Origin of the sequence: Achromobacter sp. RTa (genome assembly GCF_000757485.1) — a bacterium.
GTDB lineage: Bacteria > Pseudomonadota > Gammaproteobacteria > Burkholderiales > Burkholderiaceae_B > Achromobacter.
Genome location: NZ_JPYO01000027.1, coordinates 447,559 through 502,599, shown reverse-complemented (window position 1 = coordinate 502,599; position 55,041 = coordinate 447,559). Strand labels below are relative to the sequence as shown.

The following is a 55,041-nucleotide window of genomic DNA, read 5'->3' as shown; positions in this document are numbered from 1 at the left end:
GCGGACTGGCGGATATACAGGCAGTTGACGTGCGCGGGTAGAATGCCCCGCACCATGGCCAGGAGCTCGTGCTTGCCTTTGCTTTCAAGGTCGGATTCCAGCTCGGGAGCGGAGTCGAAGTGGTCTTCGATGGCGCGTTTGTTGCGCCCTGTCACGAAAATAAGGTCGGTGATGCCGGCGGCGACGGCTTCTTCCACGGCATATTGGATCAGCGGCTTGTCGACCACTGGCAGCATTTCCTTGGGCATCGCCTTGGTGGCGGGAAGGAAGCGCGTGCCCATGCCGGCGACAGGGAAAACGGCTTTACGGACGGGACGCATTGAGACCTCGTTGGGGGTATCGATGAAACATTTTAAGCTCATCGCTATCATAGGCTTATGAACCGCAGGAAAATGCCATCCATTTGCTCGATTGCGAAACGGGGCGCAATCGTCGGTCTGTCCGTCGCGCTGGCCGTGCCCGGCCTTCCCGTCGCCGCCTGGGCGCAGCCGGTCGGCCTGCCCTCCATGGGCGCCGCCTCCGCAACCGAACTGTCCCCCATGCTGGAACGCAGCCTGGGGCAGGCCATCATGGCGCAGGGACGGCGGGATCCCACCTATATCGACGATCCCGAGCTCAGCCAGTACCTCACCACGATGGGCCGCAAGCTGGCGTCCTACGCGCCTGGGGGTGTGCCCGACGTCGAGATGTTCGGCGTGCGCGATCCCGAGATCAACGCTTTCGCGATGCCCGGCGGCTACATCGGCGTCAATACCGGTCTGATCGTGTCATCCGCCAGCGAATCCGAGCTGGCGGCGGTGCTGGCGCACGAAATCGGCCACGTCGTGCAGCGCCACATCGCGCGCGGCATGACGCAGCAGAACCAGAACGGCATGCTGATGCTGGCCAGCCTGGCCGGCGCGCTGCTGGCGGCCCTGGCCGGCGGGGGCGGCAATCTGGCGGTGGGCGTGGCGGCTTTCGGCCAGGCCGCCGCCATCAACCGCCAGCTGGGCTTCTCGCGCGACGCCGAACGCGAGGCCGATCGCGCCGGTTTCCAGATGCTGACCAAGGCGGGCTACGACGCCCAGGGCATGTCGCAGATGTTCGCGCGCCTGATGAACGCGTCACGCCTGAACGAGGGCGCGGGCGGCGGCTCCTGGGCCAGCACTCACCCGCTATCCATCGAGCGCATGTCCGACGTGCAGAACCGCGTGCGCGGCCTGCCGGTGTCCCGCCACGTGGACAGCGACGATTTCTGGTACCTGCGCGCCAAGATGCGCGTGGTGCAGGGGCGCGACGCCGTCAGCCTGCGCTCGGCCGGGCAGCAATTGCAGGACGAGGTGCAGGCGCTATCCGGTGTGCGCCGGTCCGCCGCGTACTACGGCCTGGCGTTGCAGGCGTTCCAACGCAACAACCTGGCCGAGGCCGAGCGCAACCTGGCCCTGGCCGCCGCGGATGGCCGCAATTCATCCCAGTTGGCGAAACTCGGCGTGGACGTGGCGCTGGCGCGCAAGGAGTATCCGAAGGCGCTGGAACTGGCGCAGGCCGCGGTCAAGCGCTGGCCCGACCAGCGGGCCCTGGGCATCGCCTACGCCCAGGCGTTGCAGAGCGTCGGCCGCCATACGGACGCGCAGGAATACCTGCGGGCCAAGATCAAGCAATGGGGCAACGACGAGCCCAGCCTGTACCAGATGCTGGCGCAAAGCGAGGAACGCAACGGCAAGCCCGTGGCCGCGCGCAGGGACCTGGCGCGCTACTACGTGATGACCGGAGCGTTCGCCGCCGCCGAATCGCAGCTGCAGCAGGCGCGCGGCATGTCCACCGACTTCTACGAGCAGTCGCAGATCGACGTGCAGATCAAGGAAGTGAAGGACAAGCTGGCCGAAGAAAGGCAGTTGCTGGAGCGGTTCAAGTCGGGCTGAGGAAAGAGATGTCCCGCAAGCCGGTGTCTGACACCACCCCCAAAAGCAAAACCCTATAACCCCGTCTCGAAGAACCGCCCCAATCTCTGCGGCAGCCAGTTCAAATGGGCCGGGAAGCTTCCCGTCGGAAAGCCTGCATGCCCGCCGTCCGTCGGCTGGTGCAGCAGGATGGACGGAGAGCATTCGTCCACCCCGGGCAGCGACGCGGCCGGAATAAAGGGGTCGTTGCGGGCGTTGAGCACCAGCGTGGGCACGGATATCTTGGAGAGCCAGGGCTTGCTGGAAGCGCGCGTCCAGTAATCCAGCGCATTCCGGAAGCCATGCATGGGCGCTGTATAGGTATCGTCGAATTCGCGCAGGTCGTGCGCGTGCGCGATGCGCATGACGTCGACCGCGCCGGGGAACCGGTGCGCCTTTTCCAGCACCTTGTGCTTGAGCGTCTTCAGGAAGTGAGCGGTATAGACCCGGCGGTTGAAGAGGCCGGTGGACAGGGTCTTGCCGCAAGTCACCAGGTCCAGCGGCGCGGAGACGCCGGCGCAGGCGCTCAGCCAGCGGGTATCTTCCTGGTGCTCTCCCAGGTATTTCAGCAGCGCGTTCCCGCCCAGCGACACGCCTACCGCATGCCAGCGCGCGTGCGGGATGCGCTGGCGCACGGTTTCCAGCATGAAGCCTACTTCGGCCGAGTCGCCGGAGTAGTAGGCGCGGGCCAGGCGGTTGGGCACGCCCGAGCAGCCGCGGAAATGCGCGATCACCACGATCCAGCCGCGCGCCCGGAAATGGTGCGCGATGGACTGCGCATAACGGCTGTTGCTGCCGCCTTCCAGGCCGTGGAACAGGATCAGCGCGGGTGTGTCGGGATTGTGCGGAAGGGATTTCCAGTCCGCTTCCGTCATCCACCGCGCCGCGGCGGTCTTGCCATTGGCGACGGGGCGCTGCCCGCTGACGGGCGCGCCGTCGGCCGCCTTGTGCGGAAACAGCCCGGGACCGGTCCAGTCGAAGTCGACGAAATCGGTGTCGGGCGTGTCCACCCGCTCGCGCACGAACGCGATGCGGTGATACTGCGCGAACAAGGCGGCGTAAACCGTCTGGCTGTCGCCTCCGGGCAACCAGGAGGGAACGGGGCAGGGCGTTGTATCAAGACGAGCAGCAGCCAACGAGAAATCCACCCGGTTCAGTGCAACATGTCGGGCACGTCGTGCAAGTCGAGCACCCCGGCTTCCGTGGGCGCCGGCGAGGCATGGTGCATGACCATGCGCCAGCCGGTGGGGCCCTTGTGGTAGATGTTCGTGGCGTAGCAATTGGCGAATTGCGTGCCTTCCCGCGTGCGCACCGCCACCTGTTCGACCAGCACGTGCACCGCGCACATCATGCTCAGCATGACCAGCGGGCGCAACGGGCGGATGTGCAGGGGGCCGTTGGCCAGCACCTGCTGCCAGGATTCCTGCACCGCCGAGTGGCCGACGATGCGCAGGCCTCCCGGATGGATGCAGACGACTTCCTCGTCGTCGGCCCAGACTTGCATCAGGCGAATGCTGTCCGCCTGCTCAAGGGCTTCGTAGAACGCGTGTTCTGCTTCTTCGGGCGTGGCGAACATAGGTGCGGAAACAGGGTGTGCGTTATGGAGCGGGGCTCAGTGCCCGTGGCCGTGCAGCACCGTGCCGGCCTTCAGGCGGTATTCGGCGCCGCAGTAGGCGCAGCTGGCGGAGCCGGTGCGCGCCACGTCCAGGAAGACGCGGGGGTGCATGCTCCAGAGCGGAGCCTTGGGGCCGGGACAGAAGACGGGGAGGTCTTCCGCGCCGACTTCGATGACTTCGTGGGAGTGAGGGACGGCGGCCGGAGCAGCAGCGGTCATGGATATTCCTGAAAAAAAAACCGGTAATCGGCAGGTTGGGGCAATGGCGCGGCCTGGTCGCGGACCGGGCCGCTCGGATCAGACTTTGCTCAGCCAGTGATGGTACTTCGGGTTGCGGCCATTCACCACGTCAAAAAACGCTTTCTGCAACTGCTCGGTGATCGGGCCGCGCCGGCCGGAGCCGATCTGGCGGTTGTCCACTTCGCGGATGGGCGTCACTTCGGCCGCGGTGCCGGTGAAGAAAGCCTCGTCGGCGATATAGACGTCGTCGCGGGTCAGGCGCTTGGTCAGCACTCGCAGGCCGAGGTCGGCGGCCAGCGCGTGAATGGTACTGCGGGTGATGCCGGTCAGGGCGGAGGCGATCTCCGGTTCGCAGAGCACGCCGTCCTTGACGATGAAGAGGTTCTCGCCCGAGCCTTCCGCCACGAAACCCTCGGTATCCAGCAGCAGGGCCTCGTCGTAGCCGTCCTGCAGGGCTTCCGTATTGGCCAGGATGGAGTTGGCGTAGGTGGTGGCCACCTTGGCGCGCGGCATGGTGACGTTCACGTGCTGGCGCGCGAAGGACGATACCTTGACCCGGATGCCCTGGGACAAGGCCTCTTCGCCCAAATAGGCGCCCCAGGGCCAGGCGGCAACCGCGACGTGCACCCGGGCGCCCTTTGGGGACACGCCCATCTTCTCGGGGCCGTAGAACACCAGCGGGCGCAGATAGCCGGATTCCAGCTGGTTCTCGCGCACGACGGCCTTCTGGGCCTCGTTGATCGCCTCGCGATCGAACGGCATGGGAATCTGGTAGATGTGCGCCGAGTTGAACAGGCGGTTGGTGTGGTCTTCGAGGCGGAAGATGGCGGTGCCGATCTCGGAGCGGTAGGCGCGCACGCCCTCGAATACCGACAGGCCGTAATGCAGGGAGTGTGTCAGGACGTGCGTGGTCGCGTCTCGCCACGGAACGAGCTTGCCGTCGTACCAGATGAAACCGTCGCGGTCAGCCATCGACATGGTGTTCTCCCATATGGAGCTTGCGCTGCCCGCGGCGCGGCGATCGCCGTACGCCCGGCCCGCAAGGGTCAAGAATCCAGAGGCGCATATTGTATCAAGCAGCGAGGTTACAATACGCGCCTATTCGCGCCCCGGCGCGGCCGCCAAGGCCGCGCGTTGTGCTTCCGGCGGGCGAACGGGTTGTCGTGCGTTCCTTTTCCTTAGAGTTTCCATGTCGTCCTGTCCGAATCGCCAGAGGCCAGCCGTTGTCCTCTGAATCCGCGCTTCCTGAATCCGAAGATCCGGCCGTGGTCCGACGGGAGCGCGCCACCGCTTTCCGCGCCGGCGTCCACGCTATCGTGCCCGCTCTGATCGCGACGGCGACCTGGGGACTCGTCACCGGGGTGGCCATGGTCAAGTCGGGCCTGACCGAATCCATGGCGCTGGCGATGACCCTGCTCCTGTATGCGGGTTCGGCCCAACTGACGTCCTTGCCGCTCATCGCCACCGGGGCGCCGCTCTGGCTGATCTTCGCCGCGGGCTGCGTCGTGAACCTGCGGTTCCTGATCTTCGGCGCGGCGCTGCAGCCTTATTTCCGCCACATGTCCTGGCCCAAGCGGCTCGGGCTGGGCTATTTCACGACCGACATGGGGTTCGTGCTGTTCATGCCGCGCTACGGCGACGCGGCCGAGCGCGGCACGCGCGAACAGCTCTGGTTCTTCCTCGGGACGATCGCGCCGGGCTGGTTCGTCTGGCAGACGTCCTCCATCATCGGCATCTACCTGGGCGCGATGGTGCCCACGGACTGGTCGCTGGACTTCGCGGCGGTGCTGGCGCTCCTGGCCATCACGGTGCCGCTGGCCAACTCCAAGCCCATGCTGATTTCCATGCTGGCTGCGGGGGTGGTGGCCTGGACGGGGCAGGTCCTGCCCCTGCGCCTGGGCCTTGCGGCGGCCGTGGTGGCCGGCGTCGTCGCGGGTATCGCGGCCGAACGCTACTTCAAGGCCCGCGCATGACTCTCTGGCCCTCCGAAATCTACGTTTATTCCGCCATCCTGCTCCTGGCGCTGTGCAGTGTGCTGACCCGCGCCGGCTTCATGCTGTTCGGCGACTACATTCCCTTGCCGGACGGGGTGCGGCGAGCGCTGCGCTACGCCCCCGCCGCCGCCCTGACCGCGATCCTCGTGCCCGACCTGCTGCCCTGGAAGGCCGGGCTGGGCCCCGTGTTCGACTACAAGCTGGTGGCCGGGGTGCTGGCCGTGCTGGTTTTCCTGCGCACCCGCAGCGCGGTCCTGGTGATCGTCGTGGGCATGCTGGCCTTGTGGGGCCTGCGCTGGCTGGCGGGCTGACGGATTTTTCCAGAGTGTCCGCTAGGTGGACGCTTTTGGTATGCCTGGCGGGCGCTTGCGGCATGCCCTCAAGGGGCTTCGTAACGCCTTTCCGAGGCCGGTTTGACCGTGCCGCAATGAGGCTGCGCTAAAATCAAGTTATCCACAGCAATCCGGGCCTGGTACTGCCCTCATAAGTATCGACTCCAGAACGCGCGGCCTGGCCTGCAAGGCGGGATGCAGTTGCGCGTGTCCAGATTGTCCCGATGCATATGTAGTGCAGTGCATGCAGCACTCTCGTTTTGTTCTTTTTCATTGGTCCCGGTATCTGCCTAACCCTGATGACTGAATCCACCCAACCCGTAGCACCCGCCGCTGAAGCGCCCGCGCCGACGTTCGCCGATTTCGGGCTGCACCCCCTGCTGTTGCAGTCCATCGCCGAAACCGGCTACACCACTCCCACGCCCATCCAGGCACAAGCCATCCCCGTCGTGGTGGAAGGCCGAGACGTCATGGGCGCCGCGCAAACCGGCACAGGCAAGACGGCGGCCTTCACGCTGCCCATCCTGCACCGTCTCATGCCGCTGGCCAACACCAGCGCATCGCCCGCGCGCCATCCGGTGCGCGCGCTGATCCTCACGCCCACGCGTGAACTCGCGGACCAGGTGTACGAAAGCGTCAAGCGCTACAGCAAGCAGACGCCGCTGCGTTCCGCGGTGGTGTTCGGCGGCGTGGATATCGGCCCGCAGAAGGACGCGCTGCGCCGCGGTTGCGAAGTGCTGGTGGCCACGCCGGGCCGCTTGCTCGACCACGTCGAACAAAAGACGGTGAACCTGAGCCAAGTCGGCATCCTGGTGCTCGACGAGGCGGACCGCATGTTGGACATGGGCTTTTTGCCCGACCTGGAGCGCATCATCCGCTTGCTGCCCGCGCAGCGCCAGGGCCTGCTGTTCTCCGCCACGTTCAGCAACGAAATCCGCAAGCTCGGCCGTTCGTACCTGAACCATCCCGTTGAAATCGAAGTCGCCGCGCGCAACGCCACCGCCGCGACGATCACGCAGATCGCGTACAAGATGCCGAGCGACGCCAAGCGCGCCGCCGTCGTGCACCTAGTGAAGTCGCGCGGCCTGAACCAGGTCATCGTGTTCTCCAACACGAAGATCGGCACGGCGCGTCTGGCCCGCGAACTGGAACGCGACGGCGTCAAGGCCGAATCGATCCACGGCGACAAGACCCAGGCCGACCGCATGAAGGCGCTGGAAGCCTTCAAGGCGGGTGAGCTCGAAGTGCTGGTGGCTACCGACGTGGCCGCCCGCGGCCTGGACGTGGCCGGCGTGCCCTGCGTCATCAATTACGACCTGCCGTACAACGCCGAAGACTACGTGCACCGCATTGGCCGCACGGGCCGCGCGGGCGCTTCCGGCGAAGCCATCGCCCTGTTCACGCCCGACGAAGAGCGCTTCCTGCTCGATATCGAAAAACTCATCAAGCGCGAAGTGCCGCGCGGCACCCTGGATGTTCCCGCCGACCTGGTCGCGCGCAGCCATCGCCGCAGCGATGACCGCCGCGGCGGCTCGTCGACGTCGCGCGACGGCCGGGGCGATCGCGGCCGTTCGGCCGACCGCCGGTCCGGCTACCCCTCCAGCACGCCGCGCCAGCCCGTGGACGACTTCTTCCTGAAGCCCTACGAGCCCTCGGCCCCGTCCACGCAGGCCGAAGCCCCCGCGCCCAAGGCCAATGGCGGATCCTCCGCGCCGAAGCGGCAAATCGCCGTGCTGCTGGGCGGCAGCCGCAAGCCCTGAGGCCCGGCGCCCGGCCATGAAAAAACCCGCAGGGCCGAAAGCCCTGCGGGTTTTTTCATGGGGAAGGCGGTCAGGCTACCAGCAGCCGGGGCAGGTCCGGCAATGCCGTGGCGACGGCGGCGCTATGTTCGTCCAGGCTTTCCAGCAAGCGTTCGAGGTGGCCGATGTGCGGCAGCATAGGCCCGTAGAACACCACGCGCGGGCCTATCTGCACCAGCAGCGTGGGGAAGTTCTCGACGTCTTCCTCGCCCAGCAATTCGGCATGGTCTTCGATGTCGATCCATGCGAAAACGTGCTGCGGCATGGCCTCGGCCAGCGCTTGCAGTTTGGGCTTGTATTGTTCGCAGGTATCGCACCAGGCCGCGCAGAAGCAGGCGACCAGCCAGGTGTCGGGCGAGGAGCCCAGGCGAGCGCGCAGCGCGGCTTGGTCGGTATCGGGTACAAGTAGAGACATGTGGGCAGATCAGGGCGTGTTTGACTATCATACCCGGGATGTCCACCCTCTCATTTCCACCGTCATGACCGTTTTGCGCACCGATTCCGCCACGCCCGAGCAGGACCGAATTTCACGCGCCGGCGCGGGCGCGGCCAACGTGGGGCAGGCGTTCAAGCGCGCGCTGGTGTCGCAATGCCATCCGACGATGCTGTTCGCGGTGCTGCTGCCTTTTCTGATTGCGCTGGTGGGCTGCCTGCTGCTCCTGTACCTGTTCTGGACGCCGCTGAACGAATGGCTGGCGGCGGAGGCCGCGCGCTGGGACTTCGTCAATCGGGCCGAGGACTGGATGCTCGCGGTCGGGCTGTTTTCGCTCAAGGTCTACATGATCCCCATCATCGCCGCGGCCATCCTGCTGCCGGTGTCCGGCATCCTGGGCCTGGCGATCGCCGCCGTCTTCGTCATGCCGCTGGTGCTGCGCCACGTGGGCCAGCGCGAATACGCCACCGTGACCCGCCAAGGCAAGTTCTCTACCGCGGTCAGCGTCTGGAACGCAGTCTGGGTGTCTCTTGCGTTCGCCGCGGGGTGGGTGCTGACGCTGCCGCTATGGCTGGTGCCGCCCATGGCCGTGGCGCTGTCGATCTTCTGGTGGGCGTTCGCGTTCTCGCGCATGATGCGCGTGGACGCCATCGTGGAACACGCCAGCCCCGCGGAACGCAAGCTCATCCTGGAACGCAACAACGGCGGTTTCTGGACCATCGGCCTGATCTGTTCGCTGCTGAACCTGCTGCCGCCCGCGTGGGTCATCCTGCCTGTATTTTCTGCCCTGGTCTACGCGCATTACGGGCTGGAAGCGCTCAAGCGCCTGCGCGAGGACCGCGTCATCGACGTCTGACCGGCGTCCTCCCTCTCATACCTAATGGAATCGGACATGGCTGCAGAATCCGCCCGCCGCATCGGCCTCATCATCGTCGGGGATGAAATCCTGTCGGGCCGCCGCCAGGACAAGCATTTTTCCAAGGTCGTCGAACTCCTGGGCGCGCGCGGCATGCAACTGGGCTGGGCCGAAATCCTGCCCGACGACCGCGACACGCTGGTGGCAGCCTACAAGCGCAGTTTCGCCTCGGGCGACGTGGTGTTTTCCTGCGGGGGCATCGGCGGCACTCCGGACGATCACACGCGGCAGGCGGCCGCCGCCGCCCTGGACCTGCCGCTGGCGCTGCATCCCGAGGCCGAGCAGGCCATCGCGCAGCGCGCGGCCGAGATGGCGGCCAAGGGGCAGGGCACGGCCGACATGAGCACCCCCGAGAACCAGCAGCGCCTGCAGATGGGCGTGTTCCCGGAAGGGTGCGAGATCGTGCCGAACCCTTACAACCGGATTCCCGGCTTCTTCATCCGCGACCACACGTTCGTGCCCGGCTTTCCCGTCATGGCGTGGCCGATGCTGGAATGGACGCTGGATACGCGCTATCGTGCGCTGCAGCATGTGCAGGTGCATGCGGAGCATTCCTTCCTGGTATTCAGCATGCCCGAGTCGCGCATCACGCCCGCCATGGTCAGCGTGGAAACGCGCTGGCCCGGCGTGCGCGCCTTCAGCCTGCCCAGCGTCGGCGAAGAGGGCGGCACGCCCCATATCGAGCTGGGCGTAAAGGGGGAGCCCGAGGGAGCGGCAGCGGCCCTGGAGTTCTTGCGAGCGGAGGTGCTGCGCCTGGGAGGGAAGCTCGCCGCGCCTTCCGTAAGCTGATCGGAAGCTGAATAAATGGGGGGCGACCCTGTTTTATTAATAAAAAAACCGGTTGCCAAATGGTCCGGTAAATTTCACAATACGGGAAAGAACTGTTTGCTGCGTCGCCGCAAGGCCGGTTTTTTTCGGTGGAACGGCGCAACTGTCAGCAGGCCCTAGCCCCCGAACCTCCATGGCCCGTCTCCCGTCTTCCCGCAATCCCCTGGACGCCGAAACCGAAGGCGCGTCAGCCCATCCCATCGCCATCCAGGTGATCGAGCGCGCCATGCGCCTGCTCGACGCCCTGGCCGCGCAGCCGGATCCCGTGACGCTCAAGGAACTGTCCGCCACCACCGGCCTGCATGCGTCCACGGCGCACCGCATCCTGAACGACCTGGTCGTGGGCCGCTATGTCGAGCGCGTCGACAACGGCCTGTACCAGCTGGGCATGCGCCTGCTCGAACTCGGTTCGTTGGTGAAGGGGCGGCTGAATGTGCGCGAGGCGGCTATTTCCGCCATGCGCTCGCTGCACAAGCTGACCGGGCAGACCATCAACCTGTCGGTGCAGCAGGGCGACGAAATCGTCTACATCGACCGGGCCTGGAGCGAGCGATCGGGCATGCAGGTGGTGCGCGCCATCGGTGGCCGCGCGCCCTTGCACCTGACTTCCACCGGCAAGCTGTTCCTGTCCACTGGCGATGCCCGGCAGGTCAGGGCGTATGCCCTGCGCACCGGCCTGGCCGGGCATACGCGCAATAGCCTGACCGACCTGGACCGCCTGGAACGCGAACTGGCGCTGGTGCGCCGGCACGGCTACGCGCGGGACAACGAGGAGCTCGAACTAGGCGTGCGCTGCATCGCCGCGGGCATTTTCGACGATACCGGCAAGCTGGTGGCCGGGTTGTCCATCTCGGCGCCGGCGGAGCGCCTGCAGGACGAATGGATCAAGGCGCTGGTCGACACCGCGGCCAGCATTTCGGAAGCGCTGGGCTACGAGCCCTCGGTATCCACGGGTTTCAATGGCCTGGGCATGGCGGCCGAGGCCCTGCGGCCATGAACGCCCAAAAGAAGAAAAGCCCCTTGCGGGGCTTTTCTTCTTTTGGGCGCGCGCGCTCGGGGCGCGCTGTTTTTATTGCTGTTCGACGCCGGCCTTCTTGAACAGCTCGGCCCATTGCGGGACCTGCTGCTTGACCTTGGCTTCGAGGGCTTGCGGATTGGCTTCGGCCGTGAGCACGGTCGCGCCCAGCTGCTTCATGCGTTCCTGGAACTTGGGATCGGCCAGGCCGGCCTGCAGGCTCTTGACCAGCTTGTCCACGACGGGCTTGGGCGTGCCCTTCGGCACCCACATGCCATGCCAGATACCCACTTCGAAACCCTTGTAGCCGGATTCGTCCATGGTCGGCAGCTTGGGCAGCGTGGGAACGCGCTTCAGGCTGGTGACGGCGTAGGCCTTCACCTTGCCGCTGTCGATCTGCTGCGTGGTGTTGGTGGTCTGGTCGCAGAGCAGGTCCACCTGCTTGCCCAGCAGGTCGTTCATGGCCGGCGCGGTGCCCTTGTACGGGATGGTCAGCAATTGCACGCCCAGCGCCTCGACCAGCATGGTGCCGCAGAGGTGGCTGGCGGCGCCGATGCCCGCGTTGGCCAGGGAGACCTTGTCCTTGTTCTTTTTGACGTAGTCGGCCAGTTCCTGGATGTTGTTGGGCGGGAAGTCGGAGCGCGCGATGATGGTCATCGGCACGTCGACCACCAGGCCGATGGGCTCGAAGCTCTTGTAGGGGTCGTACCCCGGATTCTTGTACAGCGACGGCGCGGTCGAGAAGCCGGCGTGCATCAGCAGGACGGAATAGCCGTCGGGCTGGGCGCGCGCCACCTGGGTGGTGCCGATCGTGCCGCCGGCGCCGCCCTTGTTTTCGACCACGACGGTCTGGCCCAGACTCGGCCGCATGGCTTCCGCGAGCGAGCGCGCGACGTTGTCCGTCGGTCCGCCTGCGGCGAACGGCACCACCATGTTGATGGGGCGGTCCGGGTATTCCGCCTGGGCGGCGCCAGCGGCGAGCATGGCGCTTGCCGCGAGCAGGGCCGTAAGCGTGCGGGGGAAGAGGGTCATGAAGTCTCCAATTGCAGGGTTTTGCTTGCTGCGATTTAGTTATTGCCGGGTGACTTATCGGTTGTCTTTGTCTGTCATCAGCATGAAAGCAGTTTAGAAAAGAATTGATACGCCGTCACGTCCGGTATTTCCCCAACCATGAAACATTTGTGCCGGATCAAACGCCGGCGCGGATGCGCACCACCAAAGTGCAATCATTTATTGCACCGCACAAAAACTCCTTGACAAGTATTTTTCCCAGTCTAGAATGTCAATTGTGCAGTGCATCAAACGGGCCGGCGGTAGCTTGTAGTACCAGTTTCCGCGCACGTTTACTTATTTCGTCGCAGACAACCATCCTTATTTGCCGGATTGCCCCCGGCTACCCATCAAGGAGCATTCTATGAGCGCCATTCCCCAACAAGTCCTGGACCGTCAGAAAGCCAGCCTCAATACCCTCGTGGCCGCCCAGTCGGCCGTGTTCGCCGGCTTCGAAAAGCTGGTCGAGCTGAACCTGAAGGTCGTGCGCGCCACCCTGGACGAAGTCGCCCAGAAGTCGCAGCAAGCCACCGAGCTGAAGGATCCGCAGGAAGCCGCCGCTTTCGCCTCGGGCCTGCTGCAGCCGGGCGCTGAAAAGGCCATGGCCTACACCAAGCACGTGTACGACATCGTCGCCGGCGTGCAAGGCAGCTTGGTCAAGCTGACCGAAGAACAGATCGCCGAAAGCCAGCAGCAGCTGAGCGACGTGGTCGACCAGTTCTCCAAGAACGCCCCCACCGGTTCCGAAAGCGCCGTCGCCCTGATCAAGTCCTCGCTGGCCACCGCGAACAGCGCCTACGATTCGATGACCAAGGCCGCCAAGCAGGCCGCCGAAGTCGCCGAATCGAACCTGAACGCCGCCGCCAGCGCGACTTTCAAGGCCGCTACGGACGCCGCCGACGCCGCGACCAAGGTCGCCAGCCGCAGCCGCCGCAGCGCCTAAGTTTTTGGCGCACCATGGTGCGCAAACCGCAGTAATGTAGTACTGTTGAGTGACAGAGCAGAGCTGGAATTAGGGCCACCCACCGGGTGGCCCCTTTTTTTTGCCCGGTTTTCGCGTGTTTCTTTTCTTGTTGTGCCTGACGCCGACGCTTTCTTGTGCCTGACATTGGCGCTTCCTTGTGCCTGGCACCGGCGCTTCCTTGTGTCTGACACCCGTACGAGATGGCCTTGGATCCAAGCCTCTCTTCCCGGGTGTCTGACACCCGCGTAGCACCGGTCCAGCTTATAGATCATCTCGTATGGGTGTCAGACACAAGACCACGTCCTCACCCGGCCACCGCCCGCACGCATTCTCCTACCAGGGCCGGGCCGCGATAGATCAGGCCGGTGTAGAGCTGCACCGCGTCGGCGCCCGCTTCCATCTTTTCCCTGGCCTGCCGCCCCGAGAGCACGCCGCCCACGCCGATGATGGCCAGGCTGTCGCCCAGTTGCTGCTTCAGGCGGCGGATCACCGCCAGCGACAATTCATGCACCGGCGCGCCGGACAGGCCGCCCGCTTCCTCGGCATGCGCCTGGCCCGCGACGGCATCGCGCGAGAGCGTGGTGTTGGTGGCGATGACGCCGTCGATGCCGTGGCGCGGCAGCGTGTCCGCGATGGAATCGATCTGTTCCTGCGTGAGGTCCGGGGCGATCTTCACCGCCATCGGTACGCGGCGCTGGTGTTTGTCCTCCAGCGCCTTGCGCTTGTCCGCAAGCTGCGCGAGCAGCGCCGACAATTCGTCGCCGCCCTGCAGCGCGCGCAGGTTCTTGGTGTTGGGCGACGAGATGTTCACGGTCACGTAGTCGGCATGCGGGTACACGCCTTCCAGGCCGATCAGGTAATCGTCGGCGGCCCGCTCGATCGGGGTGTCGGCGTTTTTGCCGATGTTCAGCCCGAGGATGCCGCCCTGGGTGCGCCATGTGCTGCGCTGCACATTGGCCAGAAAGGCGTCCAGCCCCTGATTATTGAAGCCCAGCCGGTTGATGAGCGCGTTGGCGCGCGGCAACCGGAACATGCGGGGTTTCGGATTGCCGGGCTGCGCGCGCGGCGTGACCGTGCCCACTTCGATAAAGCCGAATCCCAGGTTCCCCAGCGCGTCGATATAGGCGCCGTTCTTGTCCAGCCCCGCGGCCAGCCCGATCGGGTTGGCCAACTGCATCCCCATCAGCGTGCAGGGCGCTTTGGGCTGCGCGTGCAGCAGCTTGCGCGTGGCGCCGCATTCGTAGGCGCGCTGCAGGCCCGACAAGGTGACTTCGTGGGCGGTTTCCGCGTCCATGGCGAAGAGCGCCGGGCGGGCCAGGGGATAGGCGTGGAAGAGGATAGACATGGGGCGGAATTGTAGAGCGAATTTCAGCCGCCTTGCGCCGCGCGGGCGCAGCCGGCCCCGTGCGCCGGAATCAGGCGGACGGAGGCGCGGGCTGGTCGCGCCAGGCGCCGTCGACCAGGAACTGGGCGGGGTGGAAGCTCGACTTGTAGGACATCTTGCGGCTGTCCGCGATCCAGTAGCCCAGATACAGCCAGGGCAGGTTCAGGGTGCGGCACTGCTCGACCTGCCACAGGATGCTGTAGGTGCCCAGGCTGCCGGGAAGATCGGGGTCATAGAACGTGTAGACCGAGGACAGGCCGTCGTCCAGCACGTCGATGATGGACACCATGACCAGGACCCCTTCGGGATCGCGGAACTCCACGAGCCGGGTGTTGACCCGGCTGGTAAGCAGGAATTGCGCGTACTGGGTGCGGCTGTCTTCGTCCATGCCGCCGCCCGGATGGCGGCCCTGCTGGTAGCGCGTGTAGAGCCGGTAGTGCTCTGGGGACCAGGCCAGCTCCGCCACGAAAGATTGCAAGTCCTGGTGCGTACGCCAGGCGCGCCGTTGGCTGCGGTTGGGGGCGAAGCCCGCCGCGTCCACGCGCACCGGGATACAGGCGTGGCAGTTGTCGCAATGAGGGCGGTAGGTGAAGAGCCCGCTGCGGCGGAAGCCTTGTTCCACCAGCTGGGAATATGTGCCCGCGTTGATCAGGTGGCCGGGCGCGGCGACCTGTGACCGGGCCTGGCGACCCGGCAGGTAGCTGCAAGGGTAGGGAGCGGTTGCGTAGAACTGTAGGGTGGAGAAGGGGAGTTCTTTGAGCTGGCTCATGGGCGATCCCGGAAGACGGCGGCAGATCCGTGGCGGGATGGCTACATATTAACGCCTAACCCGGCGCCGGGCGCGGCCTGCGGATGCAGGCGCCCGGCGCTGTCCAACATGCCGCGCGACCAGGGAACGGCGGCCAGCGCCGTGGCCCCGCGGACGTGCTGGAGGAAGGCGGCGCGCGAAATGGGGCGGGCACCCAGGCTCGCCAGGTGGCGCGTCTGCTGCTGGCAGTCGATGCGTTCCACCCCCTGCGCCGCCAGATAGCGCACCAGGTAGGCCAGCGCGATCTTGGAGGCGTTGGGAGCGCGGGTGAACATGGATTCGCCGAAGAACATCCGGCCCAGGCTGATGCCGTAGAGGCCGCCGGCCAGTTCGCCGTCGATCCAGGTTTCGATGCTGTGCACGTAGCCGGCCTCGTGCCAGGCGCAATAGGCCTGCTGCATGGCGCCCGTGATCCACGTGCCGGGCTGTCCGTCGCGGGGCGCGGCGCATTCGGCCATCACCTGTGCGAAAGCGGTGTCCACGCGCACCTGGACGCGCGGCTCGTCCGCGAGTTCCTGGCTGGCGGTCTGCCGCAGCAGCTTGCGCAGGGAGTGCGAAGGCGAGAAGTCCTGGACGGCCAGCACCATGCGGGGGTCGGGACTCCACCACAGGATGGGCTCGCCTTCAGAATACCAAGGGAAGATGCCGTTGGAATAGGCCTGGATGAGCCGGGGGATGGAGAGGTCCGCGCCGGCCGCCAGCAGGCCGTCGGGATCCGTCAGCGCGAACTCGGCTGGCGGGAACGGCGTGTCGACGGCAAGCCAGGGCAGCTTCAACGGTGGGATTCTAGGGTGTAGTGATGAGGGGCGAACACGCCAAGCTTGCGGTCGTCGAAATAGTGGCGCAGCGTCGTGGCCACGGTGCGGAACGCCAGGTCGTCCCAGGGAATCTCGGATTCCTCGTAATAGCGGGCCTCCAGGCTTTCGGGGCCCGGATCCAGGTCGGGAGACACCGATTGCGCCAGGTAGAAGACATGCACCTGGTCGATCTGGGGCAGGTCGATGATGGTGTAGAGATCGCCGAGCTGGATGCGCGCGCCGGCTTCCTCGAGTGTTTCGCGGGCAGCGCCTTGCGCGGTGCTTTCGCCCAGCTCCATGAAGCCGGCGGGCAGTGTCCAGGTGTTGTAGCGCGGTTCGATCGCGCGCCGGCAGAGCAGCACGCGGTTCTCCCAGACCGGCACGGTGCCGACCACCAGGCGGGGGTTCTGGTAATGGATGGCGCCGCAGTGATCGCAGATGTCGCGTTCGCGGTTGTCGCCCTCGGGGACCCGCCGATTGACGGGCGAGCCGCATTGGCTGCAGAAGTGCGAACGGCGCGGCGCGGGGAAATATTCGATGGGCGATTTTGCGGTCATGGGTACGATTCTAACGGCTGCGGCGAGGACTGGCGCGCCGGCCCGTGGCGGGCGGGGACGGAGCGCCGAAACGATCCTCCAGGTGTTCGACGAAGGAGCGCACCTTGGGCGACAGGAAGCGCCGGTGGGGGTAGATCGCGTACATGGAAATAGGGGTGTGCGCATAGTCGGCCAGCAGGGTGACCAGCCGTCCGGCGCGGATATCGTCGCCCACCAGGAATTCGGGCTGCAGGATGATGCCGTGCCCGGCCAGGGCGGCCGTGCGCAGGACGTCGCCGTTATTGGCGCGCAGCGCGGCGTTCACGCGCACCAGGTGGGTCACCCCGTCTTTCTCGAAATGCCATTCGTTGCCGGTGCTGGCATAGGCGTAATGCAGGCAGCGATGCTGCTTGAGCTCCTCCGGCTTGCGGGGCGTGCCGTGGCGCGCCAGATAGGACGGAGCCGCGCAAACCCGCAATTGCTGGGGTGCCAGCGGCCGTGCGACCAGCGATGAATCGAGCAGCGGGCCGATGCGCACCGCCACGTCGAATCCATCTTCCACCAGATCCACCACGCGGTCGTTGAGGTCGAGGTCGATGACCACGTCGGGATAGCGCAGCAGGTATTCGGCGATGGCGGGGCCCAGGTGCAGGATGCCGAACGACACCGGCGCGCTCACCCGCAGGCGGCCGCTGGGCCGTTGCCCTTCGGCCTGCAGCGACAGCTCCAGGTCCGCCACCTCGGCAAGAATGGGCCGCACGCGTTCGTAGAAGGCTCGCCCGGCGTCGGTCATGCTCAGCTTGCGCGTGGTGCGGTTCAGCAGGCGCACGCCGTACTTCTGCTCCAGGTAGGCGATCTGGCGCGTGACCACGGAACGGGCCTGGCCCATCTTGTCGGCTGCCGCCGCGAACGAGCCCAGCTCCACCACCTTGGCAAAGGTCAGCATGGCAGTATGCGTGTCCAAGATTGTTTCCTATCGGGGAACAATAATTTGCAATTCTGCATGTTTATCTTTGTTTTTGGAATCGCAAGAATAGCGTTCCTGAAGAATCTTCCCGTCCTGGGCGATTCCCCACCGCTCAAGGAGAGTGCAATGGTTGATACCCGTACCGCGCCTTATGCCGCGCTGCTGCTGCGCGTGGCGCTCGGCGTCATGTTCTTGGCTCATGGCCTGACCAAGCTGCTGGTCTTCACGCTGCCGGGCACCGCGCAGTTTTTCGCCAAGATCGGCTTTGCCGGCTGGCTGGCGTATCCGGTGACCTTCTTCGAAATCGGCGCGGGCGCGATGCTGATCCTGGGCATCGTGCCACGCTGGGTCGCCGCCATCGCGGTTGTGCAGTTGTTCGTGGCGTCGACCGTGCACTTTGGCAATGGCTGGGGCTTCGGCAACCCGGGCGGCGGCTGGGAATATCCCATCTTCCTCGCCGTGGCGGCCGCCGTGCTGGCGCTGCTCGGCGACGGCAAGTTCGCGCTCGTGAAAAGCGGCCGCGGCTGAACGCTGCAAGCACCAGACTGTCTACTGAAACGGACGTGGCTGGCGGGGCGGCAGGGCCCTAGAATGGCGCGGCCGCCCTTGTTCAATTTCCGGAGTTTCCATGTTCTTGCCCACGTTGTTTTTCAAGCGCGCCGCCGGCATGGCGCTGCTGGCCGTTGCCTTGTCGCCTGCCGCCCATGCGTCCGCCGAGCAGGAGGCCGCCAACAAGGCGGCCGTGCTGGCCTTTTACGAGAAGGGGCTGAACCAGAAGGACGCGGATGCCGCCCTGAAGTACGTGGGCGACCGCTACGTGCAGCACAACCCGAGCGCCGCGGACGGGCCGGAGGGCTTCCGAAAGTTCATCGCCTTCCTGCGCGACAAGTTTCCAAAGTCGCACAGTGAGATCAAGCGAGTCTTCACGGATGGAGACTACGTGATCCTGCATGTGCATGCCGTGCGCGAGCCCGGCGCGCGCGGCAGCGCCATCATCGATATCTTTCGCCTGGAGCAGGGCAAGATCGTCGAGCATTGGGATGCGGTGCAGCCCATCCCCGAGCAAGCCGCCAATTCCAACGGCATGTTCTGAGGCTTGGATGAATGCGGCTCAGGCCGCTTGAGGCGTGGGGGCGGGGTCGAAACCCAGTTCCCGCGCGACGTTCTCTTGCGCGATCGTGGACAGGGGCGCCGCCGGATACGAGCCCGGGAACGCCACCCGGATCGTGTGGCCGGGCGCAAGGCCCGCCAGCGCATCCAGCAGCGGCTCGCCGCCGTCCGTGACCAGCATCTCCAGGAGCTGGGGCAGGTCGCGGTCCAGCACGATGCCGGCGCCCATCGGCGTCGCCGCGTACAGGCGGCCGGCATCGTCCAGCCTCCAGGCGTCGATCGTTTCGACCGAGGCGTTCGTGTGGGTCAGCAGGCCGCGATTGTCGTCGCTCAGGCGCAGCGTGTAGGGAGCTGCATCCAGACGCAGGAACACGCGCTGGGGGCCGTTCTGGAAATACCAGCGGCCCGCCTCGTCGTGTTCGTAGTTGCGGTTGATGAATTCCAGGATCTGGCTGTTGGTGATCGACTCGCCCGGCCCGCCTTGAGCGGACTGGCCCTGCGGATGCAGGCGCCAGCGGCCCCTGGCATCCAGGGATAGCCAGCCGTAGACCGCGGGCACGTCGGGCCAGCGGGCAAGGGCGTCTTTCACCGATTGGTCCATGTTCAGGGACGAATGACGATGGGGGGCGGATTGATGACGATGGCGGGCGCTGGCATCGCGGGAACCACGACCGGCTGTGGCGCATAGCCGTAGCGGTAATCATCCCGGCACTTGCGCTTTTCGTGGTAGTCGCCGTTGCGCTTCCACTTGCGTTCGACTTTACAGGCGCCGTCCCAGTATTGCTCTTTGTACTCGCGGCCGTGCCGATGGCGATGCTTGTCCGAATCGGCCTGCGCGGCAAGAGGCGCCAACGCGAATAGCGCCGCGGCAGACAGGGCCAGCAACGAAGAAGGGGTGCGAGGGCGGGAATTCGAAAGGATGCGCATAGGACCGTCGTCAATTGAAAACGGCGTCACCATAGCAATCATTCGATTGTCGGAGCGTAGGGAAGGGTAACGAGATGCAGGGGGAGTTGCTGGAGGCGCAAGCCGGAATCGAACCGACGTACACGGATTTGCAATCCGCTGCATAACCACTCTGCCATTGCGCCAGCATTTCAAGAAAAAAGGAAGCGCGGTGTTGGCCGTTGCTTCCTTTTGTATTTGGAGCGGGAGACGAGTCTCGAACTCGCGACCTCAACCTTGGCAAGGTTGCGCTCTACCAACTGAGCTACTCCCGCGTATGCATTGCATGCATTATTTGGTGCGATTCCCGAAATTTCTTTCAGAAGGCCGTGTCCACCAAAGACAGCGATTATACACAGAATTTCTGACTTGTGTGGCCAGGCCAAGGCCGCCCAAGAAAAAAAGCGCCCGCGCAGCTTGTGCGCGGGCGCAGTGTGGGTCCTCGCGCCCCGGAATCAGGGCGTTTCGGCGGCCTGCGCCGCGGCGGGTTCCGTCTCGGAGGACTGCGGGGCTGCGGCCTGGGCTTGCGGGGCTGCCGCTTTTTTCGCGGGGCGAGCCTTGGCGCCGGGCCGGCGGCTGGCCTGGCGCCGCGCATACGCCGCTTGCTGTGCGGTCACCTTGCCCACGGGCTGCCCTTGCAGGTCGATGCGGGGCGCATCTTCCGTCAGGCAGGCCCAGTAGCGGCTTCCCTTGCACCATTCGGCAATCGCCTGCTTCAGCTGTTCTTCCGTCATGGCCAGCGCTTCGAGATGCTGGGCGGCATCCGCGAGGATGCCTTCCTTGAGAGGCACCTTGGGCGCGGGATTCTTGGGGAAAGCCAGCGGAAACTGCTTCTGCAGGCGCCAGATCGCTTCGACCGTCGGATCGACGGGCTCGCGCTTCTTGGCGGGTTCCTGCTTTCTTGCGGATTCCCGCTGTTTGCCGGAGTCCCGTTGCTTTCCGGAGTCCCGTTTCTTTGTCTGGCCTGCCGCTTTCGGTTGGGCGGGCGCCGCTTGCTGAGCTTGCGCCCGAAGCTGGTCTCGCAGGTCGGCAAGTTTTTCAAAACCCATTGTTCGTTCCAACACCTCTGATTTGTGCAACCAGAAGGTTAACCCATGTGCGTGAACGTAGCGTTGGACCGTTGTTGCAAGTAAGCCGCTGGCGACGGGGCAGGCCTGACCAATCCCGCCTCCGGCTTACCCACTCCGTCGCCGTGGATTATCCTGCCGGGCTCAACGCGGCGGCTGGTCGATATCTTCGCCGGTCCGGTCGCGTATCCACAGCAGGACCAGCGTGGACAAGGCGACCGTCGCCATCATGTACCAGGCGGGCGCCAAGGGCTGCCCCGTCACCTGCAATAGCCAGGTGACAAAGAACTGGGCAAAGCCGCCGAACACGGAAACTCCGATTCCATAGGCCGCGGCCATGCCGCTGGTACGTACCGATTTGGGGAACATCTCCGGCAGCATGGTGATGCCGGGAACCGTCTGCAGCGTCAGTAGCACCGACAGCAAGCCGATGAGCAGCAGCAGGTTGGCGAGCGTGGGGGCGGCGTTCAACCATTGGAAGCAGGGCACGATCACCGCCAGGGTCAGCAGGCGCGAACAGAAGATCACCCGCTTGCGTCCGTAGCAATCGGCGAGCCAGCCCACCAGCGGCGACAACAGGAAGCAGACGACCCCAACCACTACGCTGGCCAGCAGGCTGGACGTGGTGGGCAAACCCAGCACCCGGGCCGCATAGGACGGCATATAGAAGGCAATGATCTGCGTCGACACCATGGCGCCCAGCATCAGCAGCACGCTCTTGAGCAACGTCAGCTTGTGGCGGCCGAAGAGCTCCCGCAGGGGGCTGCTGCGGGCCGCCCGTTCCTTGGCCTGCCGGCTGAGGGACGCCGGCAGGCCCGTCACCAGCGTGTCTTCCAGGTGGCGGCGGATATACCAGCCGACGGGAGCGGTAAGCATGCCGATGAAAAATGGCACTCGCCAGCCCCACTCGTTCATCGCCTGGCCGTCCAGCCCCGCCACCAATGCCGCAACCATGATCGCGCCGAGGAATACCCCCAGCGACTGACTGCCGAATTGCCAACTGGCGTAGTAGCCCCGCTGCGATGGCGGCGCATGTTCGACGAGAAGGGTGGTGGCGGCTCCGACCTCGCCGCCGGCGGCGAAGCCTTGGATCAGGCGAGCCAATACGATGACCACGGGCGCAATGACGCCGATCTGTCCGTAGGTCGGCGTCAAGGCCATCATGCCGCAACCCAGTCCCATCAGGAACAGGGTCAGGGTCATCGCCGACCTCCGGCCAAAGCGGTCGGCGTAGGAGCCGATGAGCAGCGCGCCGACCGGGCGCATCAGGAATCCCACACCGAAGGTCGCGGTGGTCAGGAGCAGTTGGCCGTAAGCGGACGCCTCGGGGAAAAACAATGGGCCGATGAACAGCATCAGAAAACTGAAAACGGTGAAGTCGAAAAACTCCAGGGCATTGCCGATGGTGGTGCCGGCAATCACCCGGCGGCGGGAAACCTGCATATTCGTCTCCGCAAGCGGTGCGAGGACTTCGGAAATCGCGGCCATGACATTCTCCTGACTAGGGATGCGCGTCTACCAGCGGCCGGGCCTGGACTGGGCCGGCCGGAACGAACTGCGGCGGCGAGGAATCAGCCGGCGGGCTTGAGAAACGCGCTCACCAGCTTCACCCAGTAGCTGGCTCCATAGGGCAGGGAGGCGTCATTGAAGTCATAGGCGGGGTTGTGCAACAGGCAGCCGCCCTCGGCTCCCTCGCCGTTACCCATGATCAGGTAGCTGCCGGGGCAGGCCTGCAGCATGAAGGAGAAGTCTTCGCTACAGGTCATCGGCTGCATATCGGCGACCAGTCCATCCTCACCCAGCCACTCGAGGGCTACCTCGCGGGCCAACGCCGTTTCCCGCGGGTGGTTGTAGAGCACCGGAAACGCATTGGCGCTGACCGATACGTCCGCCGTCGCTCCGAAGGCCTCGGCCTGGGCATGGGTCAACGCTTCGATACGCTGCAACAAGAGCCGGCGGGTGGATTCCTTCAACGCCCTGACCGTCACCGCCAGTTCCACGCTGGTCGGCACCACGGTGGAACTGGTGCCGCCATGGATAGACCCGACCCCCACCACCCCCATATCGAGAGGAGGCATGTTGCGAGCCACCACGGTCTGCAGCACCATGATCAGCGAGGCCGCGGCGACCACTGGGTCCACCGTGTCCTGCGGCATGGCGCCGTGTCCGCCACGGCCATACAGGCGGATCGTCACGGTATCGGCCGAGGCCATGAACGGCCCCGACAGGAAGCCGAACTTGCCCACCGGCAGCCCCGGCCAGTTGTGCATGGCGAATACCGCGTCACAGGGGAACAGCTGGAACAGGCCCTCTTCGACCATCTTCCGCGCGCCCAGATATCCTTCTTCGGCGGGTTGGAAGATCAGGCGCACGGCGCCATCGAAGTCGATGCTCTGGGCCAGGCACTGGCCGGCAGCCAATAGCATCGCTGTGTGTCCGTCGTGGCCGCAGGCGTGCATTTTTCCATCATGGCGGCTCGCATAGGGCAAGCTGCTGGCCTCCACGATCGGCAGCGCGTCCATATCCGCGCGCAGGCCGATGACCCGGCCGCCTCGGCCCTTGCGCAGCGTTGCCACGACGCCGGTGCCCGCCAGTCCGTGGTGGACTTCATAACCCCAGCCGCGTAGCTTGTCGGCGACCAGCTGGCTGGTTTCGAACTCTTCGTAGCTCAGTTCAGGATGGGCATGCAGATGCTGGCGAAGCGCGACCATGGACGGCGTCACGTCGCGAACCTCGGGAAGGATCGTTTGGCACGACATTGCTGTCTCCTCAGCAGTGGTGGGAGGCCCGATCGTCGGCGGACGCCGCGTCAGGCTCTTTATCGATCTAGCAAGCGAGTGGCGCTCAGGCTTTCGGCCAGATCCGCGGGAACCAGTCCTGGCGCAGGCGTTGGCCAGGCTGCATGCCGTGGCCGGGGTACGGCGGGGACGTCCTGCCAGGCCTCTCGGCGTATCGCACGTCCTCGCCCAGCCAACGCAGCGACAACACGCGCCGGCGGTCCTGGCTGAGGTTGCCGCGCGCGCCGTGCACGGTGCGGAAGTCGAACAACACTGCGTCCCCCGGTTCCATTTCCCACTCCAGCACCCGCATGTCCGGGTCGACGTCGGGGTTCGGCACCGGCCGATAGCGGCTGACGTCCTCGTAGAAGCTGGTGTCGTCCTTCCAGCGCAGCGGCAGCACCCATTGGGACCATTGGTGGGAGCCCGCGATCAAGCGCAAAGTGGCCTCCTGCACCGGATCCACCGGGATCCATAGGCTTACGGTCTGCTCGCCGTCGAGAAAGTAGTAGGGAATGTCCTGGTGCCAGGGCGTCGGCTTCTGGGTCCCCGGTTCCTTGACCAGGACGTGATCGTGGAAGAACTGGGCGCTGGGAGACTGCATGACTGCCGCGGCGATCGCGGCCGCGGGCGACTCCCGGACGATGCTGGAAAACTCGGGGATGCGCTCCCAGTTGCAATAGTCGTCGAAAAAGCCTCCGGGCTCGCCGGCCGCGACCACGTTGGTGGCGTAGGGGCCCGGTTCAAGCTGATTGCGCGCGATGCCGTCGGCGATCGGCCCGATCCAGTCCTTGAACGCGCCGCGCAGACAGATTGCGCCGTCGCGCTGGAAATCCGAGATGGCCGCCGTTGATACCAAGGGGGCGACTGACTTGTTCATTAGGGGCTCCTTGTAGAGGGCCGCCATGATCGCGGCGACCACCGCTGGACTATTCCCCAGGCTTTTCAAAAAATAAAATAATATGTTCGGATCTGACTCCTCGGGTTTTCTTATGAAGATCAGCTTGCGCCACATCCGTTGTGCCCTGGCAGTCACGCGCCACGGCAACATCACACAAGCAGCCGAGCACCTGAATGTGTCGCAGCCGGCGGTTTCCGCCGCCCTCAATGAGTTGGAAGAGCATCTGGGGCAGGTGCTGTTCGTTCGCCAGCGCGGCCAGGGCGTGACCTTGACGCCGTTCGGCCGCCAGGCAATGGACAAGGCCCTGCGGGTCATGGCCAGCGTGCATGAGTTCGAGCATCTTGCGGAGAGCGGCGATACCCTGTCAGGCGATCTGATGCTCGGTTGCTTCGAGGATCTGGCTCCCTATTGCCTGCCGCAGTTGCTGCGCGGGCTGAAGGAACGCCACCCGGCGATGGCGGTGACGATCCGTGAATATGGTTTTGACCAGATCGGCAAACAGCTCGGCAACGGAACCTTGGACGCGGCGCTCAGCTACGATCTCGGACTACCGGAAGGTATCCAGAGCACGGTGCTCTGCGAACTCGCGGCCTATGCGCTGCTGCCCGCCGAGCATCCGCTGGCCCGTCACAGCAAGGTCAGCCTGCGTCAGCTTTGCGACCATCCCCTGGTGCTGACGGAGCAGGCCTATAGCTCGCAGCACTTTCTGGATTTGTTCCGGTTCCACGGACTGCAACCGCGAAGCCTCAGCAAGACTTATTCGTTCGAATTGCAGCGAGGCCTGGTGGCCAATGGCTTTGGCGTGGCCGTGGCCTATACCAGGCCCTTTGGCGATCACAGCTACGACGGCCAGCCGCTGGCGGTCCGTCCTATTGCCGATCCGCTGCCGCTGCAACGCATTGTGTTGGCCCAGCCCCGCGGCCGTTGCGATTCGCCGCTGGTCAATGCGTTGCGGGAGCAGGCGCTCCAGTGGTTCGCGGAGAATCCGGTGTTTGGGTGGCGGGCGCAGAGTTTGCAGCCGTAGATGCCCTGTATCGGGCGCTGCCCCCGGGGAGGCATTTCTGTCTTGGGGCGGCCCGGAAACAAAAAAAGGAGCCGAGGCTCCTTTTCTTTGTGATTCCATGGGGTCGTCAGGACTTCCATGGAAAAAATCCTGGAGCGGGAGACGAGTCTCGAACTCGCGACCTCAACCTTGGCAAGGTTGCGCTCTACCAACTGAGCTACTCCCGCATTTCCCGCGCCGAACGCCATCTGGATCCATGCGGTCAGAAGGCTGTTCTTTGCAAGAGAGGCGGAAGTATACCCAAATTTTGAAAGTTTGCACGCGCGCAGGGGAAACGGACGGCCCCCGTCCGGTCCCGTGCCTGATGAGGGATGTGAGGGCGGCCCCTGGTTGATCTATGTCAACGTTCCTGCTTTGCGTTGATGGACATCGCCGAGCCTCCGGTTCCATACTCTGCACCAGATAACGTGATACAAAAAAATAGAAGATCAAATAAATTCAGTATCAAATAATCTGGTCGCGATACCTCGCGATTGAACCGTGCCAAGCACGATCAAGGAGGAGATGGAGCAATGGAAAAGCAACGCTATGCGGACATGCAGGAATTGCCGCCCCCGATAGAGCAACCCAACGTATATCCCTTGTCCTGGGTCTGTAAGACCAAGAAACTGCAGGAGGTCTGGGAGGCGTCCTTGCGGGAGGCCTGGGATCCGGAAAAGCTGCCCTGGGACACCTTGGACCTGGAAAGCTATACCTGGGAAGAGCGGGAGTCGATCGCCTATTGGTGGACGCTGTTGTCCGTGTTCGACGCCTCGGCGCCGCCCGTCTTCGCCGAGGCGCTGATCAAGACCTACGAGGTGCACGAAGAGGACGTGGTCCGCAAATGCTTCTTCTCCGTCACGCGCGACGAGCAGAACCACGAGATCATGTGCGGCCAGGCGATTACCCGCCTGCTCGGCCATTCCGATCCGCTGACCTACACGCCCAAGACCGAATTGGGAAAGCGCCTGCAGAAAAATGCCCAATGGCTGTACTTCAACGGTTCGCGTTACTGGACCGGCTACAAGAAAGCCGTGCCCAAGTACGATCTTGCGGTGCTGTTCAGCTCATTCCTGATGGGCGAGATCGCGGCCGCGACGATCTTCAAGCAGATGTACGAAAACTCCCGTGAGATCGTGTTCAAGGAGGGCTTCAAGAACATCGGCCGCGACGAGGGCCGCCACATGGCCATTTGCATGGCCGTCATGGAGCGCGATTATCCCGGGCTCAAGGACGACATCAAGGCCGTGGTGACCAAGCAGATCCGCGCCGGCTACCTGTTCCTGTCCGCCGTGCTTTTCGAGCCGCCGATGGAGTTCTGGGATCTGCCCTCCGATTTCATCGCGAACCAGCGAGAGGCGGAGGAGGTGGCGCGCGCCGCGGGCTTCGGCATCCCCAGCTATGAAGCCAAGCTGGAGAACTGGCGCAACGCGATGATCAACCTGAAAAGCGTGCTGGACCGGTACAACATCCCGTTCCCGGCCATTCCCGAGGTCGGCATAACGGGCCAGGAAGTGTCCGACGTGGACCTGGAAGACATCATCCCGGTGTTCTGACCCTAAGGCGTGGCGGCCGGCGCGCGCGTCGCGTGGCGCCGGCCCTGCTGGGAGCGGCCGAAAGACATGGCAATAATCACGATACAACCGTCCGGCAAGGCGGTGGAATGCGCGTCCGGCGACACGGTGCTTACCGCGTTGGAGCGGGCGGGGTATGCACTACCGAACAACTGCCGCGCGGGGGCCTGCGGTGAATGCAAGGTCAAGGTGCTTGCCGGCGCCTTTGACCAGGGCACCGTGCTCGACATGGCCTTGACCGCCGACGAGCGCGCCCAGGGCTATGGCCTCATGTGCATGGCCAAGCCGCTGGAGGACAGTCTAGAGATCGAGTGGGGAACGGCCGACGCGCGGCCCAAGCTCTTTCCGCCCCGCGAAAACGCCCTGTTCGTGGTGACGGACAAGAGGCTGCTTACTCCGCGAGTCATGGAGTTGCGCTTGCGGCCCTTGGGCAAGCCCATGCGTTATTGGCCAGGGCAATACGTGATGCTCGGCGATCCCGGCGCCGGGATCGCCCCGCGGGCGTACTCGATCTCGAATGCGCCGCGCCCCGACGGCGAACTGGTCCTGCAGATCGCCCGGATGGATGGCGGCGCCACCAGCTCATGGGCGCACGCAACGCTGACGCCGGGCGACAGCGTCAAGCTTTCAGGGCCGTACGGCACGTTCATCGGGGATCCCGCCGTGGAGTCCCCCATACTCTGCCTTGCCGCCGGCACCGGCCTGGCTCCGATTCTCGCCTTGACCGAAGCCGCGATGCGCCGCGGATTCCGGCAGCCGGTCATGCTGGTGATCTCGGCGCGCACGCGCGCCGACGTATACGGCCTCGGCATGTTGGCCTGGTGGCGGACCAAGCATCGAAAATTCGATTATCGGCTCGCATTGACCCGCGAAGCGGGCGGCGATTGTCTTTCCGGCCGCATCGGGGAGGTGCTGCCCTCCGTGTTCGCGGACTTGTCCAGGCATACGGTATTCGCGGCCGGCAGCCCCGGTTTTGTCGCATCGAGCGTTGAGGCCGCCTTGCGGCAAGGGGCGAGACCGGAGGCGATATTCACGGAAGGTTTCAATGCCCAGCAGCGGCCGACGGTGGTGGATGACGAGCATCTGATGCTAGGCCCCGGCGCTTCCTGAACGGGCTCGGGCCTCGGCCTGGCCCGTATTTATATCCATTTGTTTCTCCGCTGTATGGGAAAAGCGGTAAAACGCCAGGCAAGCACGGAAGCGGATGGTATCCGTATTTTCCGGTTTTATTAATTAGGATGGTATCCATTAATGCGAAAGGCGCGATATGGATGGTATCCATTCAATTAATTAAAAGGTGCGGTTTGCATCCATTCGCGTTATTTCAATAATCTAGATGGTATCTCTCCGGTAAATCTTGGTATTGCAAAAAAAGGGGTATAAATTGCCTCCTTTTTTGCGAAAGATCGCTCAATTCATTTTATCTGGATCGTTACGTAGTAATACGTTTTCGGCGATTCAGTAATGATTTGGTATCAGATTTTATTAACCGAGATAATGGAGGATCCACGTTGATATACGGCACGAAGAAGTGGCTGACGGCGACACTCGCGCTAAGCGCGTCCTATGGCGGCGGCGCCGTGGCCGCGGACCTGACCGTTGCCGCCGGCAACACGCAGGTGTTCGACGGTTCGGCCAGTTTCCCCGGCGGGATCGATGTCAATGGCGGCACGCTGGTGATCGGCGGCAATGGCGGCGGGGCCGGCGTCGCAATCGGCGGGAATGTCAATGCGACGTCGAACGGCACCATCGCGGGCTTCGGTTCGATTAATGGCGACCTCAACGTGACGGGTAATTCGCGCGTTGCGCCAGGGTATTCCGTCGGCACGCCGACCGGCGTGTCGAACGGCAATCTCGTCGTCAACGGCAATCTGTCGATGAGCAATGCCGTGTTCGACTTCGAGACCGGCTATGCGGGCCTGCCCATTACCCAGCCCGGCACCGGCGACAACATTACGGTCGGCGGCGACGTCGCCCTCAATAACACGACGCTGAACGTATCGGTCAATACGCCGGGCGTCACCGCCGGCTACTACCGGATCCTGTCATACGGCGGCACGCTGAGCGGCAACGGCCTGTCGTTGGGCCCGGTCACCGGAGAATCCTTGCCTGCGGCGACCATCCAGTCGCTGACCGGCGACAAGCAGATCAATCTCATCCTGGGGCCCAGCACCACCAATCTGTGGAACGGCAACGGCGCGGCGTCCGCCACCCGGGCCGGCGGCGGCAGCGGCACCTGGAGCGCCGCCAGCACCAACTGGAACAGCCCGGCCAATGCCACCGGGGCCCTGCCCGATGGCGGATACGCGATTTTCACGGGCGCGGCCGGCACGGTCACCGTCGACGGCGGCGCCGGTCCCGTGCGCGTGTCGGGCATCCAGTTCGCCACCGACCGGTATCGCCTGCAAGGCGCTCCCATTACCCTGGTCGGCAGCGGCGGCAACCAGCCGGCGATTGTCGTCGGCGACGGGACTTATGCCTCGGGCCAGTTCGTCGACATCATCGATAACCCCTTGCAAGGCACGCAAGGCTTCGTGAAGACCGGCCCGGGATCGGTGATCCTGACCGCCGACAGCAGCGGCCTGAGCGGCCCCATCCTGATCGCCGACGGAGCCCTGGAAATCGACGGCAAATTGAATGGCCCCGTCGATATCGGCCGCGAAGTCGTGCTGGCGGGCGTCGGCCAGCTGGGCAGCACCACGCTCTATCCCACCGCGGTCGTCTCTCCTGGCAATGATGGCTCGCCCATCGGTACGCTCACCATCAACGGCAACCTTTCCTTCGGTGAAAACACCATCTATCGCGTGCATGCCGATCCGGCAAGCAGCGCCAGCGACCGCATCCACGTCACGGGCGTCGCCTACCTGGATGGCACCGTGGCGCACGTAGGGCCCGATGGCAACTACGCGCCGCGAACGACCTACAACATCCTGACGGCGGACGGCGGCATACAGGGCCGCTTCACCGGCACTTCGAGCGCGTATGCATTCCTGACTCCCACCCTTAGCTACGACGCCAAGAACGCGTTCATGACGCTGACCCGCAACGACGTGCCGATCGGCAGCATCGGCGGCACGGACAACGAGAGCAGCGTGGGCGGCGCGCTGGACAACGAAGCGCCGCCCGAGGCCGGCAATGGATCGTCGTCGACCGGCAATGGCTCGACCTCGACCGGCAACGGTTCGGCTTCGACGGGCAACGGCTCGGCCCCGGCCGGCAACGGCGCGGCGTCGACTGGAAACGGGTCCACGGTGGCTGGAAATGGATCGTCCTTGATCGGGAGCGGCAGCGCGTCGGGCAAGGCGACGGGCGCCAGCCAGGTCACGACGGCCGTTCTGTCCATGACTCCGGGCGAGGCGCGTTCGGCCTTGAAGATGCTCTCCGGCGAAGCGTACGCGAGCACCGCCAGCGTGCTGCAAAGCCAGGCGGATACCGTGCGCTCGATGCCGCTGTCCCATCTGCGCGGCAATCTCGACGCGCCGGCGCTCGCCGGGCGGCCCACGGCCCAATTGGGTTCGGCCTCGTCCGAGGCGCTGCCGCAAAGCGGCGCTTCTCCGATGTGGGCCCAGGCATTCGGCAACTGGAGCAAATTCGGCAGCGATGGCAACGCGTCGAGCGTGAGCCAATCGGCCGGCGGGCTCTTCGTCGGCGGCGACGGCGCCGTGGGCGGCGGCTGGCGGCTGGGCGGCGCGGTCGGCTACATCGGCAGCCACAATTCGATCGACGATGCGGCTTCGCGCACGGATGTCGATAGCTATACGGCAGCCCTGTTCGGCGGACGTAATTTCCAGGCCGGCCCTGGCCATTTCCGCTTCATGGCCGGCGCGGCCTACACCTGGCACGACATCGACGCAAAACGCGATGTGGCGGCCGGAAGCCTGAACCAGCGGCTCGAGTCGTCCTACCACGCCTCGTCCACGCAAGTGTTCACCGAACTCGGCTACAACCTGCCGCTGGGCGACGCCTACACCGTCGAACCCTACGCCGGCCTGGCGTGGAACCAGGTGCGCACCCGCGGTTTCGAGGAATCGGGCGGCACCGCGGCCCTGAGCGGCAAGGGCAGCACCGACGATGTGACCAGCACCACGCTGGGCTTGCGCGGCGCATGGCAGTTCGGTTCCGACCGCGCGCCGGGCCGCCTGACCGCGTCGCTGGGCTGGCGCCACGCAATGGGCGATGTGAAGCCCAGGCAGGAGCTGGCTTTCGACGGCGGCAGCACGTTCTCGGTGACGGGCGTGCCGATCGCGCGCGACGCCGCCGTGGTCGGTCTGGGCGCCGAAGTGGCCCTCACGCGCAACACGACGGCCGGCGTTTCCTACGACGCGCAGTTCGGCGGCGGCAACCGGCAGCAGTCGGGCCTGTTGAAGCTGGCCGTGCGCTTCTAGTCCGGCGCGGGCAGGTGCGCAGGCGCCGCGGCGGTATCGCGGCGCCTGCCGCAGAGCGGCGATACCGGTATCGGCGAGCCGATGAAAAGGGGCGGATCTTTCGATTCGCCCTTGCGTTTTCGCTACCGGTCATCGCCATTCATTGAACATGCCGCGGCGCGGAAGTCGCCAGATCGTTCGCCTGCCCTCTGAAGGGGCAGAAAATAACTTCAAAAAATATCAATCAAAACTATATTGCTTCAGAGATTCGCGAGATCCAGAATTCTGCTCATGGGCGCCGTGTGTCGCTCGGGGGCGGAAAATGGATACCAGCAATTCCACGAATCAGAGACAACTTACGGTCCGCATCTCTCGGGGAACCGAAGACGGAAGCTTCTCCACTTACTCGGTCCCCTGGCGGGAGAACCAGACGGTTCTGGACGTGGTGACCGAAGTCCAGCGGACGCAGGAGCCCAGCCTCTCGTACCGCTTCGCCTGTCGCGTCGGCGTGTGCGGGTCCTGTGCGATGACGGTCAACGGCAAGCCGCGCTGGACTTGCCGGACCCACGTGAGCCGCGTCGAGGAAGACGGCGTGATCGTGATCGAACCCTTGCGCAACATGCCTCGGATCAAGGACCTCGTCGTCGACATGCGCGAGTTCTTCCAGAAGTGGGCGCGCGCCGGCAACACCTTCGTCGGCACGGCCACGCGCAATGATCCGCCTGCGCTGGTGTCGCCTCAGAGCAAGAAGCGGAAGCTGGCGGATGCGGCCATCGAATGCATCAATTGCGGCGTGTGCTACGCGGCCTGTGACGTGGTGTCCTGGGACAAGGATTACCTCGGCCCCGCCGCCCTGAACCGGGCATGGACGCTGTTCAACGACGAGCGGCACGCCGATCCCAAGGACGTGCTGCACAAGGCCACTGCCGGCAGCGGCTGCAATTCCTGTCACACCCAGGGCAGCTGCATGAAGCACTGTCCGGTCAGCCTGAGCCCGACCGGCAGCATCGCAGGATTGAAACGCAGCGCCATCTTCAGCCTGCTCAGGGGAGGCTGACATGGAGGCACGTCTGTTCGCGCTCCAGCGCCTCACGGCGATGGTGATGGCTCCCTTTGTTTTCGTGCACGTCGGACTGGTCATCTATGCGGTCCGCGGCGGCCTGACCGCTGGCGAGATCCTTTCCCGCACCCACGGGAACTGGCTCTGGATCGTCTTCTACGGCCTGTTCGTGCTGAGCGTGTCGATCCACGTTCCGATCGGCGTCCGCAACATCCTGATCGAGTGGCTCGGGATCGGCCGGAGGGGGGCGTCCGTCATCGGACTGGCGTTCGGCGCGGCGCTGCTCATCCTGGGCATGCGCGCCGTCGCGGCGGTGGGAGGGCTGGCGTAATGAAGTCCGCACGCAATCATCAGGCGTACTGGGCCTTCCTGGGGCACCGGCTTTCAGGGCTCGCGCTGGCCCTGTTCCTTCCCGCCCACTTCTATGTGCTGGCGATGGCGCTGGACGAGGCGAGGCTTGACGGCTTTCTGAAGCTTGCCGAAATGCCGGCGATGAAGATCGGCGAATGGGGGCTGGTGCTGCTCCTTACCCTGCACATGTTCTTCGGGCTGCGACTCCTCGCGCTCGAACTCCTGCCCTGGCGTTCACCGCGCGACGCGCGCGTCGCCTGGATCGGATGGGGATTCGCAGTCTCGATGGCCACGGGCCTGGCGTTCATCGCGGGAGTGATCTGACATGCATATCGAAAACCACAAGACAGACATTCTGGTGATCGGCACCGGGGGCGCCGGCCTGTTCGCCGCGCTGCATGCCAAGAAGGCAAACCCCGCCCTGCGGGTGACGGTGACCGTGAAGGGCCTGCTCGGCAAGTGCGGCTGTACCCGCATGGTCCAGGGCGGCTACAACGTGGCGCTGGCCGCGGGCGATTCGGTGGAGCGCCATTTCATGGACACGATCGAAGGCGGCAAGTGGCTGCCGCGTCAGGATCTGGCGTGGCGGCTGGTCGAAGGCGCGGTCGAACGGGTACGGGAGCTGGAGAACGAGATCGGCTGCTTCTTCGACCGCAATCCCGATGGTTCGCTGCATTCCAAGGCGTTCGCCGGCCAGAGCTTCGACCGCACGGTGCACAAGGCGGATCTGACGGGTATCGAGATCATCAACCGGCTGATGGAACAGGTACGGGCGCTGGACGTAGAGGAACTCGAGGAGCATCGGGCCATCGAGCTGATTCCCGCCGCGGACGGTTCGGGCATCTCGGGCGTGCTGTTCATCGACATGCGGACCGGCGCCTATCGCTTTATCCAGGCCAAGGCGGTGCTTCTGGCCACGGGGGCGGGTCCGACGATGTATCGCTACCACACACCTTCGGGCGACAAGACTTGCGACGGCCTGTCCATGGCGTTGCGATACGGATTGAAGCTGCGGGACATGGAAATGGTGCAGTTCCATCCGACCGGCCTGCTTGGCGGGCCGGATACGCGGATGACCGGCACGGTGTTGGAAGAAGGGCTGAGGGGCGCCGGCGGCTACCTGCTCAACGGCGACGGCGAGCGCTTCATGGCCAACTACGACAAGCGCGGCGAACGGGCCACGCGCGACGTGGTCAGCCGGGGAATCTACGCCGAAATGCGCGCCGGGCGCACGGGGCCGATGGGCGGGGTCTATATCCAGATGAGCCACCTCGGTCCGGAGAAGGTGGCCAAGACCTTTCCCGGCATGGTGAACCGGTGCAAGGATTGCGGATTCGACCTGGCGGGCGGAAAAGTGGAAGTGGTGCCGACGGCCCATTACCTGATGGGCGGAGTCGAGTTCAACGTAGATGGTTCAACCGCCTCGCCGGGCCTCTACGCGGCTGGCGAAGACTGCGGCGGGGTGCACGGCGCCAACCGCCTTGGCGGAAATGGCGTGGCGAACTCCACGGTGTTCGGCGGGATCGCCGGCGATTCGATGGCTGCATATATCGCGAAAGCCGGACAGTGGCGCGACCCGGACCAGCGGATCATCGCGCGGGGCGTCGAGCGCGCGGAGTTTCCATTCTCCCGGCGCCCGGGGCGCATTCATGAGCTGCGCGACGCGCTCTCCCAGACGATGTGGGACGACGTCGGCGTGCTGCGCCATCGCGAGGCGATGGAGCACGGCCTTGACGCCGTTGCGGGCCATCGCGCGGCCTTGCGCGACATCGGCGTGGCGGACGGCGACCGGCGCTACAACCTAACCTGGCACGACTGGCTCAACCTGGAAAGCCTGGTCGATATCTCCAAAGTGATCACGGTCTCGGCGCTGGCGCGCGAAAACAGCCGCGGCGCGCATTTCCGCGAAGACTTTTCCGAGCCGGGGGACCTGCACACCAGCCGCTATACCCGCGTGAGCGCGCAGGACGGCGAGGTGCGGCTGGAGATGGTTCCAGTTTCCTTCGACATCGTAATGCCCGGCGAATCGCTGATCGAAGGCGAAGCAGGCATACCCCAGAGCTGAGGCACATCCCACCATGAGAATTCCCGTCCAGAAAGTTGAAGAGGCGGCGCTGGAGATCATGCGCCGCGCGGCGATCGAGATCCCCGCCGACTACAAGCAAGGCATCCAGGAACTGCAGAAGAAGGAAACCGGCAAGCTGCCGCGCTTTGTCATCCATGCCATGGTCGACAATTGGGAGGCCGCCGACCAGGACCGGCGCCCCATGTGCGCCGACACCGGACTGCCGCGGTACTACGTCAAGGTCGGCAACAACGCCTCGGTCGACGCCGGCTTCGTCGCCGTGGAGCGCGCGCTGCGGCACGCCACGGCCGAGGCGACGGTCACGATTCCCCTGCGGCCCAACCGCGTGCATCCGCTCTGGCGCACCGACCACAACAACAACGTCGGCATCAACGCGCCCGAGATCGAATGGTCATTCGAGCCCGACGCGGACTGGATCGAAATCACCACGGTGCACAAGGGCGGGCTGTTCGGCACCGACTACCGGATGCTGTTTCCGGGCGATGGCATAGACGGCATCAAGCGCTTCGTGCTGGACACGCTGATCGCGTTCGGCAAGCGCGGACTGGCGTGCCAACCGGCCATCGTGGGCATCGGGCTGGGCGGATCGAAGGACGCCTGCATGCAGCTGGGCAAGCAAGCCGCCTGCCTGCGGACGGTCGGGGACCGGAATCCCGACCCCAAGGTGGCGGAGCTGGAGCTCGAGCTGATGAAACTGGGGAACGCCATCGGCATGGGCGCAATGGGTTTCGTCGGTTCCGGCATGGTGGTCGACTGCCACATCGAATGCGGCTATACGCATACGGGCGGCATGCCCATCAGCCTGCACACGTTCTGCCTGTCTTCGCGCCGCGCCACCGCGCGGATTCACGCCAATGGGGTAATCCAGTACCGCACCGATCCTCAGTGGTTCACGCCCTACATGCGCCGGGAGACGGTCGAATGGTAAGCAACGACGATGACATCAAGGTCTTTCACCTCGACTTGCCGGCCAGGAGGGAAGACATCGCCAGGCTTGAACTCGGTTCGGCCGTCTATCTCAATGGCGTGGTGTACACGGCCCGGGAGGGCGTCTATAAGAAGGTCCTGGACCAGGGCCTGCCATTGCCGCTGGATCTGCGATCCATCAGCAACGTCAATTTTCATTGCTCGCCGGCCGCCGCGCCGGACGGCCGCGGCGGCTACAACGTGGGCGCCGTCACGGCCACCGCGTCGTTCCGGTTTTCCCAGTGGATCCCTCGATGGCTGGACGCAACCGGGTGCCGCATCCTGATCGGCAAGGGCGGCATGCCCGCGGATGACTACAAGACGGTGCTGGCGCCGGGCGGCGCGATCTACCTGACGACGGTGGGCTACGGTACGGGCGCGTTGTTGGGCCGGGGCATCAAGCGGGTGCGCGAGGTGCATTGGCTGGATGAGCTCGGCATCGCGCAGGCCATGTGGCTGTTCGAGGTCGAGAACTTCGGGCCATTCATCGTCGAGAGCGATCTCGAGGGCAATTCGCTCTTCGCCCAGCACGCTGAGACCATCAATGCGGGCATCGAGAAGCTATATGCCGGGTTGAAGCCGCCCGCCTTGCACCGCTACGGCGAGACGGACGACCGTAAGGACGAAGTGATGTAGGCGCGGCAGCGCGGCTTCCGGCAACCCCATACCTGACAGAGATACTGCGATGATCATCGACTTTAGGCTGCGGCCGCCAGTGGGCGGCTTCCTGGACACGCTGATGTACTCGGCGGGAGCGCGCCGCGACGGCTTTACGCGGACGGTGGGTTTCGAGCCGTCGGCCGCGGCGCAGCAGCAATCGATGGCGCTGCTGCTGAAAGAAATGGACGCTGCGCGGATAGACCGCGGCGTGGTCGTGGGCCGCCTGGCCGGCGTGCTGGGCAGCGTGTCCAACGAGGATGTGCGCGGCATCGTCGCCGATCATCCGGACCGATTTATCGGCGCCGCCTCCATCGACCCCAGCGACAGGCGGCGCGCGTGCCAGACCATCAGCCAGGCGGTCGAGGACGGTTTCAAGCTGATCAATATCGAGCCGGGTTCCTACCCGGTGCCCATGTACGCCGACGACAGGCGCCTCTATCCGATCTACGGCCACTGCGAGGACCTGGGCGTGCCGGTGATCATGATGGTCGGAGGCACGGCGGGACCGGACCTGAGCTATTCGGACCCGATACGGACCGACCGGGTGCTGGCGGATTTTCCCGGCCTGCAGGTGGTGGTCGCCCATGGCGGCTGGCCCTGGGTCAACGAGATCCTGCACCTGGCCTTCCGGCGCCAGAACCTGTGGCTGTCGCCCGACATGTATTTTTCCCGCATGCCGGGCTGGGAGGAATACGTGAAGGCGGCCGACGGCTTTCTCTCGGACAGGATGCTCTACGCCAGTTCATTCCCGTTCTGCCCGGTGCAGGGGTACAAAGAGTGGTTCGAGACCTTGCCGATCCGGGCCGATAATCTCGGCAAGGTCATGGGAGGCAATGCGCGGCGGCTGCTGGGCATCTAGCGCGGCATACTCCTCCTTTCCGCAATGCTGCCCCTCACGAGGAATCTCCTTGCATGGACATCCGGACGCTCTACACGCTGATCGCGATTGCAGACCACGGCAGTTTCGCCGAGGCCGGCAACACCATCGGCCTGTCGCTGTCGGCGGTGAGCATGCAGGTCCGCGCGCTCGAGGACGAACTCGGCATCACGATCTTCGACCGCAGCCGGCGTCCGCCGATACTCACGGACACGGGGCTGGCGCTGGTGCACCGGGCGCGCGACCTGATCGCGCACTGGGAGAGCATGAGCGCGGCCCTGAAGAAAGGCACCTCGTCGGGACTGCTCAGGCTTGGCAGCGTCCATACCTGCGTGTCGGGCGTGCTGCCGCTCGCGCTGCGCCACCTGCAGAAGCAGGGCCACGGCCTGGAGGTCCACGTCACCACGGGGCTCACGCATGACCTGGAGCGCGCCATCTATCACCGCCAGCTGGACGTGGCGATCGTGACCGAACCCGACGCGCCGCGCTCGGGCCTGGATTTCCTGCCGTTCGTCGAAGAACAGCTGGTCGTCATCGCGCATCGTTCGGTAAAGGGCGCCAGCGACCAGGAGATCCTGGAACAGAATCCCTATGTTCGCTTCAACCGCTCGGCGCGCGTGGGGCATCTGGTGCAGGAAGAGATGGTGCGCAGGCGCATCACGGTGCGTTCGGCCATGGAGATCGACAACCTGGAGGGCGTGATCGCCATGGTGGCCAATGGCCTGGGCGCATCGGTGGTGCCGGCCTGCCGCGGCAGGAACGAGTTTCCACCCGGCATCCGCGTCATTCCGTTCGGTTCACCCACGGTCACGCGCCGCCTGGGCATCCTGGCACCTAAGGAGAATCCTCGGGCCCATCTTACGCAGTTGTTGCTCGATGCATTGAAGTCAGTCTGCGTCGGCCAGCGCGACGGCACGGAGCATGCCAGCGCCGGCCAGTAGTTCGTAGTCCAGCAGTCCAGCGTTTTTTTAGTTCAGCAGCCTGGTAGTTCAGCAGCCTCGTAGTCCGCAGAAAAACACCGCAACGCCCCAAAAAAACGAGCCATCGGCCCGAGGGTCAGTTGCTGCCTGGCGAATCGTGAGCCTGCCGCGAGCCGGCGCGCTTCGCCGTCCCGCGAACCGAAGGAGACAAATCCATGAAGAACGAAACTCAACCCAACAATGCGCGCCGCCGTATCGTCAAGACGCTGGGCTGTGGCCTGGCGCTCACGCCGTTCATGGCCTTGCCGGCACGGGCCGACTGGCCGGCGGACAAGGTCATACGCATGATCGTCCCGTTTTCGGCGGGCGGCGCCACCGACCTGCTGGGCCGCGCGCTGGCGGCCGAGCTGGGCAAGGGCCTGCAGCAGAGCGTGATCGTCGAGAACCGCGCGGGCGCCGGCGGCAGCGTGGGCGCGCAGGCCGTCGCCAGCGCGCCGGCGGACGGCTATACCTTGTTGCTGGCGTCGGGCAGCATGTTCACGGTCAACCAGTTCATCTACAGCAAGCTGCCATACTCGCTGGCTGACTTCAGCCCCGTCGGCAAGGTGGCCAACGGGCCCATGGTCATCACGGTCAATGCCAACCTGCCCGTCAAGAACACGCGCGAGCTGATCGAGTACGCCCGCGCCAGGCCGGGCAAGCTCAGCTTCTCGTCGGCGGGCGTGGGCAGCCAGACGCACATGGCGGGGGAAGCCTTCAGCGATGCAGCCGGGATCGAGCTCATGCACGTCCCGTACAAGGGCGAAGGCCCGGCCTACACGGATCTCATGGCGGGCGTGATCGAAGTCGCCGTGGGCAACATCAACGCCATCGTGCCGCTGCTCAAGGGAGGGCGCCTGCGGGCGCTGTCAGTGACGGGCAAGGAGCGCTCGGCGCTGCTGCCGGACGTGCCGACCACCGCGGAGGACGGCGTGCCAGGGTTCGAGTTCACGGGCTGGTTCGCCTTGCTGGCGCCGGCGGGCACGCCCCAGGCCTCGGTCGATCGGCTGCTGGCCGACGCGAGAAAGGCGGTCGAGCAGCCCAACATGCAGCGCTACCTGGCGGACCAGGGCATGTCGGCGACCATCGTGCCCGCTGCCGCGCTCAAGGAAGAGATCGCCAGGGAATCCGCCAAGTGGAAGGCGCTGGTGGAAAAGAAGAAGATCACCGCGAGCTGAGTCCCCATGATGCCACCCGATACGCTCGCCTACGCCGCGCCCGTTGTCCTTGTCGCCTATGTCGTCTTCGGGATGACGGGATTCGGCGCGGCCATGGTGGCCGTGCCGCTGCTGGTCCAGTTCATGCCCTTACCGTTCGCGGTTCCGCTGGTGGTGCTGTTCGACCTGGCCTGCACGGCGCTGGTGGGCGGCAGCAACTGGCGGCGCGTTTCCCTGGTCGAACTCAAGCGGCTGTTTCCCTGGCTGCTGCTCGGGATAGGGCTGGGCGTCACGCTGTTGCACAACGCTGGCGCTCGCTGGCCTCTGATCCTGCTGGGCAGCTTCGTGCTGGCGGTATGCATCAAGGGCCTGCGGGGCGCGCGGGCCAAGCCGTCGGCGCCGCTGAATACGCTCTGGGCCTTGCCGTTCGGCGTGTTCGGCGGCATCTTCAGCGCGCTGTTCGGGACCGGCGGGCCGATCTACACCATCTATCTGTCGCGCCGGCTGGATGCGCTGGACCAGTTCCGCGCCACGATCTCGGTGGTCATCCTGGCCAGCGGCATCATCCGGGCGGCGGCCTTCGGCGCCGCCGGACTGTATGCGCAGCCGGAAATCCTGTCCGCGGCCGCCTTGCTGCTGCCCGTGGCCCTGATCGGCTTGTACGGCGGTTCCCGCCTCAGGGTCCGCGTGTCGCCGGAACTGCTGAAGCGGTCCATCTTCATGCTGCTCGCGATAGCGGGCGCGGGCGCCATCTATCGCGGATGGGTCTCGCCCGCGTGAGACAGGCTGCCGTTACTTGGCCGTCGGCATGGCGAACTCGGCGCCCTTGCCGATGCTTTCAGGCCAGCGCTGCATGATCGACTTCTGCCGCGTGTAGAAGCGCACGCCTTCTTCGCCGTAGGCGTGCATGTCGCCGAACAGGCTGCGCTTCCAGCCGCCGAAGCCATGCCAGGCCATCGGGACGGGGATCGGCACGTTGATGCCCACCATGCCGACTTCGATGCGCCGGCCGAATTCGCGCGCCACGTTGCCGTCCCGGGTGAAGCAGGCCACGCCGTTGCCGAACTCATGGGCGTTGATGAGGTCCACCGCCTCTTTCAGGTCCTTCACGCGCACGCAACCCAGCACCGGGCCGAAGATTTCTTCCTTGTAGATGCGCATATCGGGCGTGACGTGATCGAACAGCGTGCCCCCCATCCAGAAGCCGTCGCTGCAGCCCTCGCCTGCCTGCGCTCCCTGGAAGCCGCGGCCGTCCACCAGCAGCTTCGCGCCCTCCGCCTCTCCTTGCGCGATGTAGCCGCTGATGCGCTCGTGCGCGGCCCGGGTCACGATCGGGCCCATTTCGGCCGCCGGGTTCTCGCCGTCCAGCACCTTCAGCGCCTTGGTGCGTTCGATCAGCCTGGGCAGCAGCCGGTCGGCCACGTCGCCCACCAGCACCGCCACGCTGATCGCCATGCAACGCTCGCCGGCCGAGCCGTAGCCGGCGCCGATCAGCGCGTCCACGGCCTGGTCGATATCGGCGTCGGGCATCACCACCATGTGATTCTTGGCGCCGCCCAGCGCCTGCACGCGCTTGCCGAGGCGGGCGCCGGTTTCGTAGATGTAGTTGGCGATCGGCGTGGAACCGACGAAGCTCACCGCCTTGACGTCCGGATGTTCCAGCAGCGAATCCACGGCCACTTTGTCGCCCTGCACGACATTGAATACGCCGTCGGGCAGGCCGGCTTCCCGGAGCAGTTCGGCGATGCGCAGCGAGGGGCTGGGATCCGTCGGGCTGGGCTTGAGCACGAAGGTGTTGCCCGCGGCGATGGCCACGGGGAACATCCACATGGGCACCATCACCGGGAAATTGAAAGGCGTGACTCCCGCCACGACGCCCAGCGGCTGGCGCAGCGTCCAGTTGTCGATGCCGGTGGAGACCTGTTCCGTGTGGGCGCCTTTCAGGAGCTGCGGAACGCCGCAGGCGAACTCGATGATGTCGATGCCGCGGGAGACTTCGCCTTGCGCATCGCTGAAAACCTTGCCATGCTCGGCCGTGATCATATGGGCGAGTTCGTCGCGGTGCTTGTTCATCAATTCAAGGAACCTGAACAGCACGCGGGCGCGGCGGATCGGCGGCGTGTCCGCCCACCGTGGGAATGCCGCTTTCGCGCTGGCCACTGCGCTATGCACTTCTTCCGGCGTGGCCAGCGCCACATGCTTCGTGACGGCGCCGGAGGCCGGATTGAAGATGGGCTGGCGGCTGCCCGCCCCGGCGACGAGGCTGCCGCCGATGAAGTGTCCGGCATCGGAGATGCCGGCGCTGGCCGTTGTTGCGTTCATGGTTTGCTCCTGTGCTCAAGCATGGCGTGTGGGAGCTGGCACTGTCGCCCATTGCCAGCCAGCCGTCGAGACCAGAGGGCTGGAATCAGTGTTTGACGTTTTGAACAATGGAGCAGGGCATGACGAAAACGAGGCGCCTGGAAGACTTGTGGTCGCATATTCATTGTCTGGGAGTGCTGGCCGATACCGGAAGTTTCACCGCGGCCGCCCGCCGGCTGCAGATCAGCAAGGCGTCGGTAAGCCAGCGGATCGTGGAACTGGAACAGGCGGCCGGCGTGCCTCTCGTGCGCCGCACGACCCGCAGCGTGAGCCTGACCGAAGCGGGGGCCAGCCTGGTCGACCAGACCGCTGCGGCCTACCTCCGCATCGAAGAGGGCTTCTCCGCCGTGAGGGATCTGTCCGACGGCCCGCGCGGCGTATTGTCGGTGACCGCTCCCGTGGCACTGGGGCGCCAGGTCATCGCGCCGCTGATACCGGGCTTCCTGAAAAGTTTTCCCGACGTCCGGATCCAGCTGGAGCTCAGCGATCATCTGGCGTCCTTGGCCACCGAAGGATTCGACCTGGCGATCCGGCACGTCGCCGGCGTGCCGGACACGCACGTCGCCTCGGTGATCTGCGAAACGCGCTCCGTTCTCGTCGCGGCCCCGGAATACCTGGCGAAGAACGGCGCGCCGCGCACGCCGATGGATCTCGAAGGCCACAACTGCCTGCATTATCTCCGGCGCAGCGGCAGCGCTACCTGGTCATTCGAGTCGCGCGACGGAGAGAAGCGCGTGGCGGTGCCGGTGCGCGGCAGCTTCACGGCGAACAACAGCGAAGTGCTGAGGGAAGCCGCGTCCGGCGCGCTCGGGATCGCGCTGCTGCCGGATTTCAGCGCGGGCCAGGCCTTGCGAAGCGGCGAGCTGGCCGAGGTCCTGCAAGATTGGCGCGTCGTGGGCGACTATGCGGAACGGCTCTACGCGGTCAGGCCTTATACGCCGCGGGTGCCCCTGACGGTGTCGTCGTTCGTCGGCTATCTGCGCAAGGCCATCCCGGCGTCCGAAGGGCTCGGCGGGCCTTTTCCGGCGGCCAGCGCCGGCCGTTAATGGATCCGCAGCCCGGCCTTGGCCACCAGATCGGCATAGATGGTGGCTCCCTGGCTGACGTATTTCTCGGTCTCGGCAGGCGACAAAACGTGGGGAATGCCGCCGAAGTTGGCGTTGCCGGCGATCCACTTCGGATCCCGCGCGATCTGTTGAAGCGCGGACGCCCACTTGTCGACGGCGTCGGGGCTCATGCCGGGCGGACCGAAAAGCCCGCTCCAGCCGATAACTGCTTCGAGTTGGGGAAGCCCCAGTTCACGGGCGGTCGGTATGCCGGGGAACTGCGCCAGGCGTTCGGGGGTGGTCGTCAGCAGGGCGCGCAGTTTGCCGCTTGCGAGAATGCCCGTCATCGAACTCAGGTTGTTGCAGGCGAAATCGACCTCCTTGCTGAGGACCGCAAGAGCGACTTCGCTACCGCCCTTGTACGGAACGCTGACCACGGCCTCCGGCTTCAGGCCGAGATTGCTGAGCAGTAGCTGGGGAGCAAGGTTCTGCACCGTCGCCGGACCGGAATGGCTGTAGTTGAGCTTGCCGGGATTCGCCTTCAATGCGCGCGTCAGGTCGCCCAGGGTCTTGTATGGACTATCTGGATGCACGACACAGACTACCGGGTTCAGCTCCAGCAGCCCGATGAACGTGAAATCCTTTGAGGTGTACGGCGTGGTCTTGGGCTGCAGCGCGGGCAGCAGGACCTGGGAGCCTATCCGGCCCACCAGCAGCGTGTAGCCGTCCGGCGCCGCGTTCTTCACGGCGGCGGAGCCGATCGCGCCGTTCGCGCCAGCCTTGTTCACCACGACGAGGGGCTGTCCGAGCACGGCTTGCGCGGCCGCGGACAGATTGCGGGCCGCCATGTCGGCGTCGCCGCCCACGCTGAAGGGAACGATGAGCTGGACCGGCTTGGCGGGATAGGGCTGGCCGGATGCGAGGCCTGGAATCGTGATGAGCGTGCAAATCGCGGCGCGAGCGAACGCGCCCGGCTGAAAGCCGGTAAGGCTGATCATGGGGTGTCTCCTGTCGTTCTAAGGGACGAAACCGGACTGCAGCTGTGCTCGATGCCTCGAGGTCAATGACCGGTCGCGGACTGCTGTGATGCGCTGAATACCGGGGCGGCCTCGCCCGCCAGGGCAACATTGATGCAGGAAGGCAGCGCGCTGCCGGCCGCCTGCGCCAGGGCGCGGCCGAGGCCCTCGGTGTCTTGCGCCGCGAATCCGGCTCCGCCAAGCGCCGACGCGACTTCGTGGTAGCGAGCCGCGGGCGAAAGCTCACAGCCGATCAGCCGTTCCGCGCCGTAGGCGCGCACCTGGATCAGGTGTTCCGCGTTCCAGCGCAGGTCGTTCCCGATCACGGCGATGATCGCGGCATTTTCGCGCGCCGCCGTATCGAGCTCCATCAGGTGGAAGCCGGCCGTGCCGTCGCCCATGAGTACGACCACCGTTGCGTCCGGCCGCGCGATCTTCGCGGCGATCGCGTAGCAGACGCCCGCCCCGATCGCCCCGGACATGCCGTTGATGATGCGTACCGGCGCTTGGCAGAATGCCTGCGCCCACTGGCCGAATTCACCGCCGTCGCAGACCAGGACCGGATCGGGGGCGGACTCCAGGAATGCCTGCACCGTCTCGCATAGCGCGCGCGGGTCCAGTGCGCCGGCGGCGGGCGCGGACTGCCCCTTGACGACCCGGCTCCGCAGCGCTTCGTCCACCCGGGCGCGCCATGAACGGCGCTCGGGCCGCGGTTGCGCCGCCCGCATCGCGGACAGGGCCGCGTAAGCGTCTGCCTGGAGAGCCAGGACGAGACGTTCGCCGAGTAGACGGCTTGCGCGCTCGAGCATCCCGGGATCGGGGTCGATCACCGCGAACCGGGCGTTCTTGCCCAGCGAGTTCGTGCCGCCAAACCCCAGCGTGAAGTCCAGGCGCTTGCCCGCCAGCACGATGAGGTCTGCTTGCGGAATGAGTTCGGCCAAGGCGCCCAGCGACGGATCCTTCAGGCCGCGGGGGCTTTCCATGGGAATGACGGGCAGCCCGAGCGCCTCTTCCACTGCGGTGCGGGCCTGGCGCATGTGCGGCCGCGCGCCGGTGGGGCCCGCCAGGACCAGCGGCTGCCGTGCCGAATCCAATAGCGCGGCGAGCGTTTCCAGGCAGTCCGCGTCCAGCTGGGCCGCCGCAGGATGCGCGGCGGTCTCGGGGAGTTCCGCCAGGCCCGTCTCGGCCGTCAACAAGTCGAAAGGCAGGGCCAGGTGGACCGGGCCGCGCCGAGGCGCGAGCGCCTGGGCGACCGCGCGGTCGAGAGCGGGATAGAGTTCGGCCGCGCTGAGCGGCCGGAGCGAGAGCTTGGTCAGCGGACTGGTGATGGAAACCTGGTCCAGCTCCTGAAACGCGCCCGAGCCGTCTTCCGCGACGGATGAGTCGCCCGAGATGAGCAGCACCGGGCTTTCCGCCTGCGATGCCGAGTAAAGCGGCGCGAGGCCATTGGTAATGCCAGGCGCCGCGGTAAGCATCGCGACGCCGAGCTCGCCCGTGATTTGCGCCCACGCGTCCGCCATGAAGACGGCGGCCGCTTCGTGCCGCACGTGGATGATGCGGATACCCGCGTCCAGGCAGGCATCGTAGAGCGGCATGATCTGGTTGCCCGACAGGCTGAAGATGGTCTTGACGCCCAGGCGATGCAGCGAACGGATAATCAACTGAGATCCAAGCACCTTTGTCTCCGCGAGGGCCGCGCCCGGCAGTGCCGCGCGCCTTTTCACCTGTTGTGGGAGAGTGCAGTTTATCGACTATGCGCCGTTCGTTGGTTGATGTTTTTTGAACCTAGGAGATGGCTCGCGCCGAGGCCGGAACCGGTGTGCGCGAAAGCCCGGACGTAGCGCGGCAAGGCGCCACGAGGGCCGAGCCGGTTTGTGTGGGGGAGGGGGCGGGCGAGTGGCGCAGAAATGAAAAAAGGGCCCGCAGGCCCTTTCTCAAGGATTTCCAGAGCTCCGTGAGGAAACGCTGGAAATCGAAATTTGGAGCGGGAGACGAGTCTCGAACTCGCGACCTCAACCTTGGCAAGGTTGCGCTCTACCAACTGAGCTACTCCCGCATGGGTTCCGTGCTGCGTTGCGTTTGGCATATTGCTTGTGCAAAGTGCTTGTGCAAAATACCGAACGCTGCTGGCTGGAACCAGTTTCTTATTCACACTGATCAACTTGGTTATCGATCAGAAGGCGCGCATTCTACATGATTTTTTTGAGTTTGTCCTGGCTTGGATTTCTTGCCGTGTTGTCCACTACAGTGAACCATCCGGCAAGGCCCGAACAACAAAGCCCAAAAATACAAGGCCTAAATACTACAAGGCCTAAATTCAGGGCAAGCACTCAATAAAGTAATATGAGCGAAGACAGAAACTATAGCATGCCCTGCAGCACCCATGTCAAATTTGCCCGCTACTGATTCCGCATCCCCTGCCTTGATCCCGGCCAGCCAGGACCTTTCCCGGCTGAACACCCTGGGCCTGGCTTCGCGGGCGGACGCCTTCGTGACGCTGGCCGACCCGGCGCAACTGCCCGAGGTGTCGCGCCTGGCGGGCCAGGCGTCTTCCCTGCTGGTGCTGGGCGGCGGCAGCAATCTGGTGCTGCCGGAGCGGGTCGAGGGGCTGGTGGCGCGGGTGGCGTTCAAGGGCGTGCGGCTGCTGGAGGCCCGGCCGGATGCCTGGCTGGTCGAGGCCGCGGGCGGCGAAACCTGGCACGCCTTCGTGGAAACCTGCGTCGGCCAGGGGTGGGACGGGCTGGAAAACCTGGCCCTGATCCCCGGCACGGTCGGCGCGGCGCCCGTGCAGAACATCGGCGCCTATGGCGTGGAGCTGCAGGAGCGCTTCCATGGGCTGACCGCCTGGGACGTGCGCGAGGGCCGCTACGTCGAAATGAACGCGGCGGATTGCCGGTTTTCCTACCGCGACAGCGTGTTCAAGCATGATGAGCCGGGGCGCTGGATCATCGTGAGCGTGCGCTTCGCCCTGCCGCGGCCCTGGCGGCCAGTGCTGGGCTACCCCGATTTGCAGCGCCACGCGCGGCTGGCGGCCGGCTCCCCGGCGGCGCGGGATATCTTCGACGCCGTCTGCGACATCCGCCGAGCGAAGCTGCCCGATCCGGCGGTGACGGGCAATGCCGGCAGCTTCTTCAAGAATCCGATCGTGCCGGCGGCAACGCGCGATGCGCTGGCCGGCCGCCATCCTGGCCTGGTGTCATATGCGCAGGCGGATGGCCGCTACAAGCTGGCCGCGGGGTGGCTCATCGACCAATGCGGCTGGAAGGGCCGCGCGCTGGGCGCGGCGGGGGTGCATGACCGGCAGGCCCTGGTGCTGATCAATCGCGGGGGCGCCGGCGCCGCCGACATCATGGCCCTGGCGCGCGCCATCCAGGATTCGGTGTTCGAGCGCTATGGCGTGCGGCTCGAGCCGGAGCCCGTGGTGGTTTGACGCAAGCCTGGAGGAAGAAGCGAAAAAGGACCCCGAGGGGTCCTTTTCCGTTTCCGGCGGGGCGGCGTCAGAGGCCCAGGACGGACTGCATGTCGTACAGGCCGTTGTGCTTGCCTTCCAGGAAGCGGGCGGCGCGCAAGGCGCCTTCCGCGTAGGTGGCGCGGCTGGAAGAGCGATGCGTGATCTCGACGCGTTCGCCGATGCCGCAGAAGGAGACGGTGTGGTCGCCCACGATGTCGCCGCCGCGCAGTACCGAGAAGCCGATGGTGCCGGGCTTGCGCACGCCGGTGTCGCCGTGGCGGCTCCAGGTGGCGACGTCCGGCAGGGCGACGTCCCAGGCCGAGGCGATGGTCTCGCCCATCTTGAGCGCGGTGCCCGAGGGGGCGTCGACCTTGTTGCGGTGATGGGCTTCGAACACTTCGACGTCGTAGCCGGCGTTCAGGATGCGCGCGGCCATGTCGAGCAGCTTGAGCGTGGCGTTGACGCCCACGCTCATGTTGGGCGCGAACACAATGCCGATCTTCTGAGCGGCGACTTCGATCGCGGCGCGGCCGTTGTCGTCGAAGCCGGTGGTGCCGATGACGGCCTTCACGCCATGCTTGACGCAGGCCTGCAGATGTTCGAGCGTGCCTTCCGGACGGGTGAAGTCGACCAGGCAGTCGGCCTGGGCGAGGGCGTCGAGATCGTCCGTGATGGCCACGCCGGTCTGCTTGCCGAATGGCATGCCAGCGTCCTGGCCCAGCGCCGACGAGCCCTTGCGGTCGAGCGCGACCGCAAGCTGCAGGCCGGGGGCGTTCAGGACGGCGTCGATCAGCATCTGGCCCATACGGCCGCTGGCGCCGGCGATTGCAATACGCATGGCGGAATCCTTGGAATTAATTGAGCGGTTCGGGCGCATTGCCCGGTTGGCCGGGGTATTGGTTCAGCGGGCTGGCGGGGGCGGCGGAGTCGCGGCGGCTCTCGGCGTCTTCTTCCTGCTGGCGGGCTTCCTCTTCGTTCAGGCGCTTGTCCGCCTTTTCGTCGGCGACCGAGCTGGGGGTGTTGATCTGGTAGGGCTGCAGGTCGGGCTGCTTGTCGCCATCCCAGCGGACCAGGCGGTCGTTTTCGAACCAGACGGTGAACTTGCGCTCTTGCGCCTCGCCGTAGCCGGGCTTGAAGTAGTAGGGGTAGTCCCAGCGATTGGCGTGCAGCACGCTGGTCAGCGTGGGGCTGCCGAGCGCGAAACGCACCTGTTCGCGCGTCATGCCCGGTTGCAGCAGCGCAACCTGTTCCTGGGTGATCCAGTTTCCTTGCTGGACGGGAGCTTTGTAGGGGAAGCCCCACTTGTCGCCCGAGCATCCGGCCAGGGCGACGGCCAGGGCGGCGACCGCCAAACCGGTCTTGAGCGAGCGGGAGGGAATTCGTGCAATCATGGACACTACGCGCCCCTATTATTTGGAAGCAGACAAAACCGTTATCATAAAGGTTTCATAAGGATAGTTCCGCGTGGCGGCATGAATTCGGTGGGCCGGCTCGCGGTGCACCATCCTGCCCATGCCAACGCGGACGGAGAGCGATTACACCATGAGCGACCAAAGCGAACTGAAGAACATGGGTTTGAAGGCGACGTTCCCGCGCCTGAAAATTCTTGATATTTTCCGGAAATCGGACCAGCGGCACCTCAGCGCCGAAGACGTCTATCGCGCCCTGATCGGCGAAAACGTCGAAATCGGCCTGGCCACCGTGTACCGCGTCCTGACCCAGTTCGAACAGGCCGGCATTCTTGCCCGCAGCCAGTTCGACAGCGGCAAGGCGGTGTTTGAACTCAACGACGGGGACCACCACGATCACCTGATCTGCACGAATTGCGGCAAGGTGGTTGAATTTTCGGATCCGGAGATCGAAAAACGGCAGCAGAAGATTGCCAAGGACAACTCCTTCGCCCTGGAAAGCCACGCCATGGTGCTGTACGGCATCTGCGGCAGCTGCATGAAAGGACGCTGATCCCGGGCGGATCCCCCGGCCCGTGGCTGCGCTCGCAGCGGGCCAGTGAATTCCAAAGCCCCTTCAATCTGAAGGGGCTTTTTTTGTTCCTCGGGAGGGACGGGGTTGCCCGCCCTAGGCGGGCGCCTGGCCGACGCCCTGCAGCATTTCCCGCGCGTGTTCGCGCGTGGTGGCGGTGAGCTTGATGCCGCCCAGCATCCGGGCGATCTCTTCGACGCGGGCCTGGGCGTCCAGCTCTTCGATGCTGGAACGCGTGGTGCCCCGCGATTCGGCCTTGCTGACCAGGAACTGGCTATTGCCGCAGGCGGCGACCTGCGGCAGGTGCGTGACGCACAGCACCTGATGGCGCTCGCCGAGTTCGCGCAGCAGCTTGCCCACGACCTCGGCCACCGCGCCGCCCACGCCACTGTCGACTTCGTCGAAGATCAGGGTGGGCACGCGCGCGGCGCGGCTGGCTATGACGGACAGCGCCAGCGATATGCGGGACAGCTCGCCGCCCGAGGCCACCTTGGCCAGCGGGCGAGGGGTGGTGCCGGCATGCCCGGCCACCAGGAATTCAACCTGTTCGTTGCCGTGGGCGGAAGGCGCCGAGGAGGCGAGCGTGGGCTCGAACTTGCCGCCCTGCATGGCCAGCGTCTGCATCGCCTGGGTGACCAGCTTGCCCAGGTCCTTGGCGGTCTTGCGGCGGGCCGTGGTGAGTTTGGCGGCGGCCGCGTCGTACTGCGCCTGCGCAGCCTGCGCCTGGGCGCGCAGAGCCTCGATGTCGCCCGCGGCCTGCAGGGCCGCCAGCTGGGCGTGCAGCGTTTCGCGCAGTTCGCACAGGGCGTCCGGTTCGGTGCGGAATTTCCGGGCGGTCTCGAATACCAGGCCCAGCCGGGTTTCCACGGAGCCGAGCCGCTGGGGGTCCAGGTCGACGCGGCTGACGTAGTTGTTCAGGTCGGATACGGCCTCGCTGATGGCGATGCGCGCGGATTCCAGTTCGTCGTAAACCCCCTGCAGGCCCGGATCGTGGCGCAGCATCTGCTGGATGCGATGGTTGGCCTGGGTGACCCGATGGTGCGCCGAATCGCCTTCGCCGTCCAGGGCCTCGAGGATCTGCGTGGCGCCGTCCAGCAGGGATTGCGCATGCGACAGGCGGGTGTGCTCGGACTGCAGCGATTCCCATTCGTCCGGGCCCAGGGCCAGCTGGTCGAGTTCGTCGACCTGCCATTGCAGACGGTCGCGCTCGGAAGCCAGGCTCTCGGCGTCTTTTTCGGCGGACTCCAGCTGGCGCGACAATGCGCGCCATTGCTTCCAGGCCTGGCCCACCGCGTGCCGCAGATCGCCGTGGCCGCCGTGGGCGTCCAGGAGGTCGCGCTGCGCGTCGGGACGCATCAGGCTCTGGTGCGCGTGCTGGCCGTGGATGTCGACCAGGCTGTCGCCCAGTTCGCGCAGCTGCGCAACCGTGGCGGGGGTGCCGTTGATGTAGGCGCGGCTGCGGCCCTGGGCGTCGATGACCCGCCGCAGCGCCAGCTCGGCTTCGGCGTCGATCTCGCGTTCCTCCAGCCAGGCGTGCAGGGCGGGAGGGGTATCGAAGACGGCGGTGATGTCGGCGCGCGGCGCGCCTTCGCGCAGCATGCTGGCGTCGCCCCGTTCGCCGAGCGCCAGCGCCAGCGCGTCCACCAGGATGGATTTGCCCGCGCCGGTCTCGCCGGAAAAGACGGTGAAGCCTGGGCCGAAATGGATCTCGGTCTGTTCGACGATGACGAAGTCGCGGATATGCAGGGTGCGCAGCATGTCGGGGCGCTTACTACTCTACGTTGTCGGTGGCTTGGGGCATCAGGTTCCAGTGCAGCTTGCGGCGCAGCGTGGAAAAGAAGCTGTAGCCCTCGGGGTGCACGAAGCGGATGACGTACGGCGCGCGCTGCACGACGATGCGGTCCCCGGGTTGAAGGTCGGACCAGGTCTGCATGTCGAAATGCACGCTGGCGCCCACTTCCACGCGGCCCATGGCCGTCAATGTCATGTTGAGCACGCCCGTGTCCGGGATCACGATGGGGCGGTTGGACAGCGTTTGCGGCGCCACGGGCACGAGCACCATGGCGTTCATGCCGGGGTGCAGGATCGGGCCGTTGGCCGACAGCGCGTAAGCGGTGGAACCGGTGGGCGTGGCAATGATGAGGCCGTCGGCGCGCTGGGTGTACATGAAAGCGCCGTCCAGCTCCACTCGCACTTCGATCATGCCGCCGCGCCCGGCGCGGTTCAGGACCACGTCGTTCAGGGCGGTGGCGGAATACATTTTCTGGTCGCCGCGCCACACGCTGCCTTCCAGCAGCGTGCGCTCTTCGATCTGGAAACTGCCTTCGAGCACGCGCGCCAGCGCGCCATGCGCATCCTGCAGCGCGATGTCGGTGATGAAACCGAGGCGGCCGTGGTTGATGCCGATCAGCGGCACGCCGTAGGGAGCGAGGTGGCGGCCCGCGCCCAGCACGGTGCCGTCGCCGCCCATCACGACGGCCAGCGAGGCGTTCTTGCCGATTTCCTCGAGCGTGGCGACGGGGTATTCGGTCAGCCCGGTATTGCGCGCCGTGTCGGCATCGATGAGCACGTGCCGGCCGGCCTGCGACAGCGCGTGGGCAAGTGCTCTCAGCGGTGTGTCCAGGCCGGTGTCCTGGTATCTGCCGATCAGGGCGACGGTAGGAAAGTGCATGGCGGCTTGCGAATCCAAAAAGGGCGGGCCATAAGGCCGGAACCCGCCCGGAATGGGCTGTTTAGCCGATTATATGGGGCCGCATATCGGCTTGCGGGACAAAAATCGCCTCAACTGGAAAAGTTTCCCTAAAATACCTGTTATGGATGACCGTGCACGCGCACTACTGAAAGCGTTGATCGAACGCTATATCGCCGATGGGCAGCCAGTCGGCTCGCGGACGCTATCGAAAGTCTTCGATTTGTCCCCCGCCACGATCCGCAATGTCATGGCGGACCTGGAAGAACTGGGCCTGATCCACAGTCCGCATACCTCTGCCGGCCGCATACCCACGCCGCGGGGCTACCGCATGTTCGTCGATTCCCTGCTGGCGGTGCAGTCCTACCAGCTGGAGCCCCACAACATGGGCGAGATGCTGGCCGCGGCGGAACCCACGCGGGCCGTCAACGCGGCGGCGGCCCTGCTGTCCAACCTGACCCAGTTCGCCGGGGTGGTGCTGACGCCTAAGCGCGCGCAGGTGTTCCGCCAGATCGAATTCATCCGCCTGTCCGACAAGCGGGTGCTGCTCATCATCGTCACGCCCGACGGCGACGTCCAGAACCGCATTCTTTTCGTCCAGCGCGACTACGCCGAGGCGGAGCTGCTGGAAGCCGGCAATTTCTTCAACATGCACTTCGCCGGCAAGTCCTTCAATGTCGTGCGCCAGACCCTGTCCACCGAGCTGGCCCAGCTGCGCGAGGATATCTCGCGCCTGATGCAGGCGGCCGTCGAGGCCAGTGCGGAGGCGGCCGAGGACGGCGATGCCATGGTGATATCCGGCGAGCGCAAGCTGCTGGACGTGACCGACATCGCGTCCGACATGGACCGCCTGCGCAAAATGTTTTCGCTGTTCGAGAAAAAGACCGATCTGCTGCAACTCCTGGACGTTTCCAGCCGGGCCCAGGGCGTGCAGATCTACATAGGCGGCGATTCGCAACTGGTTCCGATGGAGGAAGTCTCCGTCATCACCGCGCCTTACGGAGTGGACGGCAAGGTGGTGGGCACGCTTGGCGTGATCGGTCCCACGCGCATGGCGTACGAGCGCGTCATCCCCATCGTGGACATCACGGCCCGCCTGCTGTCCAACGCCCTCAGCCACAACCAGTAGGCCCATTCAAAGCGACATCCTCCTTGCGGAGGAAGGGGAGTTTTTGTGTTTCTTCGCCTGTTCAAGTACTTGTGGCCTGAACGCTACCTGCCCGAACCCGAGCAGGACGACCCCTTCGATGAAAACCCGCCGCCGCGCGGCCCCGGCAAGGTCGGCGTCCTGCTGGCGAACCTGGGCACGCCGGACACGCCGGGCAAGAAGGACATACGCAAGTACCTGGGCGAATTCCTGTCCGATCCCCGCGTGATCGAGATCCCGCGATACCTGTGGAAGCCGATCCTGCACGGGCTGGTCCTGACGATGCGGCCGAAGAAGCTGGAACCCCGCTACGCCGGGGTCTGGATGCAGGAAGGCTCGCCCCTGATGGTCTACAGCCGGCGGCAGGCCGATGGCGTGCGCGCCGCGCTGGAGGCGGCGGGGATCGACGCCGTGGTGGAGCTGGGCATGCGCTATGGCAATCCGTCCATACCCGACGCCATCTCGCGGCTGCGCGCGCAGGGCTGCGAACACATCCTGACCGTTCCGCTCTATCCGCAATATGCTGCCTCCACGACCGCGACGGTGGTGGATGCGGTGACGCGCCATGCCAGCCGCCTGCGGGACCAGCCGGAACTGCGCTTCATCAAGCGTTTCCACGAGGAGGCTGGCTACCTGGACGCGCTGGCGGGACGCATCGAGCGGTATTGGCAGGAACACGGCAAGCCCCAGAAGCTGGTCATGAGCTTCCACGGCCTGCCGCGCTATTCGATCGAACTGGGCGACCCCTATTACCGCGACTGCATGGATACCGCGCGGCTGCTGTCCGAGCGCCTGTCGTTGCCGCGGGAGCAGATCGAAGTGACTTTCCAGAGCCGTTTCGGCTCCGCCCGCTGGCTCGAACCCTATACGGAACCGACGCTCAAGGCGCTGGCGGCGGCGGGCACCACCGAGGTCGATGTGGTGTGCCCGGGTTTTGTGGCAGACTGTCTGGAAACCCTGGAAGAGATCAGCCTGGAATGCCGCGATGCCTTTATCGAAGCGGGCGGCAAGCAGTTCCGCTACATTCCCGCGATCAATGACGATCCAGCCTGGATCGCAGGGCTGGCCAGCCTGGTGGCACGGCACTTGCAGGGGTGGCCCACGCAATCACGGACTTGAAGGAGAAGGCGCATGCACCATGATCCCAAGACTGGCAAGGCAGTGAAAAAGGGGACGGTTAGCACCCCGGTGGACGAGGATCAGGTCGAGCACGAGCTCGACGAGGCGCTTGCGGAGACCTTTCCGGCCAGCGATCCGATCGCGGTCCATCCTGATCCCGAGGAAGACGAAAAGCGCGTCGACCATGCGCTGAAGGAGAGCTTCCCGGCCAGCGATCCGGCCGCTCCGGCGCAGCCCCCCAGGAAATAGACGGCCATGCGGGCGGCCCTGGGGCGCCTTCCGGGGAATATTTCGCTTTCCCGGGCTTGAAATAGGGGTATTGGCCCCCATTCATGTCTGCGAAAGCCATTCTTTTTGGAGGATTCCCCATGACGGCACCCCACGAGCCTGCGGACCAGGCGCCTGAAATCGGCCAGAACGCCGACGCGGCCCCCGCCGACCAGGACGCCGCCCAGGCCGAGCTGAACGAGTTGCGCGCCCAGCTGGACGCCGCCCAAGCCACCGTCAATGAGCAGCGCGACCAGATCCTGCGCGCGCAGGCCGAAGCCGAGAACGTGCGCCGCCGCTCCCAGGAAGACGTGTCCAAGGCGCGCAAGTTCGGCATCGAATCGTTCGCCGAAAGCCTGGTTCCGGTGAAAGACAGCCTGGAAGCCGCCCTGGCCCAGCCCGATCAGACGGTCGACGCGCTGCGCGAAGGCGTGGAAGTGACGCTCAAGCAGTTGACGGCCGCCTTTGAACG

56 protein-coding genes and 4 tRNA genes (2 of these 60 cut by a window edge) are annotated in these 55,041 nt (G+C 65.4%); 31 read left to right on the top strand and 29 right to left on the bottom strand.

Annotation, left to right across the window (positions count from 1 at the left end):
• On the bottom strand, positions 1–320 hold the 5' end (the start) of the coding sequence (gene galU / locus JL37_RS10455) for a UTP--glucose-1-phosphate uridylyltransferase GalU (RefSeq protein ID WP_043543886.1). The gene continues 532 nt to the left of window position 1, outside the view; 320 of the gene's 852 nt are visible here — the first part of the coding sequence; the start codon lies at positions 318–320; the stop codon falls past the left edge of the window.
• A gap of 57 nt (positions 321–377) precedes the next feature.
• Between galU and JL37_RS10450 the strand changes: the two genes are divergently transcribed.
• A complete protein-coding gene (locus JL37_RS10450) occupies positions 378–1,901 on the top strand; it encodes a M48 family metalloprotease (RefSeq protein ID WP_052097051.1) in 1,524 nt (507 codons plus the stop codon).
• 53 nt (positions 1,902–1,954) lie between these two features.
• On the opposite strand, the gene JL37_RS10445 is transcribed toward JL37_RS10450, so the two are convergent.
• The 4 genes from JL37_RS10445 to JL37_RS10430 form a co-directional block, all read right to left on the bottom strand.
• Positions 1,955–3,055: a YheT family hydrolase gene (locus JL37_RS10445; RefSeq protein ID WP_043543785.1), complete on the bottom strand. Its 1,101-nt coding sequence runs from the start codon at positions 3,053–3,055 to the stop codon at positions 1,955–1,957.
• 17 nt (positions 3,056–3,072) lie between these two features.
• On the bottom strand, positions 3,073–3,495 hold the full coding sequence (locus JL37_RS10440) for a nuclear transport factor 2 family protein (RefSeq protein WP_043543784.1): 423 nt from the start codon (positions 3,493–3,495) through the stop codon (positions 3,073–3,075).
• 36 nt (positions 3,496–3,531) lie between these two features.
• The gene (locus tag JL37_RS10435) at positions 3,532–3,753 is read right to left on the bottom strand and encodes a zinc-finger domain-containing protein (RefSeq protein WP_043543783.1); all 222 of its coding nucleotides are present in this window, start codon (positions 3,751–3,753) and stop codon (positions 3,532–3,534) included.
• 78 nt (positions 3,754–3,831) lie between these two features.
• Positions 3,832–4,752: a branched-chain amino acid transaminase gene (locus JL37_RS10430; protein ID WP_043543781.1), complete on the bottom strand. Its 921-nt coding sequence runs from the start codon at positions 4,750–4,752 to the stop codon at positions 3,832–3,834.
• Between the two features lie 245 nt (positions 4,753–4,997).
• Here JL37_RS10430 and JL37_RS10425 point away from each other — a divergent pair, with 245 nt between their 5' ends.
• The 3 genes from JL37_RS10425 to JL37_RS10415 all read left to right on the top strand — a co-directional run bounded on the left by JL37_RS10425 (position 4,998) and on the right by JL37_RS10415 (position 7,860).
• Positions 4,998–5,747: an AzlC family ABC transporter permease gene (locus JL37_RS10425; protein ID WP_043543780.1), complete on the top strand. Its 750-nt coding sequence runs from the start codon at positions 4,998–5,000 to the stop codon at positions 5,745–5,747.
• Positions 5,744–6,079 (top strand): AzlD domain-containing protein, encoded by a 336-nt coding sequence (locus tag JL37_RS10420; protein ID WP_043543779.1) that lies wholly within the window; start codon positions 5,744–5,746, stop codon positions 6,077–6,079. Before JL37_RS10425 ends, JL37_RS10420 begins: the two co-directional genes overlap by 4 nt.
• Before the next feature lie 320 nt (positions 6,080–6,399).
• Positions 6,400–7,860, top strand: a complete 1,461-nt coding sequence (locus tag JL37_RS10415; RefSeq protein ID WP_156124263.1) for a DEAD/DEAH box helicase — start codon at positions 6,400–6,402, stop codon at positions 7,858–7,860.
• A gap of 70 nt (positions 7,861–7,930) precedes the next feature.
• Here the strand turns inward: JL37_RS10415 and JL37_RS10410 are convergent, their stop codons facing one another.
• Positions 7,931–8,314: a thioredoxin family protein gene (locus tag JL37_RS10410; RefSeq protein ID WP_043543778.1), complete on the bottom strand. Its 384-nt coding sequence runs from the start codon at positions 8,312–8,314 to the stop codon at positions 7,931–7,933.
• Positions 8,315–8,378: 64 nt separating this feature from the next.
• On the opposite strand from JL37_RS10410, the gene JL37_RS10405 reads away from it, so the two are divergent.
• From JL37_RS10405 to JL37_RS10395, 3 genes are all read left to right on the top strand, one after another.
• The gene (locus JL37_RS10405) at positions 8,379–9,188 is read left to right on the top strand and encodes an EI24 domain-containing protein (protein ID WP_043543776.1); all 810 of its coding nucleotides are present in this window, start codon (positions 8,379–8,381) and stop codon (positions 9,186–9,188) included.
• A gap of 36 nt (positions 9,189–9,224) precedes the next feature.
• Positions 9,225–10,037 (top strand): molybdopterin-binding protein, encoded by an 813-nt coding sequence (locus JL37_RS10400; protein WP_043543775.1) that lies wholly within the window; start codon positions 9,225–9,227, stop codon positions 10,035–10,037.
• Positions 10,038–10,209: 172 nt separating this feature from the next.
• Positions 10,210–11,073 carry an IclR family transcriptional regulator gene (locus tag JL37_RS10395; RefSeq protein WP_043543774.1) on the top strand — a complete coding sequence of 288 codons (864 nt, stop codon included), beginning with the start codon at positions 10,210–10,212 and terminating at the stop codon, positions 11,071–11,073.
• 72 nt (positions 11,074–11,145) lie between these two features.
• On the opposite strand, the gene JL37_RS10390 is transcribed toward JL37_RS10395, so the two are convergent.
• Positions 11,146–12,123, bottom strand: coding sequence for a tripartite tricarboxylate transporter substrate binding protein BugD (locus JL37_RS10390; RefSeq protein WP_043543773.1), 978 nt, complete (start codon positions 12,121–12,123; stop codon positions 11,146–11,148).
• A 382-nt stretch (positions 12,124–12,505) separates the two neighbouring features.
• Here JL37_RS10390 and JL37_RS10385 point away from each other — a divergent pair, with 382 nt between their 5' ends.
• Positions 12,506–13,084 (top strand): phasin family protein, encoded by a 579-nt coding sequence (locus tag JL37_RS10385; RefSeq protein ID WP_043543772.1) that lies wholly within the window; start codon positions 12,506–12,508, stop codon positions 13,082–13,084.
• Positions 13,085–13,409: 325 nt separating this feature from the next.
• Here the strand turns inward: JL37_RS10385 and JL37_RS10380 are convergent, their stop codons facing one another.
• From JL37_RS10380 to JL37_RS10360, 5 genes are all read right to left on the bottom strand, one after another.
• Entirely contained in the window at positions 13,410–14,450 is a 1,041-nt protein-coding gene (locus tag JL37_RS10380; RefSeq protein WP_043543771.1) for a quinone-dependent dihydroorotate dehydrogenase, read from the bottom strand.
• A gap of 70 nt (positions 14,451–14,520) precedes the next feature.
• Positions 14,521–15,258: an arginyltransferase gene (locus JL37_RS10375; protein ID WP_043543770.1), complete on the bottom strand. Its 738-nt coding sequence runs from the start codon at positions 15,256–15,258 to the stop codon at positions 14,521–14,523.
• Positions 15,259–15,299: 41 nt separating this feature from the next.
• A complete protein-coding gene (gene aat / locus JL37_RS10370) occupies positions 15,300–16,073 on the bottom strand; it encodes a leucyl/phenylalanyl-tRNA--protein transferase (protein ID WP_043543769.1) in 774 nt (257 codons plus the stop codon).
• A complete protein-coding gene (locus JL37_RS10365; protein WP_043543768.1) occupies positions 16,070–16,651 on the bottom strand; it encodes an NUDIX hydrolase in 582 nt (193 codons plus the stop codon). The genes aat and JL37_RS10365 overlap by 4 nt, the downstream gene beginning before the upstream one ends.
• Before the next feature lie 10 nt (positions 16,652–16,661).
• Complete coding sequence (locus JL37_RS10360) at positions 16,662–17,594, bottom strand: LysR family transcriptional regulator (protein ID WP_043543767.1); 933 nt, start codon at positions 17,592–17,594, stop codon at positions 16,662–16,664.
• Positions 17,595–17,723: 129 nt separating this feature from the next.
• On the opposite strand from JL37_RS10360, the gene JL37_RS10355 reads away from it, so the two are divergent.
• Positions 17,724–18,125 (top strand): DoxX family protein, encoded by a 402-nt coding sequence (locus JL37_RS10355; protein WP_043543766.1) that lies wholly within the window; start codon positions 17,724–17,726, stop codon positions 18,123–18,125.
• 139 nt (positions 18,126–18,264) lie between these two features.
• Positions 18,265–18,690 (top strand): nuclear transport factor 2 family protein, encoded by a 426-nt coding sequence (locus tag JL37_RS10350; protein ID WP_052097060.1) that lies wholly within the window; start codon positions 18,265–18,267, stop codon positions 18,688–18,690.
• A gap of 18 nt (positions 18,691–18,708) precedes the next feature.
• Here the strand turns inward: JL37_RS10350 and JL37_RS10345 are convergent, their stop codons facing one another.
• From JL37_RS10345 to JL37_RS10310, 8 genes are all read right to left on the bottom strand, one after another.
• Complete coding sequence (locus JL37_RS10345) at positions 18,709–19,308, bottom strand: DUF2946 family protein (RefSeq protein ID WP_043543763.1); 600 nt, start codon at positions 19,306–19,308, stop codon at positions 18,709–18,711.
• Positions 19,309–19,310: 2 nt separating this feature from the next.
• The gene (locus JL37_RS10340) at positions 19,311–19,634 is read right to left on the bottom strand and encodes a hypothetical protein (protein ID WP_231570325.1); all 324 of its coding nucleotides are present in this window, start codon (positions 19,632–19,634) and stop codon (positions 19,311–19,313) included.
• A gap of 90 nt (positions 19,635–19,724) precedes the next feature.
• Positions 19,725–19,798, bottom strand: a tRNA-Cys gene (locus tag JL37_RS10335).
• 53 nt (positions 19,799–19,851) lie between these two features.
• Positions 19,852–19,927 (bottom strand) — tRNA-Gly (locus JL37_RS10330).
• A gap of 180 nt (positions 19,928–20,107) precedes the next feature.
• Entirely contained in the window at positions 20,108–20,701 is a 594-nt protein-coding gene (locus tag JL37_RS10325; protein WP_043543760.1) for a ProQ/FINO family protein, read from the bottom strand.
• 162 nt (positions 20,702–20,863) lie between these two features.
• Positions 20,864–22,207: an MFS transporter gene (locus tag JL37_RS10320; protein WP_043543759.1), complete on the bottom strand. Its 1,344-nt coding sequence runs from the start codon at positions 22,205–22,207 to the stop codon at positions 20,864–20,866.
• A gap of 83 nt (positions 22,208–22,290) precedes the next feature.
• Positions 22,291–23,478: a M20 aminoacylase family protein gene (locus JL37_RS10315; protein WP_043543757.1), complete on the bottom strand. Its 1,188-nt coding sequence runs from the start codon at positions 23,476–23,478 to the stop codon at positions 22,291–22,293.
• An 85-nt stretch (positions 23,479–23,563) separates the two neighbouring features.
• Positions 23,564–24,376, bottom strand: coding sequence for a phytanoyl-CoA dioxygenase family protein (locus JL37_RS10310; protein ID WP_043543755.1), 813 nt, complete (start codon positions 24,374–24,376; stop codon positions 23,564–23,566).
• A 112-nt stretch (positions 24,377–24,488) separates the two neighbouring features.
• On the opposite strand from JL37_RS10310, the gene JL37_RS10305 reads away from it, so the two are divergent.
• The gene (locus JL37_RS10305; RefSeq protein WP_043543754.1) at positions 24,489–25,421 is read left to right on the top strand and encodes a LysR family transcriptional regulator; all 933 of its coding nucleotides are present in this window, start codon (positions 24,489–24,491) and stop codon (positions 25,419–25,421) included.
• Positions 25,422–25,551: 130 nt separating this feature from the next.
• On the opposite strand, the gene JL37_RS10300 is transcribed toward JL37_RS10305, so the two are convergent.
• Positions 25,552–25,627, bottom strand: a tRNA-Gly gene (locus tag JL37_RS10300).
• 345 nt (positions 25,628–25,972) lie between these two features.
• On the opposite strand from JL37_RS10300, the gene JL37_RS10295 reads away from it, so the two are divergent.
• The 13 genes from JL37_RS10295 to JL37_RS10235 all read left to right on the top strand — a co-directional run bounded on the left by JL37_RS10295 (position 25,973) and on the right by JL37_RS10235 (position 40,273).
• Positions 25,973–26,995 carry a hypothetical protein gene (locus JL37_RS10295; protein WP_052097049.1) on the top strand — a complete coding sequence of 341 codons (1,023 nt, stop codon included), beginning with the start codon at positions 25,973–25,975 and terminating at the stop codon, positions 26,993–26,995.
• Between the two features lie 66 nt (positions 26,996–27,061).
• The gene (locus JL37_RS10290; protein ID WP_043543753.1) at positions 27,062–28,123 is read left to right on the top strand and encodes a 2Fe-2S iron-sulfur cluster-binding protein; all 1,062 of its coding nucleotides are present in this window, start codon (positions 27,062–27,064) and stop codon (positions 28,121–28,123) included.
• A 401-nt stretch (positions 28,124–28,524) separates the two neighbouring features.
• The gene (locus JL37_RS10285; RefSeq protein WP_043543752.1) at positions 28,525–31,398 is read left to right on the top strand and encodes an autotransporter outer membrane beta-barrel domain-containing protein; all 2,874 of its coding nucleotides are present in this window, start codon (positions 28,525–28,527) and stop codon (positions 31,396–31,398) included.
• Between the two features lie 301 nt (positions 31,399–31,699).
• Entirely contained in the window at positions 31,700–32,434 is a 735-nt protein-coding gene (locus JL37_RS10280) for a succinate dehydrogenase/fumarate reductase iron-sulfur subunit (protein ID WP_043543751.1), read from the top strand.
• A gap of 1 nt (position 32,435) precedes the next feature.
• Positions 32,436–32,768, top strand: coding sequence for a succinate dehydrogenase (locus JL37_RS10275; protein ID WP_043543749.1), 333 nt, complete (start codon positions 32,436–32,438; stop codon positions 32,766–32,768).
• Entirely contained in the window at positions 32,768–33,112 is a 345-nt protein-coding gene (locus tag JL37_RS10270; protein WP_043543748.1) for a succinate dehydrogenase, read from the top strand. The genes JL37_RS10275 and JL37_RS10270 overlap by 1 nt, the downstream gene beginning before the upstream one ends.
• Before the next feature lies 1 nt (position 33,113).
• Positions 33,114–34,853, top strand: coding sequence for an L-aspartate oxidase (locus tag JL37_RS10265; RefSeq protein WP_043543747.1), 1,740 nt, complete (start codon positions 33,114–33,116; stop codon positions 34,851–34,853).
• A gap of 13 nt (positions 34,854–34,866) precedes the next feature.
• Entirely contained in the window at positions 34,867–35,802 is a 936-nt protein-coding gene (locus tag JL37_RS10260) for a fumarate hydratase (RefSeq protein ID WP_043543746.1), read from the top strand.
• Positions 35,796–36,476 (top strand): fumarate hydratase C-terminal domain-containing protein, encoded by a 681-nt coding sequence (locus JL37_RS10255; RefSeq protein ID WP_043543743.1) that lies wholly within the window; start codon positions 35,796–35,798, stop codon positions 36,474–36,476. Before JL37_RS10260 ends, JL37_RS10255 begins: the two co-directional genes overlap by 7 nt.
• 49 nt (positions 36,477–36,525) lie before the next feature.
• Complete coding sequence (locus JL37_RS10250; RefSeq protein WP_043543742.1) at positions 36,526–37,359, top strand: amidohydrolase family protein; 834 nt, start codon at positions 36,526–36,528, stop codon at positions 37,357–37,359.
• A 53-nt stretch (positions 37,360–37,412) separates the two neighbouring features.
• A complete protein-coding gene (locus JL37_RS10245; RefSeq protein ID WP_043543741.1) occupies positions 37,413–38,318 on the top strand; it encodes a LysR substrate-binding domain-containing protein in 906 nt (301 codons plus the stop codon).
• A gap of 194 nt (positions 38,319–38,512) precedes the next feature.
• Positions 38,513–39,514, top strand: coding sequence for a tripartite tricarboxylate transporter substrate binding protein (locus JL37_RS10240; protein WP_043543739.1), 1,002 nt, complete (start codon positions 38,513–38,515; stop codon positions 39,512–39,514).
• Positions 39,515–39,520: 6 nt separating this feature from the next.
• The gene (locus JL37_RS10235; protein ID WP_231570324.1) at positions 39,521–40,273 is read left to right on the top strand and encodes a sulfite exporter TauE/SafE family protein; all 753 of its coding nucleotides are present in this window, start codon (positions 39,521–39,523) and stop codon (positions 40,271–40,273) included.
• Positions 40,274–40,285: 12 nt separating this feature from the next.
• Here the strand turns inward: JL37_RS10235 and JL37_RS10230 are convergent, their stop codons facing one another.
• Positions 40,286–41,815 (bottom strand): CoA-acylating methylmalonate-semialdehyde dehydrogenase, encoded by a 1,530-nt coding sequence (locus JL37_RS10230; RefSeq protein WP_043543738.1) that lies wholly within the window; start codon positions 41,813–41,815, stop codon positions 40,286–40,288.
• A 119-nt stretch (positions 41,816–41,934) separates the two neighbouring features.
• Here JL37_RS10230 and JL37_RS10225 point away from each other — a divergent pair, with 119 nt between their 5' ends.
• Positions 41,935–42,900, top strand: coding sequence for a LysR family transcriptional regulator (locus JL37_RS10225; RefSeq protein ID WP_043543881.1), 966 nt, complete (start codon positions 41,935–41,937; stop codon positions 42,898–42,900).
• Here JL37_RS10225 and JL37_RS10220 read toward each other — a convergent pair.
• The 3 genes from JL37_RS10220 to JL37_RS10210 all read right to left on the bottom strand — a co-directional run bounded on the left by JL37_RS10220 (position 42,897) and on the right by JL37_RS10210 (position 45,972).
• Complete coding sequence (locus JL37_RS10220) at positions 42,897–43,898, bottom strand: tripartite tricarboxylate transporter substrate binding protein (protein WP_043543737.1); 1,002 nt, start codon at positions 43,896–43,898, stop codon at positions 42,897–42,899. The genes JL37_RS10225 and JL37_RS10220 overlap by 4 nt on opposite strands.
• A gap of 62 nt (positions 43,899–43,960) precedes the next feature.
• The gene (locus tag JL37_RS10215) at positions 43,961–45,577 is read right to left on the bottom strand and encodes a thiamine pyrophosphate-binding protein (RefSeq protein ID WP_231570323.1); all 1,617 of its coding nucleotides are present in this window, start codon (positions 45,575–45,577) and stop codon (positions 43,961–43,963) included.
• Between the two features lie 319 nt (positions 45,578–45,896).
• Positions 45,897–45,972: transfer RNA gene (locus tag JL37_RS10210), tRNA-Gly, on the bottom strand.
• 327 nt (positions 45,973–46,299) lie between these two features.
• Between JL37_RS10210 and murB the strand changes: the two genes are divergently transcribed.
• Entirely contained in the window at positions 46,300–47,346 is a 1,047-nt protein-coding gene (gene murB, locus JL37_RS10205; RefSeq protein WP_043543735.1) for a UDP-N-acetylmuramate dehydrogenase, read from the top strand.
• 67 nt (positions 47,347–47,413) lie between these two features.
• Here the strand turns inward: murB and dapB are convergent, their stop codons facing one another.
• Positions 47,414–48,205 (bottom strand): 4-hydroxy-tetrahydrodipicolinate reductase, encoded by a 792-nt coding sequence (gene dapB, locus JL37_RS10200; protein WP_043543734.1) that lies wholly within the window; start codon positions 48,203–48,205, stop codon positions 47,414–47,416.
• A gap of 16 nt (positions 48,206–48,221) precedes the next feature.
• The gene (locus tag JL37_RS10195) at positions 48,222–48,758 is read right to left on the bottom strand and encodes an outer membrane protein assembly factor BamE (protein WP_043543732.1); all 537 of its coding nucleotides are present in this window, start codon (positions 48,756–48,758) and stop codon (positions 48,222–48,224) included.
• Between the two features lie 151 nt (positions 48,759–48,909).
• Here JL37_RS10195 and fur point away from each other — a divergent pair, with 151 nt between their 5' ends.
• Positions 48,910–49,329: a ferric iron uptake transcriptional regulator gene (fur, locus tag JL37_RS10190; RefSeq protein ID WP_043543731.1), complete on the top strand. Its 420-nt coding sequence runs from the start codon at positions 48,910–48,912 to the stop codon at positions 49,327–49,329.
• A gap of 114 nt (positions 49,330–49,443) precedes the next feature.
• Here the strand turns inward: fur and recN are convergent, their stop codons facing one another.
• Positions 49,444–51,105, bottom strand: coding sequence for a DNA repair protein RecN (gene recN, locus JL37_RS10185; RefSeq protein WP_043543730.1), 1,662 nt, complete (start codon positions 51,103–51,105; stop codon positions 49,444–49,446).
• Positions 51,106–51,118: 13 nt separating this feature from the next.
• The gene (locus JL37_RS10180) at positions 51,119–52,018 is read right to left on the bottom strand and encodes an NAD kinase (RefSeq protein WP_043543729.1); all 900 of its coding nucleotides are present in this window, start codon (positions 52,016–52,018) and stop codon (positions 51,119–51,121) included.
• Between the two features lie 142 nt (positions 52,019–52,160).
• On the opposite strand from JL37_RS10180, the gene hrcA reads away from it, so the two are divergent.
• The 4 genes from hrcA to grpE all read left to right on the top strand — a co-directional run.
• Complete coding sequence (gene hrcA, locus JL37_RS10175; protein ID WP_043543728.1) at positions 52,161–53,165, top strand: heat-inducible transcriptional repressor HrcA; 1,005 nt, start codon at positions 52,161–52,163, stop codon at positions 53,163–53,165.
• Between the two features lie 45 nt (positions 53,166–53,210).
• Positions 53,211–54,302, top strand: a complete 1,092-nt coding sequence (hemH, locus tag JL37_RS10170) for a ferrochelatase (RefSeq protein ID WP_043543727.1) — start codon at positions 53,211–53,213, stop codon at positions 54,300–54,302.
• Positions 54,303–54,314: 12 nt separating this feature from the next.
• Positions 54,315–54,551, top strand: a complete 237-nt coding sequence (locus JL37_RS10165; protein WP_043543725.1) for a hypothetical protein — start codon at positions 54,315–54,317, stop codon at positions 54,549–54,551.
• A 119-nt stretch (positions 54,552–54,670) separates the two neighbouring features.
• Positions 54,671–55,041: the 5' portion of a nucleotide exchange factor GrpE gene (grpE, locus tag JL37_RS10160; RefSeq protein WP_043543723.1), read on the top strand. The gene runs 187 nt beyond the window's last position; the window shows 371 of its 558 coding nt (coding positions 1–371); its start codon is at positions 54,671–54,673; its stop codon lies off the right edge, out of view.

What these genes read in the sequence shown, in the direction of transcription:
- hrcA (WP_043543728.1), top strand. Translation starts at nt 52,161, where the DNA reads ATGGATGACCGTGCACGCGCACTACTGAAAGCGTTGATCGAACGCTAT.
- JL37_RS10350 (WP_052097060.1), top strand. Translation starts at nt 18,265, where the DNA reads ATGGCGCTGCTGGCCGTTGCCTTGTCGCCTGCCGCCCATGCGTCCGCC.
- JL37_RS10390 (WP_043543773.1), bottom strand. Translation starts at nt 12,123, where the DNA reads ATGACCCTCTTCCCCCGCACGCTTACGGCCCTGCTCGCGGCAAGCGCC.
- JL37_RS10375 (WP_043543770.1), bottom strand. Translation starts at nt 15,258, where the DNA reads ATGAGCCAGCTCAAAGAACTCCCCTTCTCCACCCTACAGTTCTACGCA.
- JL37_RS10235 (WP_231570324.1), top strand. Translation starts at nt 39,521, where the DNA reads ATGATGCCACCCGATACGCTCGCCTACGCCGCGCCCGTTGTCCTTGTC.
- JL37_RS10405 (WP_043543776.1), top strand. Translation starts at nt 8,379, where the DNA reads ATGACCGTTTTGCGCACCGATTCCGCCACGCCCGAGCAGGACCGAATT.
- JL37_RS10385 (WP_043543772.1), top strand. Translation starts at nt 12,506, where the DNA reads ATGAGCGCCATTCCCCAACAAGTCCTGGACCGTCAGAAAGCCAGCCTC.
- JL37_RS10315 (WP_043543757.1), bottom strand. Translation starts at nt 23,478, where the DNA reads ATGTCGTGCCAAACGATCCTTCCCGAGGTTCGCGACGTGACGCCGTCC.
- JL37_RS10440 (WP_043543784.1), bottom strand. Translation starts at nt 3,495, where the DNA reads ATGTTCGCCACGCCCGAAGAAGCAGAACACGCGTTCTACGAAGCCCTT.
- JL37_RS10345 (WP_043543763.1), bottom strand. Translation starts at nt 19,308, where the DNA reads ATGGACCAATCGGTGAAAGACGCCCTTGCCCGCTGGCCCGACGTGCCC.
- JL37_RS10320 (WP_043543759.1), bottom strand. Translation starts at nt 22,207, where the DNA reads ATGGCCGCGATTTCCGAAGTCCTCGCACCGCTTGCGGAGACGAATATG.
- JL37_RS10340 (WP_231570325.1), bottom strand. Translation starts at nt 19,634, where the DNA reads ATGCGCATCCTTTCGAATTCCCGCCCTCGCACCCCTTCTTCGTTGCTG.
- JL37_RS10395 (WP_043543774.1), top strand. Translation starts at nt 10,210, where the DNA reads ATGGCCCGTCTCCCGTCTTCCCGCAATCCCCTGGACGCCGAAACCGAA.
- JL37_RS10240 (WP_043543739.1), top strand. Translation starts at nt 38,513, where the DNA reads ATGAAGAACGAAACTCAACCCAACAATGCGCGCCGCCGTATCGTCAAG.
- fur (WP_043543731.1), top strand. Translation starts at nt 48,910, where the DNA reads ATGAGCGACCAAAGCGAACTGAAGAACATGGGTTTGAAGGCGACGTTC.
- JL37_RS10310 (WP_043543755.1), bottom strand. Translation starts at nt 24,376, where the DNA reads ATGAACAAGTCAGTCGCCCCCTTGGTATCAACGGCGGCCATCTCGGAT.
- JL37_RS10435 (WP_043543783.1), bottom strand. Translation starts at nt 3,753, where the DNA reads ATGACCGCTGCTGCTCCGGCCGCCGTCCCTCACTCCCACGAAGTCATC.
- JL37_RS10265 (WP_043543747.1), top strand. Translation starts at nt 33,114, where the DNA reads ATGCATATCGAAAACCACAAGACAGACATTCTGGTGATCGGCACCGGG.
- JL37_RS10245 (WP_043543741.1), top strand. Translation starts at nt 37,413, where the DNA reads ATGGACATCCGGACGCTCTACACGCTGATCGCGATTGCAGACCACGGC.
- JL37_RS10165 (WP_043543725.1), top strand. Translation starts at nt 54,315, where the DNA reads ATGCACCATGATCCCAAGACTGGCAAGGCAGTGAAAAAGGGGACGGTT.
- JL37_RS10410 (WP_043543778.1), bottom strand. Translation starts at nt 8,314, where the DNA reads ATGTCTCTACTTGTACCCGATACCGACCAAGCCGCGCTGCGCGCTCGC.
- JL37_RS10355 (WP_043543766.1), top strand. Translation starts at nt 17,724, where the DNA reads ATGGTTGATACCCGTACCGCGCCTTATGCCGCGCTGCTGCTGCGCGTG.
- recN (WP_043543730.1), bottom strand. Translation starts at nt 51,105, where the DNA reads ATGCTGCGCACCCTGCATATCCGCGACTTCGTCATCGTCGAACAGACC.
- JL37_RS10325 (WP_043543760.1), bottom strand. Translation starts at nt 20,701, where the DNA reads ATGGGTTTTGAAAAACTTGCCGACCTGCGAGACCAGCTTCGGGCGCAA.
- JL37_RS10365 (WP_043543768.1), bottom strand. Translation starts at nt 16,651, where the DNA reads ATGACCGCAAAATCGCCCATCGAATATTTCCCCGCGCCGCGCCGTTCG.
- JL37_RS10260 (WP_043543746.1), top strand. Translation starts at nt 34,867, where the DNA reads ATGAGAATTCCCGTCCAGAAAGTTGAAGAGGCGGCGCTGGAGATCATG.
- JL37_RS10180 (WP_043543729.1), bottom strand. Translation starts at nt 52,018, where the DNA reads ATGCACTTTCCTACCGTCGCCCTGATCGGCAGATACCAGGACACCGGC.
- JL37_RS10380 (WP_043543771.1), bottom strand. Translation starts at nt 14,450, where the DNA reads ATGTCTATCCTCTTCCACGCCTATCCCCTGGCCCGCCCGGCGCTCTTC.
- JL37_RS10420 (WP_043543779.1), top strand. Translation starts at nt 5,744, where the DNA reads ATGACTCTCTGGCCCTCCGAAATCTACGTTTATTCCGCCATCCTGCTC.
- JL37_RS10255 (WP_043543743.1), top strand. Translation starts at nt 35,796, where the DNA reads ATGGTAAGCAACGACGATGACATCAAGGTCTTTCACCTCGACTTGCCG.
- JL37_RS10280 (WP_043543751.1), top strand. Translation starts at nt 31,700, where the DNA reads ATGGATACCAGCAATTCCACGAATCAGAGACAACTTACGGTCCGCATC.
- JL37_RS10400 (WP_043543775.1), top strand. Translation starts at nt 9,225, where the DNA reads ATGGCTGCAGAATCCGCCCGCCGCATCGGCCTCATCATCGTCGGGGAT.
- JL37_RS10415 (WP_156124263.1), top strand. Translation starts at nt 6,400, where the DNA reads ATGACTGAATCCACCCAACCCGTAGCACCCGCCGCTGAAGCGCCCGCG.
- JL37_RS10305 (WP_043543754.1), top strand. Translation starts at nt 24,489, where the DNA reads ATGAAGATCAGCTTGCGCCACATCCGTTGTGCCCTGGCAGTCACGCGC.
- JL37_RS10220 (WP_043543737.1), bottom strand. Translation starts at nt 43,898, where the DNA reads ATGATCAGCCTTACCGGCTTTCAGCCGGGCGCGTTCGCTCGCGCCGCG.
- dapB (WP_043543734.1), bottom strand. Translation starts at nt 48,205, where the DNA reads ATGCGTATTGCAATCGCCGGCGCCAGCGGCCGTATGGGCCAGATGCTG.
- JL37_RS10275 (WP_043543749.1), top strand. Translation starts at nt 32,436, where the DNA reads ATGGAGGCACGTCTGTTCGCGCTCCAGCGCCTCACGGCGATGGTGATG.
- JL37_RS10250 (WP_043543742.1), top strand. Translation starts at nt 36,526, where the DNA reads ATGATCATCGACTTTAGGCTGCGGCCGCCAGTGGGCGGCTTCCTGGAC.
- JL37_RS10450 (WP_052097051.1), top strand. Translation starts at nt 378, where the DNA reads ATGAACCGCAGGAAAATGCCATCCATTTGCTCGATTGCGAAACGGGGC.
- JL37_RS10295 (WP_052097049.1), top strand. Translation starts at nt 25,973, where the DNA reads ATGGAAAAGCAACGCTATGCGGACATGCAGGAATTGCCGCCCCCGATA.
- murB (WP_043543735.1), top strand. Translation starts at nt 46,300, where the DNA reads ATGTCAAATTTGCCCGCTACTGATTCCGCATCCCCTGCCTTGATCCCG.
- JL37_RS10225 (WP_043543881.1), top strand. Translation starts at nt 41,935, where the DNA reads ATGACGAAAACGAGGCGCCTGGAAGACTTGTGGTCGCATATTCATTGT.
- JL37_RS10290 (WP_043543753.1), top strand. Translation starts at nt 27,062, where the DNA reads ATGGCAATAATCACGATACAACCGTCCGGCAAGGCGGTGGAATGCGCG.
- JL37_RS10270 (WP_043543748.1), top strand. Translation starts at nt 32,768, where the DNA reads ATGAAGTCCGCACGCAATCATCAGGCGTACTGGGCCTTCCTGGGGCAC.
- JL37_RS10195 (WP_043543732.1), bottom strand. Translation starts at nt 48,758, where the DNA reads ATGATTGCACGAATTCCCTCCCGCTCGCTCAAGACCGGTTTGGCGGTC.
- JL37_RS10230 (WP_043543738.1), bottom strand. Translation starts at nt 41,815, where the DNA reads ATGAACGCAACAACGGCCAGCGCCGGCATCTCCGATGCCGGACACTTC.
- JL37_RS10430 (WP_043543781.1), bottom strand. Translation starts at nt 4,752, where the DNA reads ATGTCGATGGCTGACCGCGACGGTTTCATCTGGTACGACGGCAAGCTC.